51 protein-coding genes and 3 tRNA genes (2 of these 54 running past the window's edge) are annotated in these 56,902 nt (G+C 63.9%); 30 read left to right on the plus strand and 24 right to left on the minus strand.

Annotated elements, in window-relative coordinates:
• The 9 genes from M5C98_RS17915 to M5C98_RS17955 all read right to left on the minus strand — a co-directional run.
• Positions 1-1,174: the beginning of a non-ribosomal peptide synthetase gene (locus M5C98_RS17915; protein WP_272548809.1), read on the minus strand. 5,357 nt of this gene lie to the left of the window's left edge; the window shows 1,174 of its 6,531 coding nt (coding positions 1-1,174); its start codon is at positions 1,172-1,174; its stop codon lies off the left edge, out of view.
• 23 nt (positions 1,175-1,197) lie between these two features.
• Positions 1,198-5,811 (minus strand): type I polyketide synthase, encoded by a 4,614-nt coding sequence (locus tag M5C98_RS17920; RefSeq protein ID WP_272548810.1) that lies wholly within the window; start codon positions 5,809-5,811, stop codon positions 1,198-1,200.
• A complete protein-coding gene (locus tag M5C98_RS17925; protein WP_272548811.1) occupies positions 5,811-11,123 on the minus strand; it encodes a non-ribosomal peptide synthetase in 5,313 nt (1,770 codons plus the stop codon). Before M5C98_RS17925 ends, M5C98_RS17920 begins: the two co-directional genes overlap by 1 nt.
• A gap of 73 nt (positions 11,124-11,196) precedes the next feature.
• Positions 11,197-11,889, minus strand: a complete 693-nt coding sequence (locus M5C98_RS17930; RefSeq protein ID WP_272548812.1) for a 4'-phosphopantetheinyl transferase family protein — start codon at positions 11,887-11,889, stop codon at positions 11,197-11,199.
• A complete protein-coding gene (locus M5C98_RS17935) occupies positions 11,867-12,604 on the minus strand; it encodes a thioesterase II family protein (protein ID WP_272553328.1) in 738 nt (245 codons plus the stop codon). The genes M5C98_RS17930 and M5C98_RS17935 overlap by 23 nt, the downstream gene beginning before the upstream one ends.
• Positions 12,605-12,609: 5 nt before the next feature.
• A complete protein-coding gene (locus M5C98_RS17940) occupies positions 12,610-12,858 on the minus strand; it encodes an MbtH family protein (RefSeq protein WP_272548813.1) in 249 nt (82 codons plus the stop codon).
• Between the two features lie 223 nt (positions 12,859-13,081).
• Positions 13,082-13,321 carry a DUF4880 domain-containing protein gene (locus M5C98_RS17945; protein ID WP_272548814.1) on the minus strand — a complete coding sequence of 80 codons (240 nt, stop codon included), beginning with the start codon at positions 13,319-13,321 and terminating at the stop codon, positions 13,082-13,084.
• 156 nt (positions 13,322-13,477) lie between these two features.
• Entirely contained in the window at positions 13,478-14,002 is a 525-nt protein-coding gene (locus M5C98_RS17950) for a sigma-70 family RNA polymerase sigma factor (RefSeq protein WP_272548815.1), read from the minus strand.
• 564 nt (positions 14,003-14,566) lie between these two features.
• Positions 14,567-14,902: a DUF6172 family protein gene (locus M5C98_RS17955; protein ID WP_272548816.1), complete on the minus strand. Its 336-nt coding sequence runs from the start codon at positions 14,900-14,902 to the stop codon at positions 14,567-14,569.
• Positions 14,903-15,143: 241 nt separating this feature from the next.
• Between M5C98_RS17955 and M5C98_RS17960 the strand changes: the two genes are divergently transcribed.
• From M5C98_RS17960 to M5C98_RS18005, 10 genes are all read left to right on the plus strand, one after another.
• The gene (locus M5C98_RS17960) at positions 15,144-16,109 is read left to right on the plus strand and encodes a ferritin-like domain-containing protein (RefSeq protein ID WP_272548817.1); all 966 of its coding nucleotides are present in this window, start codon (positions 15,144-15,146) and stop codon (positions 16,107-16,109) included.
• A gap of 122 nt (positions 16,110-16,231) precedes the next feature.
• On the plus strand, positions 16,232-17,107 hold the full coding sequence (locus M5C98_RS17965) for a ZIP family metal transporter (RefSeq protein WP_272553329.1): 876 nt from the start codon (positions 16,232-16,234) through the stop codon (positions 17,105-17,107).
• Between the two features lie 110 nt (positions 17,108-17,217).
• Complete coding sequence (locus tag M5C98_RS17970) at positions 17,218-17,805, plus strand: GbsR/MarR family transcriptional regulator (protein ID WP_272548818.1); 588 nt, start codon at positions 17,218-17,220, stop codon at positions 17,803-17,805.
• Positions 17,806-17,811: 6 nt separating this feature from the next.
• Positions 17,812-19,179 carry a cytochrome ubiquinol oxidase subunit I gene (locus M5C98_RS17975; protein WP_272548819.1) on the plus strand — a complete coding sequence of 456 codons (1,368 nt, stop codon included), beginning with the start codon at positions 17,812-17,814 and terminating at the stop codon, positions 19,177-19,179.
• Between the two features lie 16 nt (positions 19,180-19,195).
• Positions 19,196-20,197, plus strand: coding sequence for a cytochrome d ubiquinol oxidase subunit II (locus M5C98_RS17980; RefSeq protein ID WP_442867293.1), 1,002 nt, complete (start codon positions 19,196-19,198; stop codon positions 20,195-20,197).
• Positions 20,198-20,376: 179 nt separating this feature from the next.
• Complete coding sequence (locus M5C98_RS17985) at positions 20,377-22,014, plus strand: histidine kinase famiy protein (RefSeq protein ID WP_272548821.1); 1,638 nt, start codon at positions 20,377-20,379, stop codon at positions 22,012-22,014.
• A 137-nt stretch (positions 22,015-22,151) separates the two neighbouring features.
• Positions 22,152-22,289 carry a hypothetical protein gene (locus tag M5C98_RS17990; protein ID WP_272548822.1) on the plus strand — a complete coding sequence of 46 codons (138 nt, stop codon included), beginning with the start codon at positions 22,152-22,154 and terminating at the stop codon, positions 22,287-22,289.
• Positions 22,286-23,092, plus strand: a complete 807-nt coding sequence (locus M5C98_RS17995; protein ID WP_272548823.1) for a DUF1295 domain-containing protein — start codon at positions 22,286-22,288, stop codon at positions 23,090-23,092. Before M5C98_RS17990 ends, M5C98_RS17995 begins: the two co-directional genes overlap by 4 nt.
• On the plus strand, positions 23,089-23,751 hold the full coding sequence (locus M5C98_RS18000) for a DUF6134 family protein (protein WP_272548824.1): 663 nt from the start codon (positions 23,089-23,091) through the stop codon (positions 23,749-23,751). Before M5C98_RS17995 ends, M5C98_RS18000 begins: the two co-directional genes overlap by 4 nt.
• Before the next feature lie 20 nt (positions 23,752-23,771).
• Entirely contained in the window at positions 23,772-24,191 is a 420-nt protein-coding gene (locus tag M5C98_RS18005) for a DUF2177 family protein (RefSeq protein WP_272548825.1), read from the plus strand.
• A 39-nt stretch (positions 24,192-24,230) separates the two neighbouring features.
• On the opposite strand, the gene M5C98_RS18010 is transcribed toward M5C98_RS18005, so the two are convergent.
• Both M5C98_RS18010 and M5C98_RS18015 read right to left on the minus strand, forming a co-directional pair.
• On the minus strand, positions 24,231-24,896 hold the full coding sequence (locus M5C98_RS18010) for a ChrR family anti-sigma-E factor (protein ID WP_272548826.1): 666 nt from the start codon (positions 24,894-24,896) through the stop codon (positions 24,231-24,233).
• Positions 24,893-25,480 carry a sigma-70 family RNA polymerase sigma factor gene (locus M5C98_RS18015; protein ID WP_272548827.1) on the minus strand — a complete coding sequence of 196 codons (588 nt, stop codon included), beginning with the start codon at positions 25,478-25,480 and terminating at the stop codon, positions 24,893-24,895. The genes M5C98_RS18010 and M5C98_RS18015 overlap by 4 nt, the downstream gene beginning before the upstream one ends.
• Positions 25,481-25,667: 187 nt before the next feature.
• On the opposite strand from M5C98_RS18015, the gene M5C98_RS18020 reads away from it, so the two are divergent.
• The 5 genes from M5C98_RS18020 to M5C98_RS18040 all read left to right on the plus strand — a co-directional run bounded on the left by M5C98_RS18020 (position 25,668) and on the right by M5C98_RS18040 (position 31,176).
• A complete protein-coding gene (locus M5C98_RS18020; RefSeq protein ID WP_272548828.1) occupies positions 25,668-27,059 on the plus strand; it encodes an NAD(P)/FAD-dependent oxidoreductase in 1,392 nt (463 codons plus the stop codon).
• Positions 27,056-27,850 carry a DUF1365 domain-containing protein gene (locus M5C98_RS18025; protein WP_272548829.1) on the plus strand — a complete coding sequence of 265 codons (795 nt, stop codon included), beginning with the start codon at positions 27,056-27,058 and terminating at the stop codon, positions 27,848-27,850. Before M5C98_RS18020 ends, M5C98_RS18025 begins: the two co-directional genes overlap by 4 nt.
• Positions 27,847-29,154 (plus strand): SAM-dependent methyltransferase, encoded by a 1,308-nt coding sequence (locus tag M5C98_RS18030; protein ID WP_272548830.1) that lies wholly within the window; start codon positions 27,847-27,849, stop codon positions 29,152-29,154. The genes M5C98_RS18025 and M5C98_RS18030 overlap by 4 nt, the downstream gene beginning before the upstream one ends.
• 51 nt (positions 29,155-29,205) lie before the next feature.
• A complete protein-coding gene (locus M5C98_RS18035; RefSeq protein WP_272548831.1) occupies positions 29,206-30,735 on the plus strand; it encodes an SPOR domain-containing protein in 1,530 nt (509 codons plus the stop codon).
• Positions 30,736-30,849: 114 nt separating this feature from the next.
• Entirely contained in the window at positions 30,850-31,176 is a 327-nt protein-coding gene (locus M5C98_RS18040) for an I78 family peptidase inhibitor (RefSeq protein WP_272548832.1), read from the plus strand.
• Between the two features lie 67 nt (positions 31,177-31,243).
• On the opposite strand, the gene hemW is transcribed toward M5C98_RS18040, so the two are convergent.
• From hemW to M5C98_RS18065, 5 genes are all read right to left on the minus strand, one after another.
• On the minus strand, positions 31,244-32,500 hold the full coding sequence (gene hemW, locus M5C98_RS18045; RefSeq protein WP_272548833.1) for a radical SAM family heme chaperone HemW: 1,257 nt from the start codon (positions 32,498-32,500) through the stop codon (positions 31,244-31,246).
• 31 nt (positions 32,501-32,531) lie between these two features.
• Entirely contained in the window at positions 32,532-33,131 is a 600-nt protein-coding gene (rdgB, locus tag M5C98_RS18050) for an RdgB/HAM1 family non-canonical purine NTP pyrophosphatase (protein WP_272548834.1), read from the minus strand.
• Between the two features lie 226 nt (positions 33,132-33,357).
• Complete coding sequence (gene rph, locus M5C98_RS18055) at positions 33,358-34,089, minus strand: ribonuclease PH (protein WP_272548835.1); 732 nt, start codon at positions 34,087-34,089, stop codon at positions 33,358-33,360.
• 72 nt (positions 34,090-34,161) lie between these two features.
• A complete protein-coding gene (locus M5C98_RS18060; protein ID WP_272548836.1) occupies positions 34,162-35,064 on the minus strand; it encodes a PP2C family protein-serine/threonine phosphatase in 903 nt (300 codons plus the stop codon).
• The gene (locus tag M5C98_RS18065; protein ID WP_272548837.1) at positions 35,061-36,077 is read right to left on the minus strand and encodes a serine/threonine protein kinase; all 1,017 of its coding nucleotides are present in this window, start codon (positions 36,075-36,077) and stop codon (positions 35,061-35,063) included. The genes M5C98_RS18060 and M5C98_RS18065 overlap by 4 nt, the downstream gene beginning before the upstream one ends.
• 90 nt (positions 36,078-36,167) lie before the next feature.
• Between M5C98_RS18065 and M5C98_RS18070 the strand changes: the two genes are divergently transcribed.
• The 4 genes from M5C98_RS18070 (at position 36,168) to M5C98_RS18085 (ending at position 40,312) form a co-directional block, all read left to right on the plus strand.
• Positions 36,168-37,061: a YicC/YloC family endoribonuclease gene (locus M5C98_RS18070; RefSeq protein WP_272553330.1), complete on the plus strand. Its 894-nt coding sequence runs from the start codon at positions 36,168-36,170 to the stop codon at positions 37,059-37,061.
• Between the two features lie 40 nt (positions 37,062-37,101).
• Positions 37,102-37,722, plus strand: a complete 621-nt coding sequence (gene gmk / locus M5C98_RS18075; protein ID WP_272548838.1) for a guanylate kinase — start codon at positions 37,102-37,104, stop codon at positions 37,720-37,722.
• A gap of 18 nt (positions 37,723-37,740) precedes the next feature.
• Positions 37,741-37,944: a DNA-directed RNA polymerase subunit omega gene (rpoZ, locus tag M5C98_RS18080; protein ID WP_272548839.1), complete on the plus strand. Its 204-nt coding sequence runs from the start codon at positions 37,741-37,743 to the stop codon at positions 37,942-37,944.
• Between the two features lie 97 nt (positions 37,945-38,041).
• Positions 38,042-40,312 (plus strand): RelA/SpoT family protein, encoded by a 2,271-nt coding sequence (locus tag M5C98_RS18085; protein ID WP_272548840.1) that lies wholly within the window; start codon positions 38,042-38,044, stop codon positions 40,310-40,312.
• A 4-nt stretch (positions 40,313-40,316) separates the two neighbouring features.
• Here M5C98_RS18085 and greB read toward each other — a convergent pair whose 3' ends face one another.
• The 4 genes from greB to hrcA all read right to left on the minus strand — a co-directional run bounded on the left by greB (position 40,317) and on the right by hrcA (position 42,485).
• Positions 40,317-40,889 (minus strand): transcription elongation factor GreB, encoded by a 573-nt coding sequence (greB, locus tag M5C98_RS18090; RefSeq protein WP_272548841.1) that lies wholly within the window; start codon positions 40,887-40,889, stop codon positions 40,317-40,319.
• Positions 40,890-40,967: 78 nt separating this feature from the next.
• Positions 40,968-41,044 (minus strand) — tRNA-Arg (locus M5C98_RS18095).
• Positions 41,045-41,384: 340 nt separating this feature from the next.
• A tRNA-Ile gene (locus tag M5C98_RS18100) sits at positions 41,385-41,461 on the minus strand.
• A 19-nt stretch (positions 41,462-41,480) separates the two neighbouring features.
• The gene (gene hrcA, locus M5C98_RS18105; RefSeq protein ID WP_272548842.1) at positions 41,481-42,485 is read right to left on the minus strand and encodes a heat-inducible transcriptional repressor HrcA; all 1,005 of its coding nucleotides are present in this window, start codon (positions 42,483-42,485) and stop codon (positions 41,481-41,483) included.
• Between the two features lie 28 nt (positions 42,486-42,513).
• Between hrcA and M5C98_RS18110 the strand changes: the two genes are divergently transcribed.
• Genes M5C98_RS18110 through rapZ form a run of 3 tightly spaced genes read left to right on the plus strand, consistent with a single transcriptional unit; the run spans position 42,514 to position 45,945 of the window.
• A complete protein-coding gene (locus M5C98_RS18110; RefSeq protein WP_272548843.1) occupies positions 42,514-43,410 on the plus strand; it encodes an NAD kinase in 897 nt (298 codons plus the stop codon).
• Positions 43,410-45,077, plus strand: a complete 1,668-nt coding sequence (recN, locus tag M5C98_RS18115) for a DNA repair protein RecN (RefSeq protein ID WP_272548844.1) — start codon at positions 43,410-43,412, stop codon at positions 45,075-45,077. The genes M5C98_RS18110 and recN overlap by 1 nt, the downstream gene beginning before the upstream one ends.
• A gap of 4 nt (positions 45,078-45,081) precedes the next feature.
• Complete coding sequence (rapZ, locus tag M5C98_RS18120) at positions 45,082-45,945, plus strand: RNase adapter RapZ (protein WP_272548845.1); 864 nt, start codon at positions 45,082-45,084, stop codon at positions 45,943-45,945.
• A 37-nt stretch (positions 45,946-45,982) separates the two neighbouring features.
• Here the strand turns inward: rapZ and mutY are convergent, their stop codons facing one another.
• The 3 genes from mutY to mutM all read right to left on the minus strand — a co-directional run bounded on the left by mutY (position 45,983) and on the right by mutM (position 49,907).
• The gene (gene mutY / locus M5C98_RS18125; protein ID WP_272548846.1) at positions 45,983-47,023 is read right to left on the minus strand and encodes an A/G-specific adenine glycosylase; all 1,041 of its coding nucleotides are present in this window, start codon (positions 47,021-47,023) and stop codon (positions 45,983-45,985) included.
• Positions 47,020-48,981: a dynamin family protein gene (locus M5C98_RS18130; protein WP_272548847.1), complete on the minus strand. Its 1,962-nt coding sequence runs from the start codon at positions 48,979-48,981 to the stop codon at positions 47,020-47,022. The genes mutY and M5C98_RS18130 overlap by 4 nt, the downstream gene beginning before the upstream one ends.
• A gap of 110 nt (positions 48,982-49,091) precedes the next feature.
• Entirely contained in the window at positions 49,092-49,907 is an 816-nt protein-coding gene (gene mutM / locus M5C98_RS18135) for a bifunctional DNA-formamidopyrimidine glycosylase/DNA-(apurinic or apyrimidinic site) lyase (RefSeq protein ID WP_272548848.1), read from the minus strand.
• A 29-nt stretch (positions 49,908-49,936) separates the two neighbouring features.
• On the opposite strand from mutM, the gene M5C98_RS18140 reads away from it, so the two are divergent.
• The 7 genes from M5C98_RS18140 to pth all read left to right on the plus strand — a co-directional run bounded on the left by M5C98_RS18140 (position 49,937) and on the right by pth (position 55,788).
• Positions 49,937-51,727, plus strand: coding sequence for a tetratricopeptide repeat protein (locus M5C98_RS18140; RefSeq protein ID WP_272548849.1), 1,791 nt, complete (start codon positions 49,937-49,939; stop codon positions 51,725-51,727).
• A complete protein-coding gene (locus M5C98_RS18145) occupies positions 51,724-52,266 on the plus strand; it encodes a lipoprotein insertase outer membrane protein LolB (protein ID WP_272548850.1) in 543 nt (180 codons plus the stop codon). The genes M5C98_RS18140 and M5C98_RS18145 overlap by 4 nt, the downstream gene beginning before the upstream one ends.
• Positions 52,267-52,271: 5 nt before the next feature.
• Entirely contained in the window at positions 52,272-53,135 is an 864-nt protein-coding gene (gene ispE, locus M5C98_RS18150; protein ID WP_272548851.1) for a 4-(cytidine 5'-diphospho)-2-C-methyl-D-erythritol kinase, read from the plus strand.
• 24 nt (positions 53,136-53,159) lie between these two features.
• Positions 53,160-53,236: transfer RNA gene (locus tag M5C98_RS18155), tRNA-Gln, on the plus strand.
• A gap of 46 nt (positions 53,237-53,282) precedes the next feature.
• The gene (locus M5C98_RS18160) at positions 53,283-54,257 is read left to right on the plus strand and encodes a ribose-phosphate pyrophosphokinase (protein ID WP_272548852.1); all 975 of its coding nucleotides are present in this window, start codon (positions 53,283-53,285) and stop codon (positions 54,255-54,257) included.
• Positions 54,258-54,406: 149 nt separating this feature from the next.
• Positions 54,407-55,042, plus strand: a complete 636-nt coding sequence (locus M5C98_RS18165; protein WP_272548853.1) for a 50S ribosomal protein L25/general stress protein Ctc — start codon at positions 54,407-54,409, stop codon at positions 55,040-55,042.
• A 137-nt stretch (positions 55,043-55,179) separates the two neighbouring features.
• The gene (gene pth / locus M5C98_RS18170; RefSeq protein ID WP_272548854.1) at positions 55,180-55,788 is read left to right on the plus strand and encodes an aminoacyl-tRNA hydrolase; all 609 of its coding nucleotides are present in this window, start codon (positions 55,180-55,182) and stop codon (positions 55,786-55,788) included.
• 61 nt (positions 55,789-55,849) lie between these two features.
• Here pth and M5C98_RS18175 read toward each other — a convergent pair whose 3' ends face one another.
• Positions 55,850-56,119 (minus strand): YfhL family 4Fe-4S dicluster ferredoxin, encoded by a 270-nt coding sequence (locus M5C98_RS18175; protein ID WP_272548855.1) that lies wholly within the window; start codon positions 56,117-56,119, stop codon positions 55,850-55,852.
• Positions 56,120-56,445: 326 nt separating this feature from the next.
• Here M5C98_RS18175 and M5C98_RS18180 point away from each other — a divergent pair, with 326 nt between their 5' ends.
• A protein-coding gene (locus tag M5C98_RS18180; RefSeq protein WP_272548856.1) for an ABC transporter permease crosses the window boundary here: on the plus strand, positions 56,446-56,902 show its 5' end (the start). Its footprint extends 506 nt past the window's final position; the window shows 457 of its 963 coding nt (coding positions 1-457); it begins with the start codon at positions 56,446-56,448; its stop codon lies off the right edge, out of view.

The raw sequence follows: 56,902 nt of genomic DNA on the forward strand, positions 1-56,902 counted from the left end.
GGCTGCGCTCGGGCCGCAAGGCAGCCACCAAATGCTCGAAAGGCAGGTCCTGGTGCGTCTGGGCACCGATGGCGGTATCGCGCGTCTGCTCCAGCACCGCAGCCCAATCCATGCGGCCATCCAGTCGGGCTCCCAAGACCTGGGTGTTGACGAAAAACCCCACCAACCCGGCCGTTTCCGCCCGGTTGCGATTGGCCACCGGAACACCCACACGGATATCGGCTTGCCCGGTATGGCGCTGCAGCAGCACAAAGAAGCCACTGAGTAGCGCCATGAACAAGGTCGCGCCCTTGGCTTGTGCAGCTTGCCGCAACGCCAGCACCAGCACCTCGGGCAATACCAGTCGGTAATGGGCGGCGCGGTAACGGCCATCGCTGCGGCGAGGGCGGTCGGTAGGCAGGGACAGCGCGGGTTGCTCTTCGCCCAACTGAGTGCGCCACCAGGCCAGTTGCCGTTCGCTCTCGCCGCTGGCCAGCCATTGCGCCTGCCAGACGGCATAGTCGGCGTACTGGATGGGCAATGCAGGCAATGCGGGCACCTGGCCCTGTACACGGGCGGCATACTGCAAGGCCAGTTCGTCGAGGATGACCTGCACCGACCACCCGTCCGAAATGATGTGGTGCATCACCACCAACAACTCGAATACCTGCGTGTCCCGCTGAAGCAGCAGCACCCGCATCAAAGGCCCCTGCCCCAGATCGAAAGACGTGCTGCGCAATGCCTGCACGGCGTGGCTTCGGCGGGCTTCCAGCACTTCGGGCGTTAGACCGCGCAAATCCAGGCAAGGCAGATCGAGCGGCGCTGCGGGCTGCACGCTGGGCTCGGCGCTGCCATCGGCCGCCTCCACGAACACCGTGCGCAGCGATTCGTGGCGCGCAACCAAGTCCTGCAGGCTGGCAGCGAGAGCCTGGCGATCCAGCGCGCCGGTCAGGCGAAGGCCGCCGCTCACGTGATAAGCGGTACTGGCGGGATCGAGCCGCCAAAGAAACCACATCCGCTGCTGCGCCGCCGATAGAACGGCTCGCCCATGTGCGCTGCGCACACCGATGGCTTGCAGGGACGGCCCAGCGGGCGCATCCGCCTGCACCGTGCCGCGCAGCCGCTGCTGCAGTTGCGCGCGCTGCGCTGGCGTCAGGCCCGCACGGCGGGCAGAGATATCTTGGGTTTCGAGCATGGGTCGGTTTGAAAACGGTGTGTTCAGGCAGCGGCAGGCAATGGACGGGATGCGTCAACGCTGGCGTCGGCAGCAGCCGCGCTGCGTTCGATGTCGTCGATCAGGCGGGTTTCCACCAGCAGCGCCAGAGCGCCCAGCGTGGGCGCCTTGAAGAAGGCGGCGGGGTGCAACTCCACCGCATAGGCCTTGCGCACCCTGGCAAGCAGCTGGATGGCCAGAAGGGAGTCGCCGCCCAGTTCGAACAGGTTGTCGTGCACGCCGATACGGCTCATGCCCAGCATGTCCTGCCACACCTCGGCCAAGGCCGACTCCAGGTCACCGTCGGGCGCCACATAGGGTGTTTGCAGCGAAGGCCGCGGATGCCGGTTGCGGCCAGCGGCGGCGACCGGCGTGGCCTCCAGCAACTCCAGCATGCCGTTGTCGATATCGCCGAGGCGCTGCGCCAGATCGGTGGTGGAGATCACCACCTGGGCGTGCGCCGGGCCATTGACGATGCGCTCCAGGGCTCGCGCACCCTCCGGGCCGTCCATGCCCACCCCCGGTGGCAGGACCAAGCCGGCAGCCATGCCCAGGTCACGCCAGGCATCCCAGTTGACCGAGACCACCGGACAGCGTGACGTGCGCTGCTCCAGCGCGGCCACCGCGTCCAGATAGGCATTGGCCGCGGCATAGTCGCTCATGCCCAATCCGCCGGCCATGCTCGATATCGAAGAGCACAGCAGCACGAAATCGAGCGGCTCGCCGCGCACTGCAGCCAGCAGAGCCTGTGTGCCTCGCAGCTTCGGGGCGAAAACCTCATGGGCCGCTGCGGCGCTGCGCTGGCCGATCATGCCGCTGTTGGCATGGCCGGCCGCGTGGATGACGCCGTTCACCGCACCGAACCGCTGGCGCGCCTGGGCGACGGCCGCTTGCATCTGCGCGGCATCGGCCACATCGGCGGACAGGGTGAGCACGTCGCCCCCCAATGTCCTCAGCTCCAGCAACTGCGCCAGCTTTTGGTGCAATGCGGGTGGCTGGGAGGGATCTGCCACCAAGGTATCCCACTGGTCGGGCGCTGGCATGGGGGAGCGTCCCAGCAAAACGAGGCGGGCCTGCCAATGCTCGGCCAGGTGCCTTGCCACTGCCAGGCCCACGCCGCCCAGTCCCCCGGTGATGAGATAGATCCCTTCACGACGAAAGCGCGTGGTGCCGCGTGCTTTCGCATCTGTCTGCGGATGCGGGAAGGGCTCGTAGGCGAGGCGCCAAACCTTGCGCCCACGGTAGACCCGCAGCGGGTCGTCGCGGCGTTGCTGCGCGTCGGCCACCAGCTGGCGTGCCAGCCAAGCGGTTGCGTCGCCGCCTGCAGGGGTCACCACATCCGTCGCGCGGCAATCGATGTGCGGATACTCCTGCCCGATCACTTTGCACAACGCGACCAACATGGCTTTCTCAGGGCACAGTGCATCGATGCCCGACACGTCCGCCATCTGGTTGGCGACCACCCGCAGTGCGAGGGGTTGCTCACGCCCCGAGGCCGCATCTTGCAGCGCCTGCACGAGGGCGAGCAGGCTGAAATACCCGCGCTCCAGGGCGGCATCGGATGGCGGGACAACAGCATCCAGCGCCCAGAGATGGTGAATTTCCACCACTGGCCCATGCGCGGCCTGCACGCGTGCCAGCAGTTGCGCGTGGTCTGCCCGGTGGGTAATCCGCAAGACATGGTGCAGCGGGCCGATCGGATGGCTGGCCGAACCGGCCTCCACCAGCACCACGGCATGCCCGGTTGCGGAGCGCTGCCGCAGCGCCTGCAGCAGGCTCTCGCAGAGGTCGCTGCGGTCACCGAACACCAGCGTGCACGCGCCGGCACGGGCCTCGGCCACCACCGCGTCGGGCGGAGCAATCGACTTCCACTCAGGCATGTAGAACGATTCGCCGGCCAGATCGGGCGCGAGCGCCGAAGCCTGCCCGCCCACCGCGGCATCCACCCAGTAGCGTCGGCGCTGGAACGCATAGCCCGGCAACGGCAAGCGCCGGCGTTGCCCTGCCGGATGGCATGCCGCCCAGTCGATCGACACCCCTGTGCACCAAAGCCCTGCCAGGGCCTGCGCCATGTGGCGTTCGTTGTGCGCCTGCTGCTGCGGATGGGCCTGGCTGGACCAGATGCCCGCCGCCGTGTGCGCCAATGGGTGCTGGCGCGCCAGGCCGGACAACGTTTCGCCGGGCCCCACCTCCAGCAGCACACGGCCCGGGGTGCGGAGAATCACCTCCAGCCCATCAGAGAAACGCACGGTGCCGCGCAGGTGCTGAGCCCAGTAGGCCGGATCGGTCGCCTGCTCGGCTGTGATCGGCTGGCCGGTAACGTTCGAAAGAAACGCGATTTGGGGAGCGTGGCGTGGCACGGCGCCCACCGCCTGCTGCAGCGCAACGGCAATGCCTTCGGTCATGGCGGAATGCGACGCCACTTCGACATGCAGACGGCGCGGCATGAGCTGGCGCGCAAGCAAGGCCTGCTCGGCCGCTTCCACCGCTTTCACGGGCCCGGCGAGAACGCACAACTGTGCGCCATTGACCGCTGCAATATCGCAGCCCGCCGCCACGAAGGGCGCCAGCTCTGCCTCGGGCAGTGCGATGGCGGTCATGGCCCCGGCCGGCATCGACTGCATGAGCCGCCCGCGCAAGGCGACCAACTGCAGCGCATCCTCCAGCGAAAAAACGCCCGCCAGGCAGGCTGCCACATACTCGCCCAGGCTATGGCCCAACAACAGGCTGGGCCGCACGCCGCGCGACATCCACAGCCGGGCGAGCGCGTATTCGACGACGAACAGCGCAGGCTGCGTGAACTCGATGCGTGCGAGCCGGGCATCGGCCTGTGCCTCTATGCCAGCCGCCGGATAGAGCAAGGCCAGCAGGTCCAGTCCTTCGGCTCGGCGCAGGGTCTCGCAGCAACGATCGACCTCCTGGCGGAACACGGGCTCGCTGCGGTACAGAGCCAACCCCATGTTGGCGTGCTGCGTGCCACCGCCCGGCAGCAGGAAGGCCACTTCGGGCGGCACGTCGGACGCACGGGTCGCGAACCCCGGATCACCATCGGCTTGCAAAAGCGACTGCGACGCCAAGGCGATGTTGTCACCCACGATGGCCGTTCGCAGGGGCAATGAACGGCGGCCCGTCTGCAACGTGAAGGCCACGTCGGCCAGAGAGGTGCCAGCATGGGCGCCGAGGTGATCGCCCAGGGCCTGCGCGCCCTGCCGCAGCGCCTGGGGACTCTGCGCAGACAGCGGCAGGACGTGCCAGCCCGACGCCGCGACGGAACGCGTCGGCAAAGCAGGCGCCTCTTCCAGAACGACGTGCACGTTGGTGCCACCGATGCCGAAGGAACTGACCCCCGCGCGGCGTGGCACACCGGCCCGCGGCCAGGGCCGTGCGCTGGCACTGACATAAAAGGGACTGCCGGAAAAATCGATGGCCGGGTTCGGCTGCTCGAAGTGCAGGCTGGGCGGAAGGGTCTGGTGCTTGAGGGCCAGCACCGCGCGGATCAATCCCGCCACGCCTGCGGCGGCGTCCAGGTGGCCGATGTGGGTCTTGGCCGACCCCAGGGCGCAAAAGCCCTCGCGCTCGGTATCGGCCCGAAAAGCCTGGGTCAGCGCAGCGACCTCGATCGGGTCGCCCAGCAAGGTGCCCGTGCCATGGGCCTCCACATAGCCGATGGTGTCGGCCGCCACGCCTGCGATCAACTGGGCAGCGCGGATCACCTCGGCCTGTCCGTTCACGCTGGGCGCGGTGAACCCGACTTTGTCCGCGCCGTCGTTGTTCATGGCGGAGCCCTTGATCACCGCGTGAACGGTGTCGCCATCCCGCAGGGCATCCTCCAGGCGCTTGAGCGCCACGATGCCGCAGCCGCTGCCGATCACCGTGCCGGCGGCGCGGGCGTCGAAAGCGCGGCAGTGCCCATCGGGCGAGAGAATGGCCCCGGCCTGGTAACGGTAGCCATCCTCCTGCAGCAGGTTGAGCCACACCCCGCCCGCCAGGGCCATGTCGCAGTCGTGGCCGAGAAGCGCCTGGCAGGCGGTGTGCACCGCCACGAGCGAGGTCGAGCAGGCCGTCTGCACCGTCACGGCGGGCCCGCGAAGATCGAGCTTGTAGGCCACACGCGTGCACAGCGAACTGCCGGCATTGGCGCTGAGCAGGCCCAGCAACTCGGCGATGCCCGTGTCCTTGCCAAGGCCGAAGGCGGGCAGCAGATGCCGGATCAGGTACAGGTGCGGCCCCTCGCCCGCATACACGCCCACCTTGCCCGGCCAACGCTGGGCATCGCAACCCGCGTGTTCCAGTGCGGTCCAGGCGCATTCCAGGAAAACACGTTGCTGGGGGTCCAGTTGCTCGGCTTCGCGCGGCGTGTAGCCGAAGAGTCCGGCGTCGAACTGATCGGCGCCTTTGAACGGCACGCCGGCCTTGACGTAGTCGGGATCGTCCAGCAGAGCCTGCGGCACTCCGCGCTGGCGCAGTTCCTCGTCGCTGAAACGCTGCACGGCTTCCGTGCCCGTCTTGATCTGGTGCCAGAAGGCATCCACATCATCGGCCCCGGGAAAGCGTCCGGCCATACCAACGATAGCGATCTCGATGCCGGTCCATTCCGGCGGGGTATTTGTATGCGGCATCAGTTCACTCTTTCTGCGGATTGACGGCGCTGAAGCAGGGCCGCACGCTGGCGCAAGGCGCGATGGTCGGCCTGCGCGGCTCCGGCGGCGGGCTCCGCGCCTTGATGGATTCGTCGGGCCAGGGCCTCGACCGTGGGGTACTGGAAAAGCTGGACCAGGGGCAGGCTGATCTGGCAGCGCGATTGGAGCAGCCGGTGCACGCGCACCAGCAGCAGGGAATGGCCACCGATGTCGAAGAAGTGGTCGTTGCGCCCCACGCGCTGCACGCCCAGCACTTGCGCCCAGATCCCCGCCAGCGCCTCCTCGATCTCCCCTCTCGGCGCCTCGTAGCCCTGCGTTCCTCCAAACTGCGCCCTCGGCAACGCCTTCCTGTCCACCTTGCCATTGGCGTTCAGCGGCAGCCCCTGCACCACCACCACCGCCCCCGGCACCATGTAGTCCGGCAGTGCCTTGCCCAGCCTCTCCCTGAGCCAGGCCGCGTCGATCGAGATCGGATCGTTGTCTTCTGCGCGTTCGCCATGCAGGCCCACGTACGCCACCAGCCGACCCTCCTGCTCCACCACCACCGCCTCCCGCACCTCCGCCTGCGCCAGCAACTGCGCCTCGATCTCCCCCAGCTCGATCCGCAGCCCCCGGATCTTCACCTGGTGGTCCAGCCTCCCCAGGTAATCCAGCTGGCCCTGCGCATTCCAGCGCACCAGGTCTCCCGTTCGGTACAGCCTCTGGCCGTCCTGCCCCGCAACGAACCGCTCTGCCGTCAGGCCCGCCCTGCCCAGGTAGCCCCGCGCCAGGCTGATTCCCCCCAGGTACAGCTCCCCCGCCACGCCCTGCGGCACCGGGTTCAGCTGGCCATCCAGCACCCACGCCTGCGTGCCCGAGATCGGCCGACCTATCGGCACCTGCGTGCCCCCTTCCTCCCGGCACTGCCACTGCGTGACGTGGATGGTGGTTTCCGTCGGGCCGTACAGGTTCTGCAGCGAGGCGCCTTGCAGCCGCTGCAGCGCCTCGCCCTGGGTGGCCGCAGGCATGGCCTCGCCCCCGCAGATGATGTAGCGCAGCCGCGTCTGGTGCTCGATGCCTTCGTGCGCCAGGAAGGCCTGCAGCATGGAGGGCACGAAGTTCAAGGTGGTGATCTGGTGCTGCCGGATGAGCTGCACGAGCCGCTCGGGGTCTCTCTGGTCCCCGGGTTGGGCCACGACCAGCCGCACGCCGGTGGTCAAGGGCCAGAAGGTCTCCCACACCGACACGTCGAACCCGAACGGGGCCTTGTGCAGCACGGTGTCGGTTGCATTGAGCGCGTAGGTCTGCTGCATCCAGGCCATGCAGCTATGGAGCGCGCTGTGGCGGATGGCGGCGCCCTTGGGCCGCCCGGTGGAGCCAGAGGTGTAGATGACGTAGGCCAGGTTCTCGCCATGCAGCGCCACCTGGGGGTCGTGCTCGGGCTCGTCGGTCCACTGCACCGTGTCCAGCTCCAGCACCTGCAGGCCGGCGGTCTCGGGCACCTTCCCCCGCTGCTGGCTCTGCGTGAGCAGCAGGCCGATGCCGCTGTCCTGCACCATGTAGGCCAGCCGCTCCTGCGGGTACTCCGGGTCCAGCGGTACATACGCCCCACCGGCCTTCAGGATGCCCAGCAACCCAACGACCATCTCGGTGCTGCGTTCCACCAGGATGCCCACCCGCGTCTCGGGCTTCACCCCCAGCTCGATCAGCCGGTGCGCCAGCCGGTTCGCACGGGCGTTGAGCTGGCCGTAGCTCAGGGCCTCCTGGCCGAACACCAAAGCGGGGGCATCGGGCTGCGCAGCCGCATGGCGCTCGAACAACCCGTGTACCGGCACCGGCGTGCCGTGGCCCTGGCGGTTGTCGCCCCACGCCGCCAGCTGGGCTTGCTCTGCAGCGCCCAGCAACGCCACATCGCCCACCGCCTGCCCAGGACAATCCGCCAGCGCCCGCAGCAACGCAACGTAGTGCTCCGCCATCCGCTCCACCGTCTTCGCATCGAACAGCTCCGAGGCGTAGAGGATGCCGAGCGAAAGCTGCCCATCCGCCCGCTCACGCGACTCCAGCACCCATTCGAATTGCGCCTCACCTTCCGGCAAGGCGTGTTCGTGCACCGTGACGCCGGGAATCCGCTCGAATGCCCGGCAGTCTTCGAAAACATGGTTGAAGAGCAGCTGGAACAGCGGGTTCTGTCCAGCGCTGCGCTCCGGCTTCAGTGCCTCGACGAGTTGGTCGAAAGGCAGGTCCTGGTGGTCATGCGCACCCAGCATGGATTCGCGCGCGCCGGCCAACAAGCGCTCCAGCGGCATGCCGGCCTGCACCCCGTTGCGCAACACGACGGTGTTGACCAACAGGCCAACCAAACCCTGCGTCCCTGGCCGGTGCCGGCCAGCCACGGGAACGCCGATGCGGATGTCCTCCATCCCGGTGTAGCGATGCGCCAGCGCCTGCAGCGCCGCCAGCAGCACCGTGAACAGGCTGGTGCCTTGGGCCTGCGCCCGCTGGCGCAAGGCGGCCAGCAATTGCGCCGGCAACGCAAACCCATGGCGTGCCGCGCGATAGCGGCCCTGGGGCTGGCGCGGATGGTCGGTCTGCAAGGTCAGCACAGGGTGCACATCGCCCAGTTGCTCGCGCCACCATGCCAATTGGCGCAGACCCTCACCCTCCTGCAGCCACGCACTGTGCGAAACAGCGTAGTCGGCATAGTGGAGCCCATCGGTCTCATCCGCGGGCATGTCGCTTCCCGACAGCGCCGCGGCACAGTGCGCCGCCAAAGCATCCAGCAGCAGCAGCATGGACGCCGCATCGGACACGATGTGGTGCATGACCAGTACGACGATCTGCGACGTGTCGGTGAGGCGGATCAGCGCCAGGCGCCAGAGGGGACCCTGCCCGAGATCGAAGGGCTCGGTCTTCCACTGCAGGGTCTGCTCGTCGATGCGCAGCCGTTGCTCGCCGCCGGGCAAGCCACTCAGGTCTGCCACGGAAACCATGGGGCGCAAGGCAGGATGTATCCATTGCTGCGGTGTTCCGTCGGCATCGGCGCGAAACACGGTGCGCAGCGATTCATGCCGTGCGGCCAGGGCCTCGGCGGCCGCCTGCAGCACTGCCGCCGGCAGATGGTCACCATCCAGCCGCAAGGCCGCCGCGACGTGGTAGGCCGCACTGCGGGGCGCCAATTGCCACAGGAACCACTGGCGCGCCTGCGCGGCCGACAAAGGCAACCCTTGCGAGCGCTGCCCGGCAGGCAAAGACGTGACGCGAAAAGGCGGCATCACCCCCTTCGACAAGCGCTGCCGCGCCTGAACCGTGGCGGCCCCGTCGGCCAATCGCGGTTGCTCGAAGAAATCCCGCAGCGTGAAGTCGATGTCCCAATGCGTGGCCACACGCACTGCGGCCTGCACCGCCAGCAGGGAGTTGCCGCCGATCGCAAAAAAATGCGTGTCGCGCGCGATAGGCCGGTCCGATGGCCATTGCAGCACCTCACGCCATATCTTCGCCAGGGCCTGCTCGGTATCAGAAAGCGTGTCTGCGCGCTCTTGGGCAGCAGCCTGCCCTTGCACCACTGCGCCGTATTCCCATACCGCATAGGCGTCCAGCGTCTTTGCCTCCCACCCTTTTCGGCAAGCCTGACGCTGGAGCTTTCCGCTGGAGGTCTTTGGCAAAGCCCCGGGGTTGAGCAGCACGACCACCGACAGGCCCTGCCCGAACACTTCGCTGACGGCGGCCGAAAGCGCTTCAGCCAGCGCATGGGCGGGCACGAGCTTTTGCAGGCTGCGCGATACCTCTGCGGCCACGCCGATGCCCTCTCCTTCCGGGCCCGATACCGCGAAGGCAGCGACCCGTCCTTTGCGCACCACGTCCACGCTGCCTTCGATGGTGCGTTCGATGTCCTGCGGATACAGGTTGTGCCCACGCAGGATGATCAGGTCCTTGATGCGGCCGGTCACATACAGCTGCTGCCCATGCAGAAAGCCGAGATCGCCCGTGCGCAGCCAACGGCGGCCCTCGCGTTTGACAAACGTGGCTGCCGTTTCTTCCGGCTTGCCCCAATAGCCTGCACAGATGCTCGGGCCTGCGGCCCATATCTCGCCGACCTGGCCTGCGCCCTGCTCTGCGAGAGTGGCTGGCTCGACGATCATGAGCGTGTGCCCCGGCACGGCCGTGCCGCAGGCGACCAGTGGCCAGCCGTTGCTGCCTGCGCCTTCGGCACATTGCCCCACGCCCTGCGCGAGCCGCTCGCTGTCGAAATGGTTCGCCACCATGCCGGCGCCCCGTTGGCTGCCCGTGACGAAGAGCGTCCCTTCGGCCAAGCCGTAGCAGGCATACACGGCCTGCGCCGAAAAGCCTGCCGGGGCAAAGCGTTCGCAGAACCCGAGTTCGGTGTCCGCACGCACCGGCTCGGCGCCGGTGTAGGCCACCCGCCAGCACGATAGGTCAAGGGTGGCCATCTGCGGCTCGGTGACGCGCTCCGTGCACAGCCGGTAGGCAAAATCGGGCCCGCCGCTCAGCGTGGCGCGATGGCGGGAAATCAGCTCCAGCCAACGCACCGGGCGCTCCAGAAAATACCTCGGCGACGTGAGCACCAAAGGGGCACCGCTGTAGAGCGGCTGCAGCAGGCCGCCGATCAGGCCCATGTCGTGATAAAGCGGGGCCCACGAAACGAAACGGTCCTGCGGCCCGATTTCCATGCGCTCGCGGATGGCGCGCTCATTGGCCATCAGGTTGCCGTGCGTGACCATCACCCCCTTGGGGGCAGAGGTCGATCCCGAGGTGTATTGCAAAAAGGCCACATCGTCATCGGCAGGCAAGAACGGGCGCCACGCCTCTGCCAAGTCCAGATCCAACATATCCACCGCGATCGCCTTGGCGTGGGTGAAGCCTTGCTCGGCCGAAGCCATCAGCATCAAAAGCGCCGAAGAGGTGAGCACGCATGCAGCCTGGGAGTCGGCGGCGATACCCATCAAACGGGCCAGGTGCTGAGGCCGCAGGGACTCCGGCGGAAACACGGGCACGGCGATCACACCGCAGTAGAAGCAAGCCAGCATGCTCGCGGCATAGTGCTCGTCGTTGTCGAGCATGACCAGGGCCCGCTCACCCGGCGCGCACTGCTGCTGCAGCCGCGCCGCCAGGGCACGCGTGTGCCGCTCGAAGGCGGCATAGGTGAAGGCACGCTCCACCGGCTGCCCCTCGGACTCGCCAGCGACGGTGAGCCACACCTCATCCGGCCGTGTCCGGGCCAGGGTTTGCAGGTGCTCCACGAAATTCCTTGGCGCCGGTTCGTTCCGGCCGCCGGATGTTGTCAAGCCTGTCATGTGTCCATTCCCATGTTTGGTTGGCCCTTTTGAGCCCCGGAGGGCGTCGGGCGAATGCGGTGGGCGGCAACCCTCACCCAGGGGTTGGCACCTTGCTGCGCCATGCCAGCGCGGCCATATAGCCAGGCGGCACCGTTAGCGCCATGGCTTCGAAGCCAGTCCATTGCGGCACCGTGCTTTCCACCGCCCATCGGCCCTGCCGATCGGGATGGATGCCCACACAGCGCAGATGCTCGGCAATGCCCACGCCAATGGCTTTGAGAACCGCTTCCTTGCCCACCCAGCGCTGATACAGGGCGTGCTGCGGATCGGCCGCCTGCGTGACCGAGGCACCCTCTTGCTCAGTCAGAATGGTCTGCGCCAGGGAGTCGATGTCCAGCCCATCGCGGCACTGTTCGATGTCGATGCCCACGGCACTCACAGCGCCAGGGTCCGCCAAGGCGATCAAGGCATGGGTGCCCGAATGCGACACGTTGAACAGGGGCATCTCACCATCCAGGTCCACGAAGGGCTTGCCATGGGCGTCCTGCGCCAGCGGCACATCGGCAGGACCACAACCCAGGCGGCTTGCCAACAGCTGCCGGGTGGCTACCCGGGTCGCGGAAAAGCGAAGCCGGTCGGCAACCCGCAAAAACCGGCTCGCCCGTGCGCGCTCGGCCGCGCTCAGCACCTCGTCGTGCGGCGCTTCTTCGCTTGCCAGATCGAAGTCGAGCCGGTAGGCCTCGATGCCCTGGGGCAAGGGCTCAGGCAAGCGCTGCAGCGGCATGCGGGCCTCCAGCAGTGGTCTGGGACAAGCGGCCCACAAGCGTCTCCAGAAAAGAAGGCTCCTGTTGCCGCAGAAAGAAGTGCCCGCCATCGAACCAGTCGAGCGTGCATGCCGCGCTGGACTCTGCCGCCCAGGCCTGCAAGCTCGCCGGATCGATGCGGTCCTGGCGGCCAGCAAACACATGCAGGGGCACAGGCAAAGCGCATGGCGAGGCATAGCGAAAGCTCTGGCACACCCGGTAGTCCGCTCCGAGCGCATCGAGGGTGAGGCGCAGCAGTTCTGCGCTCTCGAAAACCTCCTGCGGCGTGCCGCCCTGCTCGCGCAAGTCGGCAATCAGCGCGGCGTCGTTGTCTTTGCCCACGAACCGATTCGGATCGCGCATGGAAGGCGCCGAACTGCCGGACAGCAGCAGGGCCTGCGGCAACGGCGCGTCCAACTGCATCTGGCGGCTCACCAGACCATAGGCAAGCAAGGCGCCCATGCTGTGGCCGAAGACCACATACCGCCCCTGCATCGACTGCGCATGCTCGGCGCACAACTGCGCCACCAGCGCGTCGAAGTTGTCGACGAAACCCTCGGCCAGGCGCGCGCCGCGGCCCGGAAGTTCCACGGGCACGACCCGAAGCCACTGCGGCAGCAGTCGCCGCCACCGCAGATACATGGCTGCGCTGGCACCCGCACAGGGCAGGCAGAGCAGGTCGATGCGCTGTTCGATGGGCATCAACCGCTCACGGAAGAGGACGATGCACCCGCTTGTCCGTCCATCCACTCGCGCAGCGACCGGGGACGCATGTCCGTCCAGACCTGCTCGATATGGGCCAGCACCGTTTTCTTGTCGCCCTGCACACCCGCTACGGCAGACCAGCCGCTCGGAATGGCCTTCCAGTGCGGCCAGATCGAATACTGGTCTTCATCGTTGACCAGAGCAATGAAGGTTTCGTCGTCGCGGTCGAGGCAGCTGGTTGACATGGATTCGTCCTTGGTCAATTGAGTGGATGGCTGCACGACGGAGTCCGGCACGGACGCGTCATGCGCTTCTGCTCAACTAGACGCACCAGGGGCGAATCTGTTCACGGGACCGTGCGCCGCCAAGGGACAGCGCACTATCTTGCCCGCGCGAATGCAGGCAAAGACAGGATTTTCTACACAGAAGGAAACTGGCCGCGCGGCGCAAGCGGCCAGGCCAGGCAGATCAGTCCTGCGCCTTAGACCGTTCGTGCTGCGGGGCAATCTCTTCAAGGCCGACCACGGGTGCGGCCAGGCCGGCCAGCAGCCAAAGCCGTGCTGCCTTCTCGTACGCCGCGCGGTGCGCATCGTCGGCCAGCAGCCAGCGCGTCATTGCCTCGCGCGCCGCGGCATCGAAGTTCTCATGGTCATATTCGCGCTGCACCCAGTCCCACGCCACGGCCCAATGGGGGTCGGCTTGTGTCATGCCTCAAACTCGCTCGCGCCGAGGCGCATCGGTGGACCAACCGACCGGATGCGGATGCACCGGCCCTGGCTGACAGCCACCTTACCGCAAGAAGACCTCGCCGCGCAAAGCGCTTTTTTGGAAAGTGCGGAGTTTGATGGCGCAACGGCGTGAGGCTCAATCGTCCGTGAGCAGGTGGTGCAAGGCGGCAATGGCCTGGGTGGCCTCGGCAATCAGCCGGTTGACCAAGCCCAGTGCGCAACCCAGCGAGATGGCGATGTCGCGCTGCGTCATGCCGTCGAGCCGGTACAGCTGGAATGCCACGCGGGTTCTCGTGGGCAGGTCCGCGAGGGCTTTTTCGATCAGCCCTACCAGTTGCCGGTCGCGCATCAGACGGTCGGGCGACCCGGGCCCCGCCACCTCCAGGGCTTCGACATCCATGCCGGAGGCAACGCAGTTGCGCTCCACGGCCTGCCGCCGGCAATGGTCGAGCGCCAGATTGCGCACCACCTGGCAGCAGTAGCCGATGGGCTGGTCGATCTTGCGCTCGCTCGCACCGCCGACGATGCGCAGATAGGCGTCCTGCACGATGTCGTCCGCCAGATCCATCGTGCGAACGATCTTGTGCGCCACGCGCAAAAGCTGCGCGCGATTGGCCACGAACACCTCTCCGAGCGACGGCCCGGACGAATGCAAAGACATGTACAGCACCTCCCAGTGAACTGAATAAATCGCCATGGTCCGGGGCGGCTGGCTGCCTTATCCCTGGCTTATCCCAGGCCCGGCAGCTCGCCCCACCACCCGCCCCTCGTCGCCATCAAGTGCCAAAAGAGCAAGCGGTCATTTCATGAACTATTTCATCGATCATCCATGAAATGTTAATGAGAATTATTATTAATTGGTGACAGAAAGAAACCGCGAATCCGCGGTGACTGACCTTGCCCATGAAGACGTGTGAGCGGGGGAGATGAAGACAGGGGGTGGCGCAAACGCAAGTGCCCTGTTGAATGGCCCCAGCCAGGAGATGCGCCGAACCACTGCAGCGGCGCGGTGATCGCCTCGGCGCCCGCCCCGGGAGACCGTGGCAGCCCGCACCCCCACGGCGAGCCCGGAAAATGTGGGCGACGCCCCGCTCCCAGCCCAGGCCGAGAGCGCTGATTTCAGATGTTTGCTACCAAATATATAGCAACACAGGTAAGCAATCCGCCGGCATGAGAGGCTTTTGACTGCGAATTGCAGCCAGTCGCCCTTCTTTGCCGCTTCGGCCTACCCCTGCGCGCCCTCGTCATCCCCTTCGTCATCCGGAGCGGCCTGCCGCTCGTGCACGGCCTTCATGGCCGGGCGCGCCAGCACCTCCACATAGAAGGCATCCGCTCCTTGCGCCGCCGCGGTGCCTACGCGATCGATCAGTTCGGCCAGCGGTACGGTTTCCGCAGACTCCTTCGTCAGGCCGAAGCGGCAGTCGAAGTCCCAATAGTTCGATCCGGCCGGCAGCTCGCGCTTGCGTTCGCGGCGCAGGTATTGCCGGATTTCATGCTTGACGGCATCCAGAACACGCTCGCGCTGCTTGTTGGGGGAAATGAGGGTGAAGTTTTTTCGCATGGGCGATGGTAGCCCCAGTGGGTCGTCCGCCATGCCGCGCCACCGCATGGGTGCCATGCGAAAAAACTTGAATCCGTTGCAGCACCGTCCCCGTACCCCCACCACAGGAAGACGGCGGAGGCGATCCGTGGCATGCAGTGCCGGGCATCGGCCGGCCCCGCTTTCCTGCCTCTCCGGCAACGGCTCCCTGCCGCTGGACCGACATGTGACCTTCGTGCTCCGCACACTACCAGGAACCACCATGATCGACCTCCCTGCATCGCCCCTTGAAATCCTGCAACGCCGCTCCGACAAGCTCAAAGCGCGTCGGATGTTCTTTCGCAAGACCGGGGGCTTTGCCGCCGGCATGGCGGGAGGGGCCATCCTGACCGCGTGCGGCGGCGGTTCGGGCCCGGCCGTCGGCGCCGACGCGCCCACCGATCCGGAGATCCTCAATTTCGCGCTGAACCTGGAGTACCTGGAGGCGCAGTTCTACCTCTACGCCACGACCGGCGCCGGCCTGCCCGATGCGCAGACCACCGGCACGGGCACGCGCGGCACCGTGATCGGCGGCACCAAGGTGCCCTTCTCCGACCCGGTGGTGGCGGCCTACGCCAAGGAGATCGCCGCCGACGAGCTGGCCCACGTGAACTTCCTTCGGGCCGCCCTGGGATCGTCCGCAGTCGCCATGCCGTCGATCGATGTGGGTGGCACCGACCCGAACGGTGCCTTCTCCAAGGCGGCACAGGCCTCGGGGCTGATCCCGGCCGGTACGGCCTTCAATCCCTACAAGGACGACCTGAGCTTTCTGCTGGGCGCGTTCATCTTCGAGGACGTGGGCGTCACGGCCTACAAGGGCGCTGCGCCACTGATCCAGAACAAGACCTACCTGGAGGCCGCCGCGGGCATCCTGGCCGCCGAGGCCTACCACGCGGGCCTGGTGCGCACCGTGCTGTATTCGAAGGGCATCGACGCCCAGGCGGCGGCGGGCAAGATTTCCGACGCGCGCGACACCCTGGACAACTCCAAGGACCTGGACCAGGGCATCGCGCCCGATGCCAGCGGGGCATCGAACATCGTTCCGCTGGACGCCAACGGCATCGCCTACAGCCGCTCTCCGGACGATGTGCTCAACATCGTGTATCTCACGCCCAACGCGGCCAGCCAGGGCGGGTTCTTCCCGGCCGGCGTGAATGGCAGCCTGCGGCTGAGCAGCGTGTACATGTAGCCGCCCGACGGCACCGCCACGGCGCCGTGCCGCCGTGGTTTCCGCACACCCCGCCCATCCTTGCAGGAGTCCTTGCCATGCCATTGCCTTCCCATGATCCGGCGAGCCATGCCGAAGTGCCCATGCATCACGCCCTCTCCTGGCGCCAATGGCTGGGGCTGGGCATCGTGGCCACAGGCGCGGCCATCCTCGGTGCGCAGGCCATGGGTGGCTTGGTCAGCGGAGACGACCGGATGCGCGGCGCCCTGCTGGGCGGGCTCATGGCCGCGGCAGCGACGGCCCTGGGCACACTGCCCGTGCTGCTGTCGCAGAAGTTCTCGCAACGCACGCACGACACCATGCTCGGCTTCGGCGCCGGGGTCATGCTCGCGGCCAGCGCGTTCTCCCTCGTCATTCCCGCCCTGGCCGCGGCGAAGTCCCAGGGCGCCGGGCCTTGGGGCGCGGGCAGCATCGTGGGCGCGGGCATCCTGGGCGGTGCCCTGTTGCTGCTGCTGATCGATCGCGCCGTGCCGCACGAGCATTTCGTGAAAGGGCTGGAAGGCCCGCAGGCACGCGCCATCAAGCGCGCCTGGCTCTTCGTGCTCGCCATCACCCTGCACAACCTGCCCGAGGGCCTGGCCATCGGGGTGGCTTTCGCCGGCCCGGACGGCGTGGGCGCCAAGGCACTGGCCGCGGGCATCTCCATCCAGGACGTGCCCGAGGGCATGGTGGTGGCGCTGGCCCTGCGCGGCGTGGGCTACGGCCGCTGGATGTCCGCAGGCCTGGGCGTGGTGTCCGGCCTGATCGAGCCGGTGGCGGCCATCATGGGCGTGGCACTGATCGGCCTGTCGGCCAGCCTGCTGCCCTGGGGGCTCGCCGCGGCCGCAGGCGCCATGCTGTACGTCATCAGCCACGAGATCATTCCGGAATCCCACCGCAAAGGCCACGAGGCCTTCGCCACGGGAGGGCTGATGCTGGGCTTCGTGGTGATGATGCTGCTCGATACCGCCCTGGGATGAATAGCCCATCCCGGCTTTGCAACGCTTTCTGCTGATGATCCGACCCTGATTGGTTTATTGAATTTTCAGTAAATCCTGAAAATTCAATAAACCCGAGGCACAATCGCGGCATGACACAGATCAAGCCGCTTCCCTCCTTGAACCGACAATTCGTGGCCCACTTCGGCGAAATGGGCAGCCGCTGGGGCATCAACCGCACCGTCGGACAGATCTATGCCCTGCTCTACCTCTCGCCACGGCCGGTCAACGCCGATGAGATCGCCGAAACGCTGGAGTTCTCCCGCTCCAACGTGAGCATGGGATTGAAAGAACTGCAGGCCTGGCGCCTCGTTCAACTGCGCCATCAGCCCGGCGACCGGCGCGAGTATTTCGAGGCACCACAAGACGTGTGGCAAATCTTTCGCACCCTGGCCGAAGAGCGCAGGCGCCGCGAGATCGAACCCACACTGTCCATGTTGCGCATGGCCTTGCTGGAAGAGCCCACCTCCGAGGACGAACGCCATGCGCAGCAGCGCATGCAGGAAATGCACGACCTCATCGACCGCCTGATGACCTGGTTCGACGACGTGCAGCGCCTCGCCCCCGAAACCGCGATGCAGCTCATGGGCATGGGCACTGCCGTCACACGCGTGCTGGAGTTCAAGGACCGGTTGACCGGCAAGGGCGGCACCGGCAAGCAGGGCGGAAAGGACCAGTGACACACCATGGACACGTTCATGCTTTCGCGAATCCAGTTCGCTGCCAACATCAGCTTTCACATCCTGTTCCCCACGATCAACATCGCGCTGTGCTGGTTCCTGGTGTACTTCCGGCTGCGCCACCGGGCGGCCGTCGGCACGCCGGCCGCGCTGGGCTGGGAGCAGGCCTACTACTTCTGGACCAAGGTCTTCGCGCTGACCTTCGCCCTCGGCGTGGTGTCGGGGGTGACCATGAGCTTTCAGTTCGGCACCAACTGGCCCGGCTTCATGGAGCGCGCCGGCAACATCGCGGGCCCGCTGCTGGGCTACGAGGTGTTCACCGCGTTCTTCCTGGAGGCGACGTTTCTCGGCATCATGCTGTTCGGCCGCCAGCACGTGAGCGACCGCGTGCACCTGATCGCCACGCTGCTCGTGGCCGGCGGCACCACCTTGTCGGCCTTCTGGATTCTGAGCCTCAACTCCTGGATGCAGACGCCCGCCGGGTTCGAGATCATCGATGGAAAGTTCCATGCGGTGGACTGGCTGGCCATCGTCTTCAATCCCTCTTTTCCCTACCGGCTGGGACACAAGCTGCTCGCCTCTACGCTAACCGCTGGCTTTCTGATAGCCGGCGTCAGCGCCTGGCAGTTGGTGCGCGGCACGGCCACCCGTGGCACCCCGCTGGCCCTGCGCGCCGCCATCGTCGCCGTGGCTGTGGCCATTCCGGCGCAGATCCTGATGGGCGACATGCACGGCCTCAACACCCTGCAACACCAGCCGGCCAAGATCGCAGCGATCGAAGGCATCTGGCACACCGAGAAAGGCGCGCCGCTCACGCTGTTCGGCTTGCCCAACGAAAAGGAGGGCCGCACCGACTACGCCGTGCAGATTCCCAAAGCCGCCAGCCTGATATTGGCGCACGACAGCGAGGCCGAACTCAAGGGTCTCAATGAATTCGCAGGCGCGCATCCGCCCGTGGCACCCGTGTTCTGGAGCTTCCGCGTGATGGTGGGCATGGGCATGCTCATGCTGCTGGTGGCTTGGTGGAGTGCGTTCGCGCTGTGGCGCCGGCGCAAGGCAGCCTCTCCCGTTGCGTCGCTTCCGCGCGCACTGCTGTTCACCCTCGTGGCGATGACGTTTTCTGGCTGGGTCGCCACGCTGGCCGGCTGGTACGTGACCGAGATCGGACGGCAGCCCTATCTCGTGTACGGCCTGCTGCGCGCCGCAGACACCGTGGCGCAGCACCCGCCGTCCACCGTGGCGATGTCGCTCGCCGCCTATCTGGCGGTGTACGCCACGCTGCTCGTGAGCTACATCGCCGTCATCAAATACATGGCCGAACACGCGGCCATGCCGACGCCCGCGGTCAGTCCGCCAGCGCCGCAAGCCGTTTGAGGTGCCCTCCATGGAAATGACCCTTGCCAATCTTCTGCCCCTCGCCTTCATGGCCGTCATGGGCCTGGCCCTGCTGGCGTACGTCGTGCTGGACGGCTACGACCTGGGCGTGGGCATGCTGCTGCCCTTCGCCACCGATGCCGAAAAAGACACCATGGTCTCCAGCATCGGACCGTTCTGGGACGCCAACGAAACCTGGCTGGTGCTGGGCGTGGGCGTGCTGCTCGTGTGCTTTCCGATGGCCCACGGCGTGGTGCTTTCAGCGCTGTACGCGCCGGCGACCGTGATGCTGCTGGGCCTCATCCTGCGCGGCGTGGCGTTCGACTTCCGGGTCAAGGCACGCGATTCACACAAGACGGCCTGGAACCGCACCTTCGCCACCGGCTCGCTGGTGACCACGCTCGCGCAGGGCTGGATGCTGGGCGCCTACGTGACCGGCTTCGCAGAGGGCCTGTGGCCCACGCTGTTCGCCGCCGGCATTGCCGCCACGCTGCCGGCCGCCTATTGCATGCTGGGGGTCGGCTGGCTGCTCATGAAGACCGAGGGCGATTTGCAGCGCAAGGCGCTGGCGTGGGGCCGCGCCGTGCTGTGGCCCATGGCGCTGGCGCTGGCCGCCATCTCGCTGGCCACGCCGCTGGTCAGCCACACGGTGTTCGAGAAGTGGTTCGCGCTGCCCCAGCTCTTCGTGCTGCTGCCCATTCCCCTCGCCTGCGCCGCGGCGGTCTTCGCCATCCACCATGTGCTGCACACGCCGCGCATCGTGAACGCGGGCTACGGCTGGATCGTGTTTGTCGCCACCGTCGCGGTGTTCCTCCTCGCGTTCTTCGGGCTGGCGTACAGCCTCTATCCCTACATCGTCATCGACCGCATCACGGTGTGGCAGGCGGCCAGCGCGACCGAGTCGCTCGTGGTGGTGGCGGTGGGCGTCGGCATCACCCTGCCGGCCATCATTGCGTACACCATCTTCATGTACCGGGTGTTCTGGGGCAAGGCGAAAGCACTGACGTACGGCCTGTGAAAACCGGCAGTCGCGCTGCCATCCCTTCCGATCAGCGTGCGCCGCAACTCCCCTCGGAGTTTGCGCCAGCCGCCCAGGCCATGCGCTGAAAATAAAGGCAGTCGCGGCGTTTGCGCCTACACCGGGCAGGCCAATTTGGCGTGCTGCCGAAATAACGATTGCATTTACGATTCGGCAGCATGAGCAGCAGCGAAAAGCCCCCCATACCCGGCCAGTGGCAAGCCTACGTGGCCGAAGGCGCCCCCAGCGAAGTGTCTGACCACCGGGACGACATCTTCTTTGCGGCCATCGAAACCACCCGCATGCCGATGCTGGTGACCGATCCCCGCCAGCCCGACAACCCCATCGTGTTCTGCAACCGGGCCTTCGTGGCCATGACCGGTTACGACATCGACGACATCATGGGCCACAACTGCCGCTTCCTGCAGGGCCCGGGGACCGACCGCAACACCATCGCCGCCATTCGCGAAGCCGTCGGGGAGCGTCGCGAGATTTCGCTGGAACTGCTGAACTACCGCAAGGACGGCTCTTCGTTCTGGAATGCATTGTTCATCTCCCCCGTCTATAACAGCCGGCGCGAACTGGTGTATTTCTTCGCCTCGCAGTTGGACGTGAGCCGGCGCCGCGACGCCGAAGAAGCCCTTTCTCAGGCGCAAAAGATGGAAGCCCTGGGGCAGCTCACCGGCGGCATCTCCCACGACTTCAACAACCTGCTGCAGGTCATGTCGGGGCACCTGGACGTGATGCGGGTCAAGAACCGCAACAACCGCTTGGCGCTGCAGGACATCGACCGCTCCATCGACAGCATCCGCAGCGCAGTCGCCAAGGCCTCCACGCTGACCCAACAGTTACTGGCGTTCTCGCGCAAGCAAAAGCTCAAAGGGCGGGTCGTCAACCTCAACAACCTCGCCAGAGGCATGGCCACGCTGGCCGAACGCACGCTCGGCGAAGCCATCGAGATGGAATATGTGCTGGGCGAAGACATGCCCAACTGCGAACTGGACAACACGCAGCTCGAAGTGGCGATGCTCAATCTGTTGCTCAATTCCCGTGACGCCATGCCCAACGGAGGCCGCATTCGCGTGGAAACCAAAGGCATCGATCTCAGCGCGCAGGACGGAAACGCTTTCTCAGGACTGCAGCCTGGCCGCTACGCCACCATTTCGGTGACCGACACCGGCACCGGCATCCCGACCGAAGTGGTGTCGCGCGTGATGGACCCTTTCTTCACCACCAAGGAAGAAGGCAAGGGCACAGGCCTGGGCTTATCCATGGTGTATGGGTTTGCCAAGCAGTCGGGCGGCGCCGTCACCATCTATTCGGAAGTGGGCCTGGGCACGACCGTCCGCATGTATTTCCCTGCGGTCCACGGCCGTCCCCATCCAGAGCTGGCCGAATCGCTGTCATCCAAAAGCCGGGGAGGCAACGAAACCATTCTGGTGGTGGACGACCGGGTCGAGGTGGCCGACCTGGCGTGCGCCATGCTCGAAGGGCTGGGCTACAAGGTGCATGTGGCCCACAGCGCGCATGCCGCGTTGGAGCTGGTGCGCTCGTTGCCGCAGCAGGCGCTGCCAGACCTGCTTTTCACCGACGTGGTCATGCCCGGGGGACTCAACGGCTATGAACTCGCCCGGGAACTGCGCAAGACCGTCGCCGGCATCCATATTCTCTTGACCACCGGGTTTGACCGCGACATGGGCAGCCTGTCCAACGTGGCCCCGACCGAGTTCGAGATCCTGAAAAAACCCTACCGGCTGGCAGACCTTGCACGCAGCGTGCGCATGGTGCTGGATGGCGCCACAGGCAACAAGACCTGAGCCACTGCACACTGGCATCCGGGCGCGGCGGCGCGGCGGTTACTCGTTAAATTTCCCGCGCCAGGCGATCCAACGGCAGCGCGCCTGCGTACAGGGAGCAGGCCGCACATTTCGACGCGACAGCCCAGGAGCCGCACATGCCCAGAAGTACCGCCAATGCCATCCGACGGGCCGAGCAAGGCGCCGTGCCCGATGCGTTCGCCCACCGCGAAGCGCCCTGCCCGTTCGATGAGCGCGAACCGTCACGGCACCGCCCACTCGCCGCAACAGCATGAACACCTCGGCAACCGTCACCTGGGCCTTGTACAGTCTCGCCTGGGCCCTGTCCGTTTCCGCCCTCACCTGGTTGGGGAGCCTCGCCCGCAAGGACGCCAGCCTGGCAGACCGGGCGTGGCCTGTGCTCATTGCCGGCTGCGGGGCGGTGTACTGGGCGTTGGCGCCCACCGTGGGCGCCAGAGGCATCGCCCTGTTGCTGCTTTCGGGCGTTTGGGGGCTGCGGCTGTGTGCGTACATCACGCGGCGCAATTGGGGGCACGGAGAGGACCACCGCTACCGTGCCATGCGCGAACGCAACCGCCCGAACTTCGCGTTCAAAAGCCTGTACCTGGTGTTCGGCCTCCAGGCCTTGCTGGCGTGGATCGTCTCGGCGCCGCTGCTTGCCGGCCTGGCCGCAACGCCGGGCGCACTGAGCGTGATCGACTGGATCGGCATGGCCCTGGCCGTCTTCGGCATCGTATTCGAAGCGGTGGGCGATGCCCAGATGGCCCGCTTCAAATCCGACCCGGCCCATGCGGGGCAGGTCATGGACCGGGGCCTGTGGCGGTTCACGCGCCACCCCAACTACTTCGGTGAAGCCTGCGTTTGGTGGGGCATCTGGCTCTTGGCGGTGGGCGCAACCGGGTGGGCAGGCGTCTGGACCGTGGTTTCCCCCTTGCTCATGACGGTCCTGCTGCTGCGCGTCTCGGGTGTGGCGCTGCTGGAGAAAGACATCGCAGAACGCCGCCCCGCTTATCGCGACTACATGCTGCGCACCAACGCCTTCATTCCGGGCCCGCCGCGCACGAAAGCCCGCCGATGACTTGTCGCCCCTCCCTTCTTCGCACACGACCTGCGCTGTGCGCCACCGCGCTGCTTTGGGCCACGTCTGCCGCCCCCGCTGCCGCGGCGATGCCGGCAGCGGGCGAGTGGAAATTCCAGGTGACGTTGGACGGCGAGCCGATCGGCGAACACCGTTTTCGCCTCATGGCGACTGCGGCCGAGCAACGCACGCTGACCAGCGAAGCGCGTTTTACCGTCAAGCTGCTCGGCATCACCGTGTACCGCTACCGGCATGACGCCCGCGAACTCTGGCGCAATGGCTGCCTTGAAGCCCTCACGGCGCAGACGCAGGACGACGGCAAGGTCACCCCAGTGGACTTGCGCTTTCCCGCACCCGGCAGCGCCTTACCGCCGAGTGAAGGCATGCCTGCATGCGCCATGAGCTTTGCGTATTGGAACCCGGCCATCCGCAGCCAGACGCAGTTGCTCAATGCCCAGACGGGCAAGGTCGATGCGGTGCAAATGGCGCGGCAGGACGAAGGCTCCATCGATGTGCGCGGCGAAACCGTTGCCGCGGTGCGCTGGCGCATCACCGGGCCGCCCCAACCCATCGATCTTTGGTATGCCGCCGACGGCGCGTGGATCGGCCTCGATTCCACCGTGGGCGGCGGCCGCAAACTCAGCTACCGATTGAAATAACCGAGCCCCAGGAGAAACCCATGATGATCCGCCCCCTTGCCGTCGCTTACGCCTCCACCGCCCTCGTCTTTTTGGCGCTCGACGCCGTATGGCTCAGCACCATGGCCGACCGCCTTTACCGCCCCGGCATCGGGCACCTCATGCAGGACAAATTTTCGGTGGCGCCTGCCGCGTTGTTCTACCTGATCTACGTGGCCGGCGTGGTCGTGATGGCCGTGCTACCCGCGGTGGAGCAGCGCAGTTGGGTGTCGGCACTGGGCATGGGCGCTCTGCTGGGATTCATCGCCTATGCGACCTACGACCTGACCAACCAGGCGACATTGAAAGACTGGCCGTGGAGCGTGACGATCGCCGACATGTGCTGGGGCGCCTTCGTCACGGGTGCTGCCGCCACGGCGGCCTGCCTGGCCACCCTGCGTTGGGGCGGCCCACTGCGCTGATCTCACGGCATCGCGCCCCAGGCAGGGGCGCGGTCCCGATCACATCCCAGCGAGCGCGCCAACCCAGCGCGCGATGGCGCCATCGAAAACCACCCGGCCCTCGATGCCCGCAAGACAGATGCACTCGCCCCCCGGCTCCACCACCGGCTGATGGTGCACCTGCGTGTCGGCACCATCGAAATCCCCCGGGCCGAACAGCGCACGTCCATCGTGGAAGGCGCCATGCAACACCTGGGTCCACTCGATTTCGCTGTGCGTGTGCTGCGGCAAACGCTTGCCTGCACCGATGCGCAGCAGCAGAACATTGGCTTTTGCATCGCCAGGCAGGGTCACGCGGCTCCAGCGCATACCAGGGCCCAGCCAATGCCAGGGCGACACCTGGCAGGCATCGAGCGCATCCGGCCAGAAAGCGCCTTCAGGCCAGGACGCGGGGCGCGTCGATGCCCGGCGGGTGGAATCACGGCCGTGGCGATGCGCAGAACCGTCGATCGCAGCCAGGGTGCGCGCCAAGGCATCGGGCTCCAAGGTGGCCGGGGAAATGGCGTCCAGCATGGCCCCGCCTAACATTTCGAGCGTGCAAAGTCGCTCTCGGCAATGCGCGCACATGGCCACATGCGCCTGGATCAGCAGCGATGCGGCCGCCGGCAAGTGCCCGGCGGCCTGGGCCAGCAGCACGTCGTCTGCGGGATGGTGTTGGATCGTCATGGCTCAAGGTGGCCGAGCAACCGGCGCAAATGGTTCATCGCCAGGCGAACGCGAGACTTCACGGTGCCCAGCGGAATGCCCAGATCCTGCGCGATCCGGGCGTGGGGATGCTCTTCGAAGAAAGACAGCCGCAAGACCTGCGCCTGATCGGGCGACAGCTGCTGCAGGGCACGCTGCACTTCGCTTTCTTGTTGCGCGGCGTAGCAGTGCTCATCGAGCGGCGGCGCAGTGTCGGGCAACTGTTCGGCCTGCCCTTCGTCCAGCTCCAGCGCCAGATTGGATCGGCGCCGGAAATAATCCACCCGCAGGTTGCGCGCAATCGTGAAAACCCAGGTGGAAACGCCGGCGTGGGCCGGGTCGAACAGGTGCGCCTTGCGCCAGACGCTGACCAGCGCCTCCTGTGCCAGGTCTTCCGCCACGCTCTCCGGGGTGCCCAGACGCACCAGGTAGGCCTTCACGCGCGGCGCGAAGTGCTTGAACAGCGCAGCGAATGCCTGGCGGTCGCCCTGGGCGGCCACTGCCTGGACCAGGGCGCTCAACGCGTCTGCCGTCAGATGGGCTCCTAACGTGTTTGGCTGGGTCACGATCGACAGGTAGGGAGGCCAGGATTTTCGAGGCCTGGAAGGTCGCTCTGAGGGCTGGCGGGCGGTGGTCATGCTGCTCTTACGCAACACCCGGCGGATTAGATCACGTCCATCTGGTGGAATCCAAACGCGTGGCCGATGCGTATACCGACACAATACCCCGCGAGGAGACTTCGAGGATGAAGAAATGACAATCCATGCGGCGCCCGCGCCCGCATCGCGCCCCCATACCGTCCCATCGGGGCGTGCACTTGACGTGGCCGTGATCGGCAGCGGCATTTCCGGCCTGTCGGCAGCGTGGCTGCTCGCGCAGCGCCACCAGGTCACGCTGTTCGAGGCCGATCACCGGCCTGGCGGCCACAGCCACACCGTGCAGGTGCCTGGCCCTGACGGCGACATCGCCGTGGATACCGGCTTCATCGTCTACAACGAGTCGGCCTACCCCAACCTGACCGCGCTGTTCGCCCACCTGCAGGTCGCCACCCTGGCCACCGACATGTCCTTCGGCGTGAGCCTGGATGGCGGTGCGCTCGAATACAGCGGCTCGGGCTTCGGTGGCGTTTTCGCGCAGCGCAGCAACCTGCTGCGCCCGCGTTTCTGGTCGATGCTGCGCGACCTGGTGCGCTTTTATCGCCAGGCGCCGGCCGACGTGCACCGGCTCGACGACCTCTCGCTCGATGCCTACCTCGACCAGCACGGCTATGGCCGGGCCTTCCGCGAGGATCACCTCTATCCCATGGCCGCGGCCATCTGGTCCACGCCCGCGGCACGCATCGGCGAATACCCCGTGAAGGCGTTCGTGCGCTTTTGCGAAAACCACCACCTGCTGAACCTCGGGCACCGCCCGGCCTGGCGCACCGTGCAAGGCGGCAGCCAGCGTTACGTGCAAAAGCTCACGAATGTGCTCGGGCAGGGGATGCACCTGGAAAGTGCAGCCATCGAAATACGGCGCACCGCAGAAGGCGTTTATGTGCGTACAGGCGATGCGCAGGAGTCGCGGCGCTTCGATCAGGTGGTCATCGCCACGCATGCCGACCAGGCCCTGCGCCTGCTGCCGGATGCCAGCGAAGCCGAGTCCACGCTGCTCGGCGCCTTCGGCTACAGCCGCAACCGCGCCGTGCTGCACAACGATCCGGCCCTCATGCCCCAGCGCCGTGCCGTTTGGTCCAGCTGGAACTATGCGGCCGAGCGCGAGCGCAGCGAGGCCCTGAGCGTGACCTACTGGATGAACCGCCTGCAGCACATTCCGGACACGACCCCGCTGTTTCTCACGCTCAACCCAACGCAGGAGCCGCACCCCCGCCACCTGCTGCACACGCAGACCTACGAGCACCCCATCTTCAACGGCGCCGCCATGCGGGCCCAGCGATCGCTGTGGACACTGCAGGGCCAGCGCCGTACGTGGTTCTGCGGCGCCTACTTCGGTTCCGGCTTCCATGAAGACGGCCTGCAGGCCGGCCTTGCCGTGGCCGAGGCCCTGGGCGGCGTGCGCCGGCCCTGGAACGTGGACAACGAGTCCGGCCGCATCCATCTGCCGGCCCACGCAAGCGCAACGGCGCACCAGGGAAACACACCGTGACCGGCCAGTCCGCGCTCTACGCCGGCCGCGTGATGCACCAGCGGCTCAGTCCCGCCCGGCACCGGCTGCAGTACCGCGTCTTTTCGCTGCTGATCGACCTCGACGAGTTGGCTGGCCTGGACCGCCACCTGCGCTTGTTCTCCGTCAACCGCTTCAACCTGTTCAGCCTGCACGAAAAGGACTACGGCGGCGCCGACGGGCTATCGATGCGCGAGCATGTCGATGGACAACTGGCGCAAGCCGGACTGGCAACCGGCGGCCGAATCCAAATGCTGACCATGCCGCGCATCCTGGGCTATGTCTTCAACCCGCTGACCGTGTACTTTTGCCACCGGCCCGACGGCGCGCTCCAGGCCCTGCTCTACGAAGTCAGCAACACCTTCGGCGAGCGTCATAGCTACCTCATCGCCGTGCCCGAAGCGCAGCAGCACGCCACCCGCATCCGTCAGTCGTGCGAGAAGGACTTCCATGTGTCGCCCTTTCTGGGGCTGTCGATGCGCTATGCCTTCGACGTGGCTCTTCCGGCGGCGCAGCGCGACCACCTGGGCATCGGCATCACGGCCAGCGATGCGAGCGGCCCGGTGCTGGTCGCCCGCTTCCACGCGCGCCGCCGAACCCTGAGCGACCGTGCCCTCGCCCGCACCTTCATCACCCACCCGCTGCTCACGCTCAAAGTGATGGGCGCCATCCACTGGGAAGCGCTCAAGCTCTGGGTCAAAGGCGTGCCCCTGCACTCCAAGCCGCCCGCCCCGGCCCTGCCCGTGACCATCATCAAAGCCAAGGACCTATGACCCTCCCTACCCCCTCCACCGGACTCCCGACGGACGGCACCCAGGCGGTCGCGTCGGCGCCCCACCGGACCACCTGGCGGTCGCGGCCCCTGCAGCGCGTGCTGCGCCGCCTGCTGACCAACGTGAGCTGCGGCACGCTGACCGTGGAACTGCCCGGAGGCGAGCGTGCTGAAGGCCGCGGCGCCGAGCCCGGCCCCCACGGCACCATCGTGCTGCACCGCTGGCGGCCGCTGTGGCGCCTGGCCGTGGGCGGGGACCTGGGCCTGGCGGAGAGCTACCGCCAGGGCGAGTGGTCCAGCCCCGACCTGGCCGCCCTGCTGGAGCTGGGCGTGCGCAACGAGGCCGGCTGGGGCCGTGCGCTGCAGGCCAGCCTGCCGGCGCGGCTGCTGGCACGGCTGTTCCATCTGCGCCGCGCCAACACCCGCCGGGGCAGCCGCCAGAACATCGCCTTCCACTACGACATGGGCAATGACTTCTACGCCCAGTGGCTGGACCCGGACATGCTCTATTCCAGCGCCATCTACGCCACCGGCCAGGAATCGCTGGAGCAGGCGCAGCAGGCCAAACTGGCCCGCATCGCGACCCTGCTGGCGCCCCAGGCCGGCGAGCGCGTGCTGGAGATCGGCTGCGGCTGGGGCGCCCTGGCCATCGCCCTGGCCCGCGACACGGGGGCCGCCGTGACCGGCCTCACCCTCTCGTCCGAGCAACTGCGCCATGCCCGCGAGCGCGTGCGCGAAGAAGCGCTCACGGAACACATCGACCTGCGGCTGCAGGACTACCGCGATGTCGAAGGCCAGTTCGACCACATCGTCTCCATCGAAATGCTGGAAGCCGTGGGCGAGCGCTATTGGCCCGCCTACTTCGAGACGCTCAAGGAGCGGCTGCGCCCCGGCGGCCGGGCCGTGGTGCAGGTCATCACCATTGCCGACTCGCATTTCGAGCAGTACCGCAACACCACGGACTTCATCCAGCGCTACATCTTCCCGGGCGGCATGCTGCCGTCGCCCTCACGGCTGCGGCAAGCGCTGGCCAACGCCGGCCTGGCGCTGCAGGCGTCGGAAACCTTCGGCGACAGCTACGCAACCACCCTGGCCGAATGGCGCCACCGCTTTTTAAGCGCGTGGCCCACCATCGAGCCGCAGGGCTTCGATGCGCCGTTCCGGCGGCTGTGGGAGTACTACCTGTGCTACTGCGAAGCCGGTTTCAGCACCGGGCGGGTGGATGTGGGTCTGTACACCATCGTGCATGCGGCACCTGCCGACGCGGCCCAGGCCACGCAAAAAGCCCCGCTCCACCAAGGTTGAACCGCGCACCCCCACCGCCCCGCACGGCGGGGTGCGTGCCAGAATCGCGCCATGCTTGCCCACACGGCTTATTCGGCCCATGCCGCCCTCGTTCCCCGACGCTCCGACGACAGCACGATGGGAACGCTGTACCGCGCTGCGATCGGCCCGATCAACGCCGACTATTACCTGCCCGCCTTCGAGCGCCTTGACATCGCAGGGCGCCCGCTGCCGCGCTGGAACTGGGCTGCAGCGCTTTGCACGCTGAATTGGCTGGTGTTCCGCCAACTGTGGGGCGCGGCTCTGGTTTACGTGGCGGCCCTCGAAGGCGTGGCCCTGCTGGTGTTTGCGCTGGGGCAAACCGTGATGCAGTGGCCGCTTCCCGTGCTGGCGGGCGTGCTGCTCGCTCTTTTGCTGGCCGCCACGGTGGTGCCGGGACTCTACGGCGACGCCATCTTCCATGCCGATGTGCGCAAGCGGATCACCAAGGCGTTGTCGGCCTCGGCCACCTTGCCCCAGGCGGCCGAATGGCTCACCCGCCACGCGGCGACCCGGCGACGGCTGGGATGGATCGCCGCCGCCAATGGGGCGCTGGCGGTCGCGGCTCTCGCGCTCTACCTGTGGATACCCTCGGGGGCATCGCTCGCCGGGCTGGGGGGGGATAACAGCCCCGCAGCTGCACCCAAGCCAGGCGCCTCAACGAACGCCATCGGAATGGTGCCGGCCTCCGTGCCGGGCCCAGCGGCAGCGGCGGCATCAAACGCAGCCGCACCCAGCGCGGTGATGGCGCCGCAAGCATCGGCGCCGGCCTCGCTGCCCACCGCCATCACCGCTTCTGCCCCCTCGCGCAGTGCGGCCCCTGCCGCGCAACCAGCAGCCAGTGCGATCGCGAGCGCGCCCGCCACGCCGGCCTCTGCCGCTTCGCTGCCGGCAAACGCACAGAAACCTCAGGCACCCGTGCGCGCGCCCACCGCGTCTGCGGCCACATCGCCGGTCACGACAGCTCCCACCTCAACGCCCGCCACAGCGCTGCAGGCTTCGGCCCCTTCCACCCGGAGCGCGACGCAAGCGGCCTTGCCACCATTGCCGCCGCCAGCCACGCGCGCCGCTTCTTCTGCCGCACCCGCAACGGCAACCATGCCAACGCAGACTCCCGCAGCATCGGCATCGGAACCGGCGCAAGCCCCTGCGGCTGCATCGAAAACCGCTCCCGCCAGCCGTGCAGCACCGGAAGCGGCGAAACCCAGGGCCTCCGCGCCAAAGCCGCCTGCGCCACGTGCCGCAACGGCATCGGAGAAAGCCGCGGCACCAGCCGCCAGCACGACCAGCGCCAGCGCAGATCCGGCACCCGAGCGCCGCCTGTACATCAACGTCGGCCTTTTCGCCGACCCGGCCAATGCGCGCCGCGCCCACGCCAGGTTGCGCGAGGTGGGCTTGCCAGCCACGTCGCAACCCATCACGACATCGGGCGGCCAGAAGCTGTTGCGCGTGCGGGTCGGGCCGTTTGCCTCCGCTTCGCAAGCCAACGCCGCCGCAGCCAAAGTGCGCGACCTGGGGCTGGACGCCTCCGCCGCCGCGCTGCCCGCCCCGGCGCAGGAATGACCCCGCGATCCCCCACCGCGGGACGGCCGGCGCGTTACCACTGGTGACCCGGCCGCAAAAACCCTGCGCTAAGGTGTTCGCCTTCCCTTCACCAACGACAATCGCTGATCCACCATGTCCCAACGTTCCCTGACGGCCTTCGCCCTCGCCGCCGCCGCTCTGCTGGCAGGCTGCACCACCAACGCCCCCTGGGGCAGTTCCACGCCGAGCACCAGCAGCACGGGCGCGCCCGTGGGCGGCCTCTGCAGCGGCCCGCCCGCGCAGATGGTGGTGGGCCAGAACAGCACGGCCAAAGTGGTTGAAGAGGCGCGGGTGCGCTCCGGCGCGCAGATGGCCCGGGTGCTTCGCCCCGACCAGATCGTGACCAAGGAATTCGACGCCACGCGACTGAATCTGCAGGTGGATGCCAACGGCCGCATCGTCGCGGCACGCTGCGGCTGACCTTCACCGCCTGGCGTGAGTTGGCAGCATGGGCCGGCGACGATCCAGGCGCCCCGGCCCTGCGCCGTCAATCCGCCAGGAACAGCGACTGCAGGTCGTTCAGGAAGTCGAAGCCCCGCTCCGTCGGGCGCACGCGCACCATGTCACGTTCGATGAGGCCCTTGCGCTCGGCCTCGTCCAGCGCCTTGGCAATCGCAGTCAACGGCAGGCCCGTGCGGGCCATGAAGTCCTGCAGCGCAAACCCCTCGCGCAGGCGCAGCGCGTTGAGCATGTATTCGAACGGCAGGTCCGCCCGGCGCACCTCGTCGTCCTGCGCCACCGCATGGCCCGCCAGCGCGTGGTCCATGTACCGCCCCGGGTCCCGAAAGCGCACCTGCCGAACCACGCGGTGGGCAAAGCTGATCTTGCTGTGCGCACCGGCGCCGATGCCCAGGTAGTCGCCGAACTGCCAGTAATTGGTGTTGTGGAAGCAGCCGTGGCCCTCGCGCGCATAGGCCGAGATTTCATAGCGCTGCAACCCCGCCTTTCCCGTCATCTCGGTGATGCGGTCCAGCATGGCGTAGGCCTGGTCGTCCTCGGGCACCACGGGCGGAAATTTGGCGAACAGCGTGTTGGGCTCGATGGTCAGGTGGTAGATCGAGATGTGCGGCGGCCCCAGCGCCAGCGCGGTGCGCATGTCCTGCTCCAGGTCGGCGAGCGTCTGGCCCGGCAGGGCGTACATGATGTCTAGGTTGAACGTCTCGAACGACTGCGCAGCCTCTTCCACGGCTGCCAAGGCCTGGGCTCCGTCATGCACCCGCCCCAGCGCCTTCAGGAAGCGGTCGTCGAAGCTCTGCACCCCGATCGACAGCCGCGTCACCCCGGCCGCGCGGAAGGCGCGGAACCGGTCTTTCTCGAACGTGCCCGGGTTGGCCTCCATCGTGATCTCGCAGTCGGCCTCCAGGCGCAGCCGCGCGCGCAGGCCGCCGATCAACTGGTCGATGGCGGCGGGCGAGAACAGGCTGGGCGTGCCCCCGCCGATGAAGATGCTGTGCACCGTCCGGCCCCAGATCAGCGGCAGCGAGGCTTCCAGGTCGGCCATCAGCGCGTCCAGGTAGCGCTGCTCGGGCAGGGCCTGCGCGCCGCCCCCCTCCCGATATTCATGCGAATTGAAGTCGCAGTAGGGGCACTTTTTCAGGCACCAGGGCAGGTGCACATACAGCGACAGCGGCGGCAGGGTGCCCAGCTGCAGCACGCCCGGCCGCATGGAGTGCTGCACGTCGCGCACGGGCGCCGGCGCAGCCTCGGCCGAGGCATCGGGAACGATGGGAATGGAAAGGGACACGGCCAGGAATCTCCGAAAAGGCGCGAGCGCCTCAGAACCAGCGCTCGCGCATCAGCGCCAGCATCTGCTGCGCCGAACGGCCCCGGTGGCTGTGGGCATTCTTCACCTCCACCGGCAACTCTGCGAAGGTCTTGCCGAACTCGGGCACGACCATGATCGGATCGAATCCGAAGCCCTGGCTGCCACGCGGCTCGCGCGCGATCTCGCCCGTGACACGGCCCACGGCGATCAGCGGCTCCGGGTCCTCGGGCGTGCGCACCGCCACCAGCGTGCTGACCATCGCCGCGCGTCGCTGGTCGATGCCCTGCATCTGCTCCAGCAGCGCGCGCACGTTATTCGCGTCGCCCTTCTCGTAGCCGAACTGCGTCGCGTAATAGGCTGTGTCCACGCCGGGCAAGCCACCGAAGGCATCGACGCACAGGCCGGCATCGTCGGCCAGGGCCGGCAGGCCCGTGTGCTGCGCCGCAAAGCGTGCCTTGGCCAGCGCGTTCTCCACGAAGGTGCGAAAGGGCTCGGCCGCCTCGCCGACGCCCAGGTCCGACTGGCGGACCAGCACGACCCCGAGCGGGGCCAGCAGGGTTTGCAGTTCGGCCAGCTTGCCCTGGTTGTTGGATGCGAGTACGAGTTTCATGGTCAAAAAGGCCTTCGGCGCATATTTATCTAGGGCGTACAGCTATCAAATTAATAGCAATTGCTGTTTCTGCGGTGCCTGTGAGCAGCCAAGCGCAGGAAAGATCTCTCCAGCCCATCCGCCGCACGGGAGTTCGGGGTTGCCCTGGCAGGCATCAGGGGATGATTTTCGCGAAATATTCATGTATCAGAATGGCCGCCACCGCCTATCCCCCTGGCAAAATTCGCTATGCAATCAGTAGCGCCTGCTGCTGCAGCGCCACCAGTTCGGCCACGCCCTTTTCGGCCAGGGACAGCAAGCGGTCCATCTCCTGGCGGGTGAACGCCACGCCTTCTGCCGTTCCCTGCACCTCCACGAAGTGGCCGGCGCCGGTCATCACCACGTTCATGTCGGTATCGCAGGCCACGTCTTCCACGTATTCCAGATCGAGCAGCGGCGTGCCCTCCACGATACCGACCGAAATGGCGGCCAGCGCCCCGGTGATGGGCGATTCGGCCAGCTTGCCCCGCGCGATCAGGTACGCGACCGCATCCTGCGCAGCGACCCACGCGCCCGTGATGGCGGCGGTGCGCGTGCCGCCATCGGCCTGGATCACGTCGCAGTCGAGCTGCAGGGTGCGTTCGCCCAGGCGCTTCAAGTCGAACACGGCCCGCAGGCTGCGGCCGATCAAGCGCTGGATCTCCTGTGTGCGGCCGTTTTGCTTGCCGCGGGCGGCCTCGCGGTCGCTGCGGGTATGGGTGGAACGGGGCAGCATGCCGTATTCGGCCGTCACCCAGCCCTCGCCGCTGCCGCGCTTGTGGGGCGGCACGCGCTCTTCCACCGACGCGGTGCACAGCACTTTGGTGTTGCCGAACTCGATCAGCACCGAGCCTTCGGCGTGCATCGTGTAGTGGCGGGTGATGCGCACCGGGCGCAACTGGTCTGCGGCGCGGCCGCCCGGGCGGGTGAAAGAGGTCATGGAATGGAGGGGGTAGGAAAACGAAAACAGGGCGGGCGGACGGCAGGCCCTGCGCAGTGTGGCACCCGGCCGTCAGGTCTTGCGGGCGGCCGAGCGGCGGATGGCCTCGTTGATCTCGGCGATGGAGCGTTCGATGGCCTCGTCATCCAGGTCGTCGTCCACCATGTCGAGCGGGCCGGCCTGGATGGTGGAGGAAAACCCGTCGTCGCTGATGCTGTCGGTCGAAATGCCCTGGGTGGATTCGAACGCGTCCGGCGTCTCCCACTCCAGCGCCACCACGGTCACGTTGTCGCTCGTGTCGCCGGCCTTGCGCAACGCGTCTTCCACCATGTCGGGCACGGACTGCGAAACCGGCAGGCGGCTCAACTGTCGGGCGATGGTCTCGTCATCCAGCGTGCCCCACAGTCCGTCGGAGCACAGCAGGATGCGGTCGCCCTGCTCCAGGGCCACCGGGCCGGTGATGTCGTAGATCGGCTTGGTGGGCGATCCCAGGCAAGTGAACAGCACGTTGCGGTTCACCCGCTCGATGCCTTGCAGCGGCATGTTGCGCAGCTCCAGGTACGAGTGGTCGCGCGTGCGGGTGAACAGCTCGCCCCCGCGCACCATGTACAGGCGCGAGTCGCCGCAGTGGATCCAGCTGGCGGAGCCCTCTTGCACCACCGCCACGACCAGCGTGGTGCGGGGCGTGTCCAGCATGCCCCGGTCGGCCGCGTAGCGAAGGATCTGGTGGTGTGCAGCCAAAAGTGCGTCGGCCAGAAAACCATGCACGTCTTCCAGCGTGGGCTTGGCGTGCCGCTGGAACGCCGCGGACACCGTCTGCAGCGCCAGTTGCGCCGCCACTTCGCCCTCGGGGTGGCCGCCCATGCCGTCGGCCAGCACGAACAGGCTGGACTCCCGCGTGTAGCAGTAGCCCATGCGGTCTTCATTGGTTTCGCGGCCACCGCGACGGCTGACCTGGAAGACGGAGAATTTCATTTCGGCTTCGCCCCCATTCGCGTGGCCTCGCCCACCTTCTGCACATTCTTCTTCGTGTCCGACACCAGCGTATCGAGCTGCAGGCGCATCTTTTCTCCCACGGACAGCTTGGTATAGCGCCGCTCGCCTTCGCGGCTGAGCTCTTTTTGCAGCGCGAACACCGACTGCGGCCGAGACAGCGGATCGAGCGCCATGCACCACTCGACCACCTCGATCAGATTGTCGGAATACACGCCGCGCAGCTTGGTCAGCGCCAGCGACAGGCGGTCCTTGTCGGAGCGCTGCGGCGCCTCATTGGGCGGAAACCCCTGCATGCAGGCGTAGATGCAGGCGCCGATCGCGTAGATGTCGGTCCAGGGTCCCATCGACGAATCGCGGCGGTACATCTCGGGCGCCGCGAAGCCGGGCGTGTACATCGGGCGGATGAAGTTGCCCTCTTTCGAGAGCACCTCGCGCGCCGCGCCAAAATCGATCATCACCGCCTTGTTGTCATCGGTGATGAAGATGTTGGCCGGCTTGATATCGAGGTGCAGCATCTTGTGCTGGTGCACGATGCGCAGCCCGCGCAGCACCTCGTCGAACAGCGAGCGGATGGTGGACTCGCGAAACACCTTCTGCGTCTTGAGGTCGCGCGCGGTGATGATGAAATCCTGCAGGGTGGCGCCCTCCAGGTAGTTCATCACCATGTAGACCGTTTCGTTTTCCCGGAAGAAATTGAGCACGCTCACCACCGATGCGTGCGAAATCTGCGCCAGCGCCCGTCCTTCTTCGAAAAAACTCTTGAGGCCCAGGCGGTACAGCGACAGCTTTTCAGGCGGCACCTTGGGGAGCAGCTCGCCCGGCCCGCGGGTGGCCAGGGACGATGGCAGATATTCCTTGATGGCGACCTGCTGGCCGTCAGGATCGATGGCGAGATACACCACGCCGAAGCCGCCGGAGGAGAGCCGGCGCACCACGCGGTAGCCACCAATCGTGGTGTCGGGCGGCAGGGGTGCCGGCTTGATTTTTGACATATTTTGCGAAGAAACCTCGGGCACGAATCGGAACCCGGATAATCGCCGGATCGCAAGCAACCACCGAAAAGTCCAATGGCAGTTTACAGCATGACCGGATACGCCAGCGCGCAGCAAAGCGCATCCGCCGGAGGGGGCGAAACCGATGGCCGCACACGCCGTCTGGGCCTGGAGATCCGTTCCGTCAACAGCCGTTTTCTGGATCTGTCGTTCCGGCTGCCCGACGAACTGCGCGCCCAGGAACCCGTGCTGCGCGGCCTGCTCACGGCCCGCCTCAAGCGGGGCAAGGTCGAGGTTCGAGCCTCCATCGAACACGAAGACACCACCGCCCTGCCCGACCCGGCGCCCCGCCTGCTGCAACGGCTGAACTCGGCGCAAGACGCCGTCCGCGCCTGGCTGCCGGATGCCGCACCCCTGAGCGTTGCAGACGCTCTGCGCCTTTGTGCGAATGCCAGCTCCACCCAGGACGACTGGAGCGATGCGGTCCCCACGCTGGCCGAGAAAGCACTGAAAGACCTCATCAGCGCCCGGGAGCGCGAAGGCAAACGCCTGTCCGCCATGCTGCAAGACCGCCTGGAGCAATTGCGCGCCCTCGCCCACCAGGCCACGCCACTCGTTCCCAAGCTGGTGGAGCAGCAGCGCCAACGGTTCATGGAGCGCTGGAAGGAAGCCATGGCCCTGGCCGACAACGCCACGCTGCCCGAAGCCGCCCAGGACCGCGCCCTGACCGAGGCCACCGCCTTCGCGATCCGCATCGACGTGGCGGAAGAAATCACCCGGCTGGATTCGCACCTCGACGAAATCGAACGCTTGCTCAAAAAAGGCGGCGAAGTCGGCAAGCGGCTGGACTTCCTCATCCAGGAACTGCACCGCGAAGCCAACACGCTGGGCTCCAAATCCGCAGCCATGGAATTGACTCGCATCAGCGTGGACATGAAGGTCCTGGTCGAGCAAATGCGCGAGCAGGTTCAGAACATCGAGTGAGTGATAATCCTGTTTTGATAGCAGCCAGCACATACCCCGCATGGACTACCCTGGAAATCTATTCGTAGTGGCAGCGCCCAGCGGCGCGGGCAAATCGAGCTTGGTCAAGGCCTTGCTGGAGTTGGACTCCCATGTGCAGCCTTCGGTCTCGCACACGACCCGGGCGCCGCGCGGGCAGGAAAAGCATGGCCGTGAATACTTCTTCACGTCGGAGCAGGAATTCGACGCGATGGTCGCATCCAACGGTTTCGTGGAGTGGGCCCATGTGCATGGCCGCCGCTACGGCACCTCGCGCAAGGCCATTGAGGAACGCATTGCCCAGGGCGCGGATGTCGTCCTTGAAATCGATTTCCAGGGCGCCATCCAGGTCAAGAAGGCTTTTGCCAATGCCGTCCTCATCTTCATCCTGCCACCCAGTTGGGAAGAACTGAGATCTCGCCTGGAGCGCCGCGGCGAAGACGCCCCGGATGTCATCGAGCTTCGACTCAAGAATGCCGCCCAGGAAATGGAACAGGCATTCAAATTCGACTTCGTTATAATCAACGAACTCTTTGAGCGTGCGCTTTTCGACCTGAAAACCATCGTCCACGCTCAGCGGCTGAAGTATGCGGCGCAACGCCGTGCACGGGCCGATACGTTCGAATCCCTCAATATCACCTGATCCTTCTGGAGAAGACGCATGGCCCGCATTACCGTTGAAGACTGCCTCGAGCACATCCCCAATCGCTTTCAACTCGTGCTGGCAGCCACCTACCGCGCCCGCATGTTGAGCCAAGGCCATGCCCCCAAGATCGAAAGCCGCAACAAGCCTGCAGTGACGGCCCTGCGCGAAATCGCACAAGGCAAAATCGGCCTGGAGATGCTCAAAAAGGTCCCCGGCTGACATCCAGGGGGCTGCCGCTGCAACCTCAAAAGCACCGCTTTGCGGTGCTTTTTTTTGGCCAAAAGCTTCGACATCCCCAGCAAGCTACATTAAAGGGATGAATGCGGTCTTGAATAAACCATCTGCCCAAGACCCGCGCCCCGGCGAAAGCGGGGCGGCGGGAGGCACGTCCGCAGCAGCCGCCAATGCAGCGGCGGCCAGTTTTGCGGCCCTCACTGAAAGCCTCGGCTACCTCGACGCAGCCAGTATCGAACAGGTGCGGCAGGCATACCGCTTTGCCGACGAAGCCCATCTGGGGCAACTGCGAAACAGCGGCGAGCCCTACATCACCCATCCCATCGCAGTGGCCGCCCAGTGCGCCACCTGGAAGCTGGACGGCCAGGCCCTGATGGCGGCGTTGCTTCACGACGCCATGGAGGATTGCGGAGTCACCAAGTCCGATCTCATCGATCGATTTGGTTTGCCTGTGGCTGAATTGGTGGATGGGCTCACCAAGCTCGACAAGCTGCAGTTCAACACCCGGGAAGAAAACCAGGCGGAGTCCTTTCGCAAGATGCTTTTGGCGATGGCCCGTGATGTGCGGGTCATTCTGATCAAACTGGCGGATCGCACGCACAACATGCGCACGCTATCGGACATGCCACGCAGCAAATGGGGCCGCATTTCTTCCGAGACCCTGGAGATCTATGCGCCTATTGCCCATCGTCTGGGACTGAACCAGACATATCGCGAATTGCAGGACCTGTCTTTCAGGCACCTTCATCCTTGGCGCTATGCGACCCTGTCCAAGGCGGTGAATAAATCCCGCAATCGGCGCCGCGATATCGTGCAGCGCGTTCAAACCGAGGTCGATACGGCTTTTTCGAAGCTGGGCATGAAAGCCCGGCTCGCAGGCCGGGAAAAAACGCTTTACGCCATCTACCAGAAGATGGACACCAAGCATCTGAGCTTTGCCCAGGTCACGGACATCTACGGCTTTCGCGTCATCGTGCCGACCGTCGTCGATTGCTACACGGCACTGGGCGTGCTGCATCAGATGTACAAGCCCGTTCCTGGCCGGTTCAAGGACCACATTGCCATTGCCAAGCTCAATGGCTACCAGTCGCTGCACACCACCTTGGTCGGCCCTTCGGGGGTCAATATCGAATTCCAGATGCGGACCGAGGAAATGCACGTGGTGGCAGAAGCAGGCGTGGCGGCGCATTGGCTGTACAAAGCGCAGGATGCAGACGGATCGGCAGCGGAGCGCCTTGGCACCAAGTGGCTTCAGTCGCTTCTCGACATTCAGAACGAGACACGAGACGCAGCGGAGTTTTGGGACCATGTGAAGGTCGACCTGTTCCCCGATGCGGTGTATGTTTTTACCCCAAAGAGCCAGATCATGGCACTGCCACGGGGTGCAACGGTGGTCGATTTCGCCTACGCCATCCACAGCAATGTAGGTGACCGCACAACAGCAGCGAAGATCAACAACGAGCAGGTTCCGCTGCGGACCGAACTCAAGAACGGCGATGTGGTGGAAGTGATCACCGCACCCGTCTCAACGCCCAACCCTGCCTGGCTGGGCTTCGTCCGCACAGGCCGTGCGCGCTCAAAGATTCGCCATTACCTCAAAACGCTCGCCCACACCGAATCTGCGGGATTGGGAGAGAAGCTGCTGACTCAGGCGTTGAGGGCCGAGGGGCTCGAGCGCCTGCCGACAGAGGCGGAAAATCAAGCCTTGTGGGACAAGCTGCTTCGCTTCACGGGCAACCGGACACGCAACGAACTCATGACCGATATCGGTCTGGGCAAACGCATTGCAGGCATCGTGGCCAAACGGCTCATGGTCCTCATGACCGAGCACGGTCACCGGCCTGACGCCCTCCTGCTAACGCGCGAAAGATACTCTTCGCACGAAACCCTTTCGCAAGGAGGCGTTACCTTGGATGGCAGCGAAAACGCCTCCGTGCAATACGCCAACTGCTGCCGGCCAGTGCCAGGAGACCCCATCGTTGGCTATCTCGGCCGTGGTGAAGGACTGGTGGTTCACAACGCCCAATGCAGCGTGGCAAAGAAGCTTCAGCACAAAGACAGCGAGCGCTTTATTGCCGTGGATTGGGCAGATGAGCCCACGCGCATGTTCGAAACTGGCATTGTCGTCACCGTGGCCAACGGCAAGGGTGTCTTGGCACGAATCGCTGCCGAACTGGCGAGTTCCGAAGCAGACATCGTTCACGTAGACATGGACGATGAAGCCGCCATGGACACGACCGATTTGCGTTTTGTCATTGCTGCAAGGGACCAGTCGCACGTCGAGTCATCCTTGCGCAATTTGCGCAGAACGCCTGCGGTACTCCGCGCTTTCCGCGTCTTGCCTCAGGGGTAAAAGATCAACTCGGATCAATCTTTGCAGAAGGCTGGGGATAGCGGACTTCGGTGACCTCCAGAGTCCGCATGCCGCCAGGCGTGGCCAACTGGACCTGATCTCCCTCGCGGGCCTTCAACAGTGCCCTCGCCACAGGCGATACCCAACTGACCTGCGCCAGGGCGGTCTCGACCTCGTCGATTCCCAAGATGGTAATGGTGCGTTCAACGCCCTCATCGTCTGCGTAGCTGACCGTGGCGCCAAAGAACACCTGATCGCTGCCCGCATGAACGGCAGGATCGATCACCTCGGCAATTTCTAGCCGCTTGGTGAGAAAGCGAATTCTGCGATCAATCTCCCGCAGACGCTTCTTCCCATACAAGTAGTCACCGTTCTCAGAGCGATCCCCATTGCTGGCAGCCCAGTGAACGACCTCAACGATCTTTGGCCGTTCGTTGTCGATGAGATCGAACAACTCATGGCGAAGCCTTGAGTAGCCTCCAGGAGTGATGTAGTTTTTACTCCCCGCGGGAATTGGCGCAGGGGAAAAATCATCCTCTTCAGTGTTTTCCGACTCTTTGGTAAACGCCTTGTTCATAGCTGCATTTTGACGCGCATGAACCAAAGCCCACAACGGAAAAAGCCCTAGAACATCACTGTTCTAGGGCTTACCGTTTGGTGCGGCTGGCAGGAATCGAACCCACGACCCCTTGGTTCGTAGCCAAGTACTCTATCCAGCTGAGCTACAGCCGCTAAGCTTTGAATTATAGCATGTTTTCATGCTGCTATTCATTTTTCATCAATTGCAGCAATCTTTCCAAAAGAGCCATCAATCAATCCTCATATTCTAGCGCATTTTTTGCGTCGATTGGCTTGGATGACGAAGATCAAACATCTCAGGGCACAGTCAGTGGTGATGCCTTTGGACCTTGGCTTTGGCAAAGTCAGAGGACTTCTATGAACAAGAATCCGCATGGCTGACTCTGTGCAATGCCTACGCAAGCGAGTAGAACTGCCACCAAGAATTGCGCCGAGCGACGATGATTGCGAAAGTTCAGCTATGCGATTGATAGCAACTGAACCTGATGGGAGTTGGTAGGGCGTGGCGGACTTGAACCGACGACCAAAGGATTATGAGTCCTCTGCTCTAACCAACTGAGCTAACGCCCCCTGGTCGAATTGTATGTGCTTACTTGCGGTAACTCAGTGCGTTGGAAACCAACTTCGATGTGATGTCCACGATCTGGATCATCCTGTCATAGGGCATTCGGGTTGGCCCGATAACTCCCAAAGTTCCTACGATTTGTCCGTCAACTTCATAGGGAGCGGTGACCACAGAGAGTTCTTCGAAAGGCACTATTTGGCTCTCCCCCCCAATGAAGATACGCACGCCATCTGCACGGTTGGAAACATCAAGCAATCGCAAGATTTGCGTCTTCTGCTCGAACAAGTCGAACGCCCGGCGCAAGTTTCCCATGTCACTGGAGAAGTCACTGACTGCGAGCAGGTTGCGCTCGCCGGAGATCACAACGTCATCCCGGGATTCGGCCATCGCTTCTGATCCAACGTTGACAGCCGCTTGCATGAGCGAGCCAATTTCCTCTCGAAGCTGATCCACTTCCGTTTTCAAGCGCTCGCGCACCTGATCCATGTCCATCCCGGAATAGTGGCTGTTCAGGAAGTTGGCCGCTTCCACCAGATGCGACTGGGAGTAGTCCACGTCCGTGAATATCACCCGATTCTGTACGTCTCCTTCGGGCGAGACGATGATGACCAGCAAGCGCTTTTCCGACAATCTCAAAAATTCGATGTGTCTGAACACAGATGCACGCCGGGGCGCCATGACAACGCCTACAAACTGAGACAAGCTGGACAACAGGTGCGCCGCATTGGCTATCACCTTTTGCGGTTGCTCGGCAGCCAATTGAGGCGAATACAGTTGTTCGCGCTGCACTGTCAACATGGTGTCAACGAACAGGCGATACCCTTTGGCCGTGGGAATTCTGCCGGCAGACGTGTGCGGACTTGCGATCAACCCGATCTCTTCGAGATCAGCCATAACGTTACGTATGGTGGCAGGAGACAGGTCAAGACCGGATGCGCGTGACAACGTGCGCGAACCCACAGGCTGACCATCGGCTATATACCGCTCCACTAGCGCCTTCAGCAACAACTTGGCACGGTCATCAATCATTGAATCATTTTAATGATCTAATTTCCCGATGAAGCTCAGGTTCAAACGGGTTGCACTTTTCGGCAAATACCAGCCGCTCACATCCAACGTTATTTCTGAAAGCTCACGCAATGCCGTGCAAGAGGTTGCGCAGTTCCTCATGAACGAAGGCTGTGAACTCATCCTGGATCAGGAAACTGCCAACAACACTGGCATTTCCGACTATGCGGTGATGAAGACGGAGCAGATTGGTGAGGAGTGCGATCTAGGGATGGTGATCGGGGGAGACGGCACGATGTTGGGCATTGGCAGGCAGTTGGCGCCCTTCAAAACTCCTTTGATCGGCATCAACCAGGGGCGACTGGGGTTCATCACCGATATCCCTTTGGACGAACATGCTTCTGCACTGAGACCGATGCTCCAGGGAGAGTATGAAGAAGACGCAAGGCCGCTGATGCATGCGTGCGTGATGCGCCAGGGTGAATGTGTATTTGAAGCGCTGGCGCTCAACGACGTCGTGGTCAATCGTGGCTCTACTTCTGGCATGGTCGAATTGCGAGTCGAAGTAGGTGGGCATTTCGTGTCCAACCAGCGGGCAGACGGACTCATCATTGCGTCGCCCACAGGTTCCACCGCATATGCTCTATCCGCAGGAGGCCCCATGCTGCACCCAGCGATCCCTGGCTGGGTGATGGTTCCCATAGCGCCCCACACCCTGTCCAATCGCCCTATCGTGCTACCAGACACGACAGACATTGCGGTGGAAGTCGTGGGAGGCCGAGACGTCAGTGCCAATTTCGACATGCAGTCGTTGGCGTCACTTCAGCACGGTGATCGAATCGTGGTGCGGCGGTCAGAACACTGCGTCCGCTTCTTGCACCCTCGAGGCTGGAATTACTTTTCTACATTGCGCAAAAAATTGCGCTGGAATGAAGGGGGCTCATAGTGGCGCTCAAACGGATCGCATTGCGCGATTTCGTCATCGTGGAGGTCCTTGATCTGGATCTACAAAAAGGATTTACGGTACTCACCGGCGAAACAGGGGCAGGCAAATCCATCCTGATCGATGCCCTGCAAATGCTGCTGGGCGGCCGGGCAGATGCAGGCGTGATTCGTGAGGGCACCGAGCGGACTGACATCTGCGCCGAATTCGATTGCCCGCCCAGTTTGTCCGGGTGGCTGGACGAAGCCGGCATACCGCAAGAAGAAAGCCTGCTTCTTCGCCGAACCATTGATCGACAAGGAAAGAGCCGAGCATGGATGAACGGTATTCCTGCAACGGCCACTCAAATGAGGACAGTGGGTGGGCATCTGCTCGATATTCATGGTCAGCACGCATGGCAAAGCTTGACGCGTCAGGACGCGGTTCGCAGCCTTTTGGATGCCTATGGTGATATCAGCACGGCAAAGTTGGAGCCGCTTTGGACTCGCTGGCGTGACGATCGCAAAGCAGTGGCGCAAGCACAAGAGACTCAAAATACCCTGCAACAGGAGCGAGAGCGTCTGCAGTGGCAGATCAGCGAAGTTGAGAAGCTAGGCCCCTCCTCCAACGAGTGGGACGAACTCAACGCGCAGCACAGTCGGCTTTCTCACGCCCAATCGTTGCTCGACAGTGCGCAAGCAGCTCTTTCGGCACTTGAAGACGAAGAGTCAGGTGCCCAGAATCAACTGAGCCGTGCAGGTCATCTGCTTCAAGAGCAGCAAACCTTCGATCCCGAGTTCAAGTCGATGGCAGAGGTTCTTCAATCGTGCATGGACCAAGCGGCCGACGTGGCTCACTCTTTACAAAGCTACCTTCGGCATACGGAACTGGATCCCGAGCGGCTCTCGCAGTTGGATTCACGCATGTCCTTGTGGATTTCGCTGTCACGCAAATACAAAAGAGCGCCCTCGGAGCTTCCGGCTCTGCTCGAAGGATGGAAAACAGACCTTTCCAAACTGGAAACAGCTGCAGACTTAGAAGCACTCAGCGCTGCCGAGCGAGCTAGCAATACGGCATATCAGAAGGCTGCGATTGCTGTGTCCCGGCAACGAACCAAAGCGGCCCCCCTGCTCGCCCAGGCAATCACGCGAGCAATGCAGGGACTGGGCATGGTGGGAGGGCGCTTTGAGGTACTGGTGGAGCCAGCCCCAGACCCTGGCATCCAAGGGTTCGACAGTGTTTCCTTTCTAGTTGCTGGACATCCCGGTGCCACACCTCGCCCTGTTGGCAAAGTCGCTTCAGGGGGAGAACTGTCACGCATTGCCTTAGCCATTTCCGTAACGACCAGCCAGTTGGGAGAGGCACCCACTTTGATTTTTGACGAAGTGGACTCAGGCGTCGGGGGCTCCGTAGCGGAGACGGTAGGACGGTTGATGCAGCAATTGGGCCGCGACCGCCAAGTGCTGGCAGTGACTCACCTTCCACAGGTAGCTGCATGTGCCGATCACCATCTGATCGTGGCCAAAACCAGCCAAAACCAGCACACCACCAGTCAAGTTGAAGTTGTCAAAGGAGAAAAGCGTGTGACTGAGATGGCCCGGATGTTAGGGGGCGAGCGCCAGTCGCGCGCCACCATGGCGCATGCACGCGAAATGCTCAGCAGCAACAAGCCGGTACAGAGCAAGGCATGACGAAATGACACTAGAGGTCGTATTGATCACAGGCATGGCGGGTTCTGGAAAATCCGTTGCCTTGCATGCGCTGGAAGACGCAGGCTATTACTGCGTAGATAACCTTCCGCCCGAATTGCTGGCTGCCTTCGTGGCGTTGGAACACCAGCACCATGGCAACCGAATTGCCATCGCGATGGATGTACGCAGTGCCACAGCCTTACCACTAGTACCGCAGCAACTGAAACGCTTGCGCAGCGAAGGCGTTGTCGTCCATTCGTTATTTCTGGATGCAACGACCGATACATTGATCAGACGATTCTCGGAAACGCGTCGGCGTCACCCCCTCTCCAGAGACGAATGGACGGAAGGTCAACGCGCATTGCTGCAAACCATCGAGTTGGAAAGAGAATTGCTGGCCGAACTGCGTGAGCAGTCCCATGTCATTGACACAAGCGCCATTCGATCCGCGCAATTGCAAGGCTACGTCAAAAGCCTGATGCCCGCGCTGCCTGGGCAACTGACACTGGTCTTTCAGTCATTTGCGTTCAAGCGGGGAGTACCTGTCGATGCGGATTACGTCTTTGACGTACGCATGTTGCCCAATCCCCACTACGAAGCCGAATTGAAGGCATTGACTGGCAAAGACCAACCTGTCATCGACTACTTGCAGCATCAGGAAGACGTGACACTGATGCAGGAACACATCGCGCAGTTTCTGTCCCACTGGCTCGAATCTTTGGCGCGCAATCACCGAAGCTACGTGACGGTGGCCATCGGCTGCACAGGTGGGCAACACCGTTCGGTCTATTTGGTGGAGCGTCTGGCGACACACTTCAGCCAACGTTGGACCACCCTTCGACGCCATAGAGAACTGGATGGTCTGTGACGCACATCTCGCTGGATAGCGATTTGATGGGACCAGATCAAGGTAGATTTTTCAATAATTTCCGGATGGGCGTTGACATGCCCAAGCGCTCCCAATCCGAAGCGCTGAACCAAGCACCTTCCACAGGCGTGCCCCATTGCGCCTCCCAAACGATTTGCACTGGATGAAGGTGCAAATCACGGTGGGTCAAGACGTGGAGAAAACCTTCCAGATCCTCAAGCGGCGCAGGCTGTGGTGCCAAGGCGGCTTGTAATGCGGATCGCTCGGTAAACACCGGCGGGCAGTGCAAGCCCGCCCAAATGCCGGTAGAGGGGCGCCGCTGCAACAAGACACGTCCATTGCCATCCTGCAGCAGCATCAACCACCACGACTCCGCACGGCGAGACAATTTGCGAGTGCGCACAGGATAGCGCTCGGGATCACCATCGTGCCGGGCTTTGCATTGCCTGCTTAACGGGCAGACCATGCAAACAGGCTTTTTTGGCGTGCACACTGTGGCACCCAAATCCATCAAGCCTTGGGTGTACCGTGGCATTGCGCTGTACAGGTCACTGACCGGCAACAACGCTTGGGCTTGATCCCAAAGAAGACGCTCATTCTTGGCGAGTGCCAAATCTGCCGTAAAGCCAAGCACCCGCGTGAGCACGCGGCGAACGTTTGCATCCAATATGGGAACACGCTCAGAAAAACAGAAAGAAGTGATCGCGCCTGCTGTCGATCTGCCGATTCCCGGCAATTGGGCCAATCTCTCTGCGTTCTGGGGGAACTCCCCACCATGCAAATCCACGATCTGCTGAGCGCAACGGTGGAGATTGCGGGCGCGGCTGTAGTAGCCCAACCCGCTCCAGAAGGCGAGTACCTCGCCTTCCTCTGCCGCTGCCAGTGACTGCACGTCTGGAAACCGCGCCAAAAATCGCTCGTAGTAACCCAAGACAGTGACGACCTGGGTTTGCTGCAACATGATTTCAGACAGCCACACCCGATAAGGGTCGCGCGTTTGCTGCCAAGGTAGGTGGTTGCGGCCATGCACTGCCTGCCACCGAACCACATCGGTGGCGATCTCTGGGATGTCCCTCATGCCAGAGCAGTTTGCGGGGTGACCTGAGGTGGTTCAGAACGTGGAACCGCTGCGAGTTGCGCGGTCATCTCGTTCAAGCGCGACTCCATTTGCACCAACTCCTGCTCAGCCATTTCAATTTCCGCAATGCGCTCCACCAAGCCGCTTGCTGCGTGCTGAATGCGATCCACGGCCTCAATGCGGCGTGCGAAGCTCCTTTTACGCTCTCTCAATTGGGCATCCAGCTGAGCTGTCGCGGATTTGCTCCACAGTTCCAAATCATTGGCGACCGACTCAAACACCGTGCGAAGCCTCATGCCGAGCGCGCGGACCAACCGCTGTGCGAACTCAGGCTGCGCCAGTTTGAGCGCATTGCCCATGCCCAAGTACTGCAAATGCCGCTGTTCAATCTGCGCGATTTCCTGCAGGAATGGCTCCAACTGGGGCGTGGGAGGCACTTGAAGCGAGAAACCGAAGTCCGTATTGAGTTGACGAAACGTGCCTCCCAACATTGCGTGGATTTCAGTGCCTGATGATTGCGCTTTGTCTACGATGGCCTGCAGCCGATGGAAAGTCTCTGCATAAATTTTTCGCACGCCCAGCTTCAATCCCTTTTGCTGCAACGCTTCTGTAAGCAGTGTCAGCTCAGCCTTCAGTGAACGTGCTCCGAGTTCATGGAAAATATCGCGCAGCAATTTGAGATGAACCGCGCGCACCGCTTGAATCTTTGCAGTGCTCATCTCGAACTCCCTTTGCTCCTGCTCAATCCGAGTGCGCATGGAATCGATGACCGACGCATTCTTTCCGCGCAAGCTCCGCAACTCCAGCATCTGGTCATCGAGATCGCGCCGGCGGATATTGATCACGCGAGAAGTTTCCGTGCGCAGGCTCGCAATGCCAGCGCCCACGGCGGAACGGAGGATGGACTGGCGCTTGCCCATCACACCTTGTGCCAATGCCTCTTCAAATACAGGCAACCCACTGCGCTCCAGCAATAGGTCATCGCACTGGATTTTGGCGATCAACCCTTTTTGCGCTGAAACCAGCATGACGTGGTCTTGAGAAATACCCAGCATCTCGGCAGAGGTCAGCCGCTGGCGCTCGAGCTGCTCTTGCACCTGCTCTGGTGAGTTGAGTGTGTCCCACAAGGTGTCTATCTTGTTGAGCACCACCAAGCGGGCATCCGCGTTTTCTGACGGGGCAGCAAGGTGCTCTCGCCAGATCGACAGGTCGGACCGCGTGACTCCCGTGTCAGCGCCCAGGATGAAAACTATCGCGTGCGCCTGAGGAATCAGATTGATGGTGAGTTCAGGTTCGGCGCCCACCGCATTCAGTCCGGGTGTGTCCAGAATCACCAGCCCCTGTTTGAGCAACGGATGGGGAATATTGATGAGGGCATGCCGCCACATCGGAACCTCCACCAGTCCTCTGGCGTCCGGCACGGGGTTGTCCTCTGGCAAATCGTCGTGCCAGAAGCCAAGCGCTCGCGCCTCATCCAAGGTAACGCGCCGGACCTCGGCAACCTTCTCGAGCGATTGGGCCATTTGCCCCGCATCATTGACGTCCAAAGGAATTTGCACCCACCGTTCGGGCTTCAGCCGCCACTCCGCCAGACCCTGCACCTGAAGCCGGGTATCGATGGGGAGAAGGCGCAAGCTGACAGGCACACTGGGTTCGTAGCCCAATTCTGTCGGGCACATCGTCGTTCGTCCCGCGCTGGCAGGCATGATCCGGCGACCATAGTCAGCGAAGAAGATGGCGTTGATCAGTTCGGACTTGCCACGGGAAAACTCAGCAACGAAGGCCACCATGACTTTGTCGCTGCGCACCTGGCTCTCCAGTCGCTGGAGCTTTTCGCCAACGGCTGCATCCATAAGCGAGTGCGACGTCATCCAGTCGGCCAACTGCTTCAGTTGAAGTGCGAATGCCCGGCGCCATGCGCCATGCTGGTCGAACTGTTCGTTAAATGAGGGTCCCACTTTGCTCCCGAGTGTCACTGCGCCCGCAAGTGCAGGGGCCTGCGCAAAATATAGCACCCCACGAACTTCTTGAAAGCTCTCAACTGAGTGGCGGTTTCACCCCTTAACCCCTATGTCTTTTGGCAGCGAATGCAGTAGTAAGTACTGCGTTGGCCCTGTCGGATCATGCGCACCGGCGCACCACACACTCGACACGCTTCGTTGTGCCGTCCATAGACATGCGCCTCCAACTGAAAATGGCCTTCGCTACCGTCAGCTCTGGAAAAGTCACGCAACGTACTGCCACCGCGCTCCACGGCGCGCGCCAGCACCTCGCGAATGGCAGCATGCAAACGGCGGACCCGAGCCAAACCGATAGTCGACGACTTCACCGTCGGACGAATCCCCGCCAGAAAAAGCACTTCCGAAGCATAAATGTTTCCCACCCCCACCACGACCTTGCCGCTAAGCAAAACTTGTTTGACAGGAGCCCGGCTGGCACGTAGCCCGGTAAAAAGGCCGTCGACGGTGAACAGGTTGGAAAGAGGCTCCACCCCCAGCGAACCCAAAAGCTTTCTCGCCTCTCCGCTGCCTTCGTCTTCCGCCCAAACCACTGCGCCGAATCTTCGCGGATCATGCAACCTCAGAGTCCCTGAAGTCGTTTCCATTTCAAAATGATCGTGTGGGCCTGAGGCCTCAAGCCGGTGGCCCAGACGAAGGCTGCCCGACATGCCGAGGTGGATCAAAAGAATTCCATTGTCCAAGTCCAACAGCAAATATTTGCCCCTGCGCCGCACTCCCGTGATCGTGCGGCCGATCAGTCCTTCAGGCGGGCAGCCGAGTGGCCATCGCAATGGTTTGCCCAGCGCGACTGAATGGATCACAGCGCCTGAAATCCCTTTCGCGATACTCAGTCGCGTCACTTCCACTTCTGGCAACTCAGGCATGCCTGCACGCTCCACAAAGACGTTGAACCATGGATTATTATGAGTCGATGGCGCAATCACATCGACTCTGGACCGTAGCCTTGGCATGCGCCCTGGTGACGGGAACTCTTTCTGCTCAGGCGCAAAACCTGCCAGCACCGGCACCCCAGTCTGGGCTTCGAGCGTCTCAGGAGTCGTCCAGCGACGCTGCCGCTGCACTTGACGCGGAACTGTTCTATGAAATTCTGTTAGGCGAGATCAGCACCACGGGGGGCGATCCTGGCACCGGTTATTCGCTCATGCTCGAAGCGGCCCGGCGCAGTGGCGACAGCCAGCTTTATCGGCGAGCCATTGAGATTGCACTGCAGTCGCGTTCGGCAGAATATGCGTTGGCAGCAGCAAGGGCGTGGAAAAGCGCGCAGCCTCAGTCGAGGGAAGCCAACCGGTATGTATTGCAGATCCTCATTGCGCTGAATCGCATCGAGGAGACGTCCGACCTGCTCAAGCAGGAATTGGCGCAATCCCCTGCGAGTGACAAGGCCATGACGCTCCAGGCCATTCCTCAGCTTTATGGACGGGCCACCGACAAGACTGTGGCTGTCAAGGTGGTAGAGCAGGCGCTCTCAGATCAGCTCATCAATCCAGCTTCGGGCCCCACTGCGTGGATCACCATCGGTCGAATGCGTTTGGCGGCTGGTGACAAGAAGGGTGGCCTGGATGCAGCACGCCAAGCCCAGACATTGGAGGCACCCGCCGACGGAGTTGCTTTGCTGGCACTGCAGCTGCTGGAAGCCGGCGAGCCAGAGGCCGAGCCATTGGTTGCCCGCTATCTGGCCGGAGCGCCCAAGCCGGAAATCCGCATGGCATACGTTCGCACCCTTTTAGACTCGCAGCGCTATGCGGAAGCCGCCAAGCAGGCTGATCTGCTGACCCAGAGCACGCCGGACATGGCAGAAGCCTGGCTGATCAAAGCCAGCCTGCACTTACAGGCCAACCGCCTTGATGAGGCACATGCTTCCCTGCTGGAGTTCCAGAAACTCCTGGAGGCACTGCCCGCGGGCGATTCACGCCGAAGCGCGATGGCGCAAGCATTTTTGATGCAAGCCCAGATCGCAGAAAAACGAGGCAACCTTGCAGAGGCAGAGGCATGGCTCGCGCGGGTCGAAAATTCTGCCGAACTGCTGACCGTACAAAGCCGCAGGGCGTCCCTGCTGGCTCGCCAGGGCAAGTTGCCTGAAGCGATTGCGCTCATTCGCGCGGTCCCTGCGAAGACGCCCCAAGAAGAGCGAATGAAATTGCTCGCCGAGGTTCAGTTACTGCGCGATGCACAGAAATACCGGGAAGCCTACGAAACACAAGCCAAGGCTGCTGCACTGGCTCCGCAAGACAATGAACTCGTGTACGACCAAGCCATGCTGGCCGAGAAAGCGGGTCTGCTGGATGAAATGGAAAAGCTGCTGCGCGAGATCATCGCCCGGCAGCCCGACTATCACCACGCATACAACGCGCTGGGGTACTCGTTTGCGGAGCGCGACATCCGGTTGCCGGAAGCCAAGCAGCTGATTGCCAAGGCATTGCAGTACGCCCCGGGCGACCCATTCATCATGGACAGCCTTGGCTGGGTGGAGTTTCGGCTCGGCAATCGCAAAGAGGCGGCGCGCTTGCTCGGCGATGCATTCAAAGCCCAGCCCGATCCGGAAATCGCCGCCCATCTGGGCGAGGTACTCTGGTCGCTGGGGGAGCGCGACCGCGCGACGTCCGTCTGGAAAGAGGGCCTGCGCTTGAACAAAGACAACGACACCCTGCGCCAGACTTTGAAGCGCCTGGGAGCCAACCCTTGACTCGGCAAGCCGCAGCCGGTGGCCGCTGCGCTGATGCAAAAAACCAAGGACGTGCTTGGACTGCTTGGCTGGCAACAATGGTCTTTTTCCTCCTCACCGGTTGCGCGCAGCCTGCCCGACTTCCCATGGAGGATGCGGCATCCAGCGATGCGTGGAGTGGCCGGCTCTCGCTTCAAGTGGACGATCCGTCGGCACAGCCGCTGAACGCGGCATTCGAACTGCGCGGCAGCCCTCAACAAGGGGAATTGACACTCCTCAACCCCTTTGGCAATGTGCTGGCCAAACTGACCTGGTCCCCTGGATTGGCGACGCTGACCAACGGCACGGAAACGCGGAAATCCGAATCACTGGACGCATTGGTCTGGCAGTTGACTGGCAGTACGGTACCGGTTTCCGCCTTGTTCGGCTGGCTCAAGCGGGAGCCGACAGCAGTCGAGGGCTGGGAGGCAGATCTCGAAGGAATGGACCGAGGAAGGCTCGTTGCGCAACGTCGCAGTCCCCTGCCACACGCCACGTTGCGCATCGCTCTGGACCGCTGACACGCATGCGGTCTTTGCACGATGTGCCGGCACCGGCGAAACTTAATCTCTTCCTGCACATTACCGGACAGCGTGCCGACGGCTACCACTTGCTGCAATCGGTCTTCATGCTGATCGATTGGTGCGATACCTTGCATTTCGAGTTGCGCCGAGACAGCGGGATCAGTCGGGAAGATCTGTCTGAGACGCTGCCTGCACAAGACCTTTGCGTGCGCGCAGCCTCAGCCTTGCAACTTGCTACCGGATGCACGCTAGGCGCACACATCGGCATTGAAAAACAGGTGCCGGCCCAGGCGGGAATGGGCGGCGGTTCGTCCGATGCCGCCTCGACCTTGCTGGCCTTGAACAGGTTGTGGAACCTGAAGCTGACACGCGCAGAGCTAGAGCGCATCGGGCTTTCGCTAGGAGCCGATGTGCCATTTTTTTTACGCGGCCATAACGCTTGGGTTGAAGGAATTGGTGAGACAATACGCCCGCTTGAGAAAGAGCATGCACTGCCAAGAACACAATTCCTGGTGGTCAAACCGGAAGCGGGATTGGATACGAAATCGATTTTTTCGCACCCTTCTTTAAAACGCGATTCCGGCTGTGCTACAATCTTAGGCTTTGCTGCAGCACACTACCAGTTTGGAAGTAACGATCTGCAGCCGGTTGCTCAGGCACTGTGTCCCGAAATCGATCAAGCCCTTCAGTGGCTGAAATCAAAGGGGTTGCAAGGCAGGATGACTGGCTCGGGAAGTGCAGTGTTTGCGCAAATGCTACAGGCAGTGAACTTGCAAGACGCGCCCGGCGCGTGGCAAGTAAAAGCCTGTGAAAATCTGATGATTCATCCTCTGGCAGGATGGGCTTCGGATAAAGATTTCGGTTGATTACTTTCAGTGATCGACCTGTGTAGGGGAGTCGCCAAGCTGGTTAAGGCACCGGATTTTGATTCCGGCATGCGAAGGTTCGAATCCTTCTTCCCCTGCCAAATACCTTTCGCACACGGGCTTTTTTTTAAGACTGCTGGGTCGCTCATGCAAGCCAATCACCCCGACTTCATGGTTTTCACCGGCAACGCCAATCCAGGAATGGCGGCGGACATTGCCCGGCACCTCGGCACCACGCTGGGTGCAGTGGACGTGGGCCGTTTCTCCGACGGCGAAGTCACTGTCGAAATCAAACAGAACGTCCGTGCCCGCGATGTGTTCGTCGTGCAGTCCACCTGCGCACCGACCAACGAAAACCTCATGGAATTGCTGATCATGGTCGATGCGCTCAAGCGCGCTTCGGCCGAGCGCATCAGCGCGGTCATTCCCTACTTCGGCTACGCCCGCCAGGACCGACGCCCCCGCTCCAGCCGTGTGCCGATCTCCGCCAAGGTGGTGGCCAACATGCTGCAGGCCGTGGGCGTGGCCCGCGTGCTGACGATGGATCTGCATGCAGACCAGATCCAGGGGTTCTTCGACATCCCGGTGGACAACATCTACGCATCCCCTGTGCTGCTGGGTGACCTGCGCCAAAAACAATACGACGACCTGATCGTCGTGTCGCCCGATGTGGGCGGCGTGGTGCGTGCGCGGGCCCTTGCCAAGCAATTGAACTGCGATCTGGCCATCATCGACAAGCGCCGCCCGAAGGCCAACGTGTCGGAAGTGATGCACGTGATCGGCGAGATTGATGGCCGCAACTGCGTGATCATGGACGACATGATCGACACGGCAGGCACGCTCGTGAAAGCGGCCGAAGTGCTCAAGGAGCGTGGCGCCAAGAAGGTGTACGCCTATTGCACACACCCCATTTTCTCGGGCCCGGCCATCGAGCGCATTGCCAAGGGCTCCGCACTCGACGAAGTGGTCGTGACCAATACCATCCCATTGAGCGAAGCCGCCAAGGGATGCACCAAGATTCGCCAGCTCTCCGTGGCACCGCTGATCGCAGAGACGATCCAGCGCATTGCCAAGGGAGAGTCGGTGATGAGTCTGTTCTCGGACCAGGACAATCTCTTCTGATGACCTTCCGCCCTCGGGGCGGAATGCATGGCAAACCTCCTTCGGGAGGTTTGTTCGTTCGGGAACGCAAGCAGATCCGCGGCCAGGTGGCACGGGTCTTTTTCAACAGGGTCTGAGCTGGTCGCGGCCGGCCCTCACAGGAGCTAACTATGAACTTCGTCGCTTTTGAGCGCGCCAAGCAAGGTACGGGTGCGAGCCGCCGTCTGCGCAACACGGGCAAGACGCCCGGCATCGTCTACGGCGGTGCAGCCGAGCCCCAACTGATCGAGATCGATCACAACGCCCTGTGGCACGCCCTCAAGAAGGAAGCGTTCCACTCCAGCGTTCTGGACATGGAAGTGGCTGGCGCCACCAGCAAGGTTCTGCTGCGTGACGTGCAATACCACCCCTACAAGCAGCTCGTGCTGCATATCGACTTCCAGCGCGTGGATGCCAAGACCAAGCTGCACATGAAGGTGCCACTGCACTACAGCGGCGCTGAAGAGTCCGACGCCGTGAAGGTGGACAAGTGCCTGGTCAACCCCGTCCTGAACGAACTCGACGTGTCGTGCATGCCTTCGGACCTGCCCGAATTCATCGCCGTGGACCTGAGCAAGCTGAAGAAGGGTTCATCGCTGAACCTGAAGGACATCAAGCTGCCCCGCGGCGTGAGCCCCGTGATCCGTGGCGGCCAGAACAACCCCGTTCTGGTGTCCGTGACCAACCCCGTGATCGAAGTGGAAGCACCGGCCGCCGATGCAGCACCTGCTCCGGACGCCAAGGCTGGCAAGGGCAAGAAGAAGTAATCACACCTGCACCCGTCGTCATCCCGGCGACAGGCGGAGGGCAACCTCCTGGCGGGCCGCTTCGGCGGTTCCGCTCCCAACGGCCCACCCTGCGTGGGCCGTTTTTCTTTGTCGCCATACGGATAATCGCGGACACCATGATCAAACTGTTTGTGGGCCTGGGCAACCCAGGGCCCGACTACGACGCCACACGCCACAACGCCGGATTCTGGTGGATCGATGCGCTGGCCCGCGAACTGAAGACGACGCTGGTGCCCGACCGCAACTACTACGGCCTTGTCGCCCGCACGAGCGTGCACGGGCAAAGCGTCTGGCTGCTGGAGCCCCAGACGTTCATGAATCTCTCGGGCAAGTCGGTGGCGGCGCTGGCGAGGTTCTTCAAGATCCAGCCCGACGAAATCCTGGTGGCACACGATGAACTCGATGTCGTTCCGGGCCAGGTGAAGCTCAAGCGCGGCGGCAGCCATGCCGGCCACAACGGGCTGCGCGACATCCATGCGCAATTGGGATCGGCGGACTACTGGCGTTTGCGCATCGGGATCGGGCATCCCGGCATCAAGGCGGAAGTGGCGAACTGGGTGCTCAAGAAGCCGTCGCCCGACCATCGCGCGTTGATCGAAGACAGCATCGTCCATTCGTTGAAGGCCCATCCGGCGATGCTGGCGGGTGACATGGAAAAAGCCACGCTGCTGGTGCACACGACGAAGCCACCGCGCCCCAAGCCACCGCGGCCCGAAGGCGTTTAGCTCCTATTTTTATAGCTTCCCGCGCAATGCGATCATGCGCAGGCGGACTAAAACACCTGAATCAAGAGGGTGAGCCGTGCGCGGCCGCCGCTTGCAGGCGCTCGTATTTCTGGAAGAGGGTTTCGCGGCTTTCCACATGCTGCGGGCTGACGGGAATGCAGGCCACGGGACAGATCTGCACGCACTGCGGTTCATCGAAATGGCCCACGCATTCGGTGCACTTGGCCGGGTCGATTTCATAGATGGCCTCGCCCAGGTAGATGGCCTGGTTGGGACACTCGGGCTCGCACACGTCGCAGTTGATGCATTCGTCGGTGATCATCAATGCCATGGCGATCTCCTGGTGCGGGCCGGGATGGCGCGGAAGGCCGGAAAGGCACGGAGGGCGGACGTCATGCCGGGATTATCCCCGCGCAGGCATGCCCCTGGCGCAGGCGGGGCGGCGCTGCAGGCCAAGAAGGCAAGGTTCAAGCACCGCCCTTCGTCCCCGTAGCACCTCTCCAAGAGCCCTTTTCGCGATCAGGCCACGTCGGTGCCAGTGAACCGAGGGCCCTTACCGGCACAGGCCACCGCGCGGTGTTTGCCGCTATGCTGCACCCTACCGCCCTGCCCCTTGCGGCAGCCCGGACGCCTTGCGGCGCCCTTCCGATCCATCCCATGGGACCCTTCCTCCTCAAACGGCTGCTCACGCTCATCGCCACGCTGGCCGGGGCGTCGGTGGTCGTGTTCGTGGTGCTGGAGATCCTGCCCGGCAATGCCGCGCAGATGCTGATGGGGCCGGATGCCTCGCCCGAGGCCGTGGCCGCCCTGGCGACGAAGCTGGGGCTGGACCAGCCCGCGCTGCAGCGCTACGGCCACTGGGTGGGCGGGCTGCTCACCGGCCAACTGGGCGACAGCTACGCTTACGGCACCCCGGTGCGGGACCTGGTACTGGAGCGGCTGGCGCTCACCGTGCCACTGGCGCTGATGGCGATGGCGATCACCACCGTGCTGGCGCTGCTGGCGGGCGTGTATGCGGCATCGCGCCACAACCGCTGGGGCGACGTGGGGGTGATGGGGCTGGCGCAGATCGGCATCGCCATTCCGAATTTCTGGTTCGCCATCCTGCTGATCC

The sequence above is a fragment of the Acidovorax sp. NCPPB 3576 genome (assembly GCF_028473605.1).
Lineage (GTDB): Bacteria > Pseudomonadota > Gammaproteobacteria > Burkholderiales > Burkholderiaceae_C > Paracidovorax.

What these genes read in the sequence shown, in the direction of transcription:
- M5C98_RS17990 (WP_272548822.1), top strand. Translation starts at nt 22,152, where the DNA reads ATGCCCAGAAGTACCGCCAATGCCATCCGACGGGCCGAGCAAGGCGCC.
- M5C98_RS18010 (WP_272548826.1), bottom strand. Translation starts at nt 24,896, where the DNA reads ATGACGATCCAACACCATCCCGCAGACGACGTGCTGCTGGCCCAGGCC.
- M5C98_RS18035 (WP_272548831.1), top strand. Translation starts at nt 29,206, where the DNA reads ATGCTTGCCCACACGGCTTATTCGGCCCATGCCGCCCTCGTTCCCCGA.
- rpoZ (WP_272548839.1), top strand. Translation starts at nt 37,741, where the DNA reads ATGGCCCGCATTACCGTTGAAGACTGCCTCGAGCACATCCCCAATCGC.
- rdgB (WP_272548834.1), bottom strand. Translation starts at nt 33,131, where the DNA reads ATGAAACTCGTACTCGCATCCAACAACCAGGGCAAGCTGGCCGAACTG.
- M5C98_RS18065 (WP_272548837.1), bottom strand. Translation starts at nt 36,077, where the DNA reads ATGTCAAAAATCAAGCCGGCACCCCTGCCGCCCGACACCACGATTGGT.
- M5C98_RS18140 (WP_272548849.1), top strand. Translation starts at nt 49,937, where the DNA reads ATGGATTATTATGAGTCGATGGCGCAATCACATCGACTCTGGACCGTA.
- M5C98_RS18070 (WP_272553330.1), top strand. Translation starts at nt 36,168, where the DNA reads ATGACCGGATACGCCAGCGCGCAGCAAAGCGCATCCGCCGGAGGGGGC.
- M5C98_RS17955 (WP_272548816.1), bottom strand. Translation starts at nt 14,902, where the DNA reads ATGCGAAAAAACTTCACCCTCATTTCCCCCAACAAGCAGCGCGAGCGT.
- M5C98_RS17975 (WP_272548819.1), top strand. Translation starts at nt 17,812, where the DNA reads ATGGACACGTTCATGCTTTCGCGAATCCAGTTCGCTGCCAACATCAGC.
- M5C98_RS18060 (WP_272548836.1), bottom strand. Translation starts at nt 35,064, where the DNA reads ATGAAATTCTCCGTCTTCCAGGTCAGCCGTCGCGGTGGCCGCGAAACC.
- M5C98_RS17995 (WP_272548823.1), top strand. Translation starts at nt 22,286, where the DNA reads ATGAACACCTCGGCAACCGTCACCTGGGCCTTGTACAGTCTCGCCTGG.
- hrcA (WP_272548842.1), bottom strand. Translation starts at nt 42,485, where the DNA reads ATGATTGATGACCGTGCCAAGTTGTTGCTGAAGGCGCTAGTGGAGCGG.
- greB (WP_272548841.1), bottom strand. Translation starts at nt 40,889, where the DNA reads ATGAACAAGGCGTTTACCAAAGAGTCGGAAAACACTGAAGAGGATGAT.
- M5C98_RS17960 (WP_272548817.1), top strand. Translation starts at nt 15,144, where the DNA reads ATGATCGACCTCCCTGCATCGCCCCTTGAAATCCTGCAACGCCGCTCC.
- M5C98_RS17930 (WP_272548812.1), bottom strand. Translation starts at nt 11,889, where the DNA reads ATGCCGCTGCAGCGCTTGCCTGAGCCCTTGCCCCAGGGCATCGAGGCC.
- rph (WP_272548835.1), bottom strand. Translation starts at nt 34,089, where the DNA reads ATGACCTCTTTCACCCGCCCGGGCGGCCGCGCCGCAGACCAGTTGCGC.
- M5C98_RS18030 (WP_272548830.1), top strand. Translation starts at nt 27,847, where the DNA reads ATGACCCTCCCTACCCCCTCCACCGGACTCCCGACGGACGGCACCCAG.
- M5C98_RS17985 (WP_272548821.1), top strand. Translation starts at nt 20,377, where the DNA reads ATGAGCAGCAGCGAAAAGCCCCCCATACCCGGCCAGTGGCAAGCCTAC.
- M5C98_RS17920 (WP_272548810.1), bottom strand. Translation starts at nt 5,811, where the DNA reads ATGCCGCATACAAATACCCCGCCGGAATGGACCGGCATCGAGATCGCT.
- pth (WP_272548854.1), top strand. Translation starts at nt 55,180, where the DNA reads ATGATCAAACTGTTTGTGGGCCTGGGCAACCCAGGGCCCGACTACGAC.
- M5C98_RS17950 (WP_272548815.1), bottom strand. Translation starts at nt 14,002, where the DNA reads ATGTCTTTGCATTCGTCCGGGCCGTCGCTCGGAGAGGTGTTCGTGGCC.
- M5C98_RS18160 (WP_272548852.1), top strand. Translation starts at nt 53,283, where the DNA reads ATGCAAGCCAATCACCCCGACTTCATGGTTTTCACCGGCAACGCCAAT.
- M5C98_RS18175 (WP_272548855.1), bottom strand. Translation starts at nt 56,119, where the DNA reads ATGGCATTGATGATCACCGACGAATGCATCAACTGCGACGTGTGCGAG.
- M5C98_RS17940 (WP_272548813.1), bottom strand. Translation starts at nt 12,858, where the DNA reads ATGTCAACCAGCTGCCTCGACCGCGACGACGAAACCTTCATTGCTCTG.
- M5C98_RS18020 (WP_272548828.1), top strand. Translation starts at nt 25,668, where the DNA reads ATGACAATCCATGCGGCGCCCGCGCCCGCATCGCGCCCCCATACCGTC.
- ispE (WP_272548851.1), top strand. Translation starts at nt 52,272, where the DNA reads ATGCGGTCTTTGCACGATGTGCCGGCACCGGCGAAACTTAATCTCTTC.
- M5C98_RS17980 (WP_442867293.1), top strand. Translation starts at nt 19,196, where the DNA reads ATGACCCTTGCCAATCTTCTGCCCCTCGCCTTCATGGCCGTCATGGGC.
- mutY (WP_272548846.1), bottom strand. Translation starts at nt 47,023, where the DNA reads ATGAGGGACATCCCAGAGATCGCCACCGATGTGGTTCGGTGGCAGGCA.
- M5C98_RS17925 (WP_272548811.1), bottom strand. Translation starts at nt 11,123, where the DNA reads ATGACAGGCTTGACAACATCCGGCGGCCGGAACGAACCGGCGCCAAGG.
- M5C98_RS18110 (WP_272548843.1), top strand. Translation starts at nt 42,514, where the DNA reads ATGAAGCTCAGGTTCAAACGGGTTGCACTTTTCGGCAAATACCAGCCG.
- M5C98_RS18165 (WP_272548853.1), top strand. Translation starts at nt 54,407, where the DNA reads ATGAACTTCGTCGCTTTTGAGCGCGCCAAGCAAGGTACGGGTGCGAGC.
- gmk (WP_272548838.1), top strand. Translation starts at nt 37,102, where the DNA reads ATGGACTACCCTGGAAATCTATTCGTAGTGGCAGCGCCCAGCGGCGCG.
- rapZ (WP_272548845.1), top strand. Translation starts at nt 45,082, where the DNA reads ATGACACTAGAGGTCGTATTGATCACAGGCATGGCGGGTTCTGGAAAA.
- M5C98_RS17970 (WP_272548818.1), top strand. Translation starts at nt 17,218, where the DNA reads ATGACACAGATCAAGCCGCTTCCCTCCTTGAACCGACAATTCGTGGCC.
- M5C98_RS18085 (WP_272548840.1), top strand. Translation starts at nt 38,042, where the DNA reads ATGAATGCGGTCTTGAATAAACCATCTGCCCAAGACCCGCGCCCCGGC.
- M5C98_RS17945 (WP_272548814.1), bottom strand. Translation starts at nt 13,321, where the DNA reads ATGACACAAGCCGACCCCCATTGGGCCGTGGCGTGGGACTGGGTGCAG.
- M5C98_RS18000 (WP_272548824.1), top strand. Translation starts at nt 23,089, where the DNA reads ATGACTTGTCGCCCCTCCCTTCTTCGCACACGACCTGCGCTGTGCGCC.
- M5C98_RS17965 (WP_272553329.1), top strand. Translation starts at nt 16,232, where the DNA reads ATGCATCACGCCCTCTCCTGGCGCCAATGGCTGGGGCTGGGCATCGTG.
- M5C98_RS18040 (WP_272548832.1), top strand. Translation starts at nt 30,850, where the DNA reads ATGTCCCAACGTTCCCTGACGGCCTTCGCCCTCGCCGCCGCCGCTCTG.
- M5C98_RS18005 (WP_272548825.1), top strand. Translation starts at nt 23,772, where the DNA reads ATGATGATCCGCCCCCTTGCCGTCGCTTACGCCTCCACCGCCCTCGTC.
- mutM (WP_272548848.1), bottom strand. Translation starts at nt 49,907, where the DNA reads ATGCCTGAGTTGCCAGAAGTGGAAGTGACGCGACTGAGTATCGCGAAA.